Source organism: Geobacter sp. OR-1 (assembly GCF_000813145.1).
Lineage (GTDB): Bacteria > Desulfobacterota > Desulfuromonadia > Geobacterales > DSM-12255 > Geoanaerobacter.
The window spans coordinates 57,672-114,618 of the sequence record NZ_BAZF01000008.1 but is presented as its reverse complement, the minus strand read 5'-3'; the positions used below and the strand labels follow the sequence as shown (position 1 = coordinate 114,618).

Annotated in this window: 51 protein-coding genes (2 of these 51 only partly in view); 23 read left to right on the top strand and 28 right to left on the bottom strand. The window is 59.9% G+C overall.

Annotated elements, in window-relative coordinates:
• On the bottom strand, positions 1-592 hold the 5' portion of the coding sequence (xerC, locus tag OR1_RS10375; protein ID WP_041971763.1) for a tyrosine recombinase XerC. It extends 290 nt beyond the left edge of the window; 592 of the gene's 882 nt are visible here — the first part of the coding sequence; it begins with the start codon at positions 590-592; the stop codon falls past the left edge of the window.
• A 4-nt stretch (positions 593-596) separates the two neighbouring features.
• Entirely contained in the window at positions 597-1,319 is a 723-nt protein-coding gene (locus OR1_RS10370; RefSeq protein WP_041971761.1) for a response regulator, read from the bottom strand.
• A gap of 116 nt (positions 1,320-1,435) precedes the next feature.
• Here OR1_RS10370 and OR1_RS10365 point away from each other — a divergent pair, with 116 nt between their 5' ends.
• Positions 1,436-2,569, top strand: coding sequence for a DUF362 domain-containing protein (locus OR1_RS10365; RefSeq protein WP_041971760.1), 1,134 nt, complete (start codon positions 1,436-1,438; stop codon positions 2,567-2,569).
• A 323-nt stretch (positions 2,570-2,892) separates the two neighbouring features.
• Here OR1_RS10365 and OR1_RS10360 read toward each other — a convergent pair whose 3' ends face one another.
• The 6 genes from OR1_RS10360 to OR1_RS20800 form a co-directional block, all read right to left on the bottom strand.
• Positions 2,893-3,765: a M48 family metalloprotease gene (locus tag OR1_RS10360; protein ID WP_041971759.1), complete on the bottom strand. Its 873-nt coding sequence runs from the start codon at positions 3,763-3,765 to the stop codon at positions 2,893-2,895.
• A 10-nt stretch (positions 3,766-3,775) separates the two neighbouring features.
• A complete protein-coding gene (locus OR1_RS10355; protein WP_041971757.1) occupies positions 3,776-4,285 on the bottom strand; it encodes an SH3 domain-containing protein in 510 nt (169 codons plus the stop codon).
• Positions 4,286-4,419: 134 nt separating this feature from the next.
• Entirely contained in the window at positions 4,420-12,672 is an 8,253-nt protein-coding gene (locus tag OR1_RS10350) for a CHAT domain-containing protein (RefSeq protein WP_041971756.1), read from the bottom strand.
• Entirely contained in the window at positions 12,669-13,265 is a 597-nt protein-coding gene (locus OR1_RS10345) for a DUF1318 domain-containing protein (protein WP_041971755.1), read from the bottom strand. The genes OR1_RS10350 and OR1_RS10345 overlap by 4 nt, the downstream gene beginning before the upstream one ends.
• Positions 13,258-15,798, bottom strand: coding sequence for a hypothetical protein (locus OR1_RS10340; RefSeq protein WP_052440376.1), 2,541 nt, complete (start codon positions 15,796-15,798; stop codon positions 13,258-13,260). The genes OR1_RS10345 and OR1_RS10340 overlap by 8 nt, the downstream gene beginning before the upstream one ends.
• Before the next feature lie 67 nt (positions 15,799-15,865).
• Positions 15,866-16,861 carry a hypothetical protein gene (locus OR1_RS20800; protein WP_052440375.1) on the bottom strand — a complete coding sequence of 332 codons (996 nt, stop codon included), beginning with the start codon at positions 16,859-16,861 and terminating at the stop codon, positions 15,866-15,868.
• A gap of 159 nt (positions 16,862-17,020) precedes the next feature.
• Between OR1_RS20800 and OR1_RS10335 the strand changes: the two genes are divergently transcribed.
• From OR1_RS10335 to OR1_RS10325, 3 genes are read left to right on the top strand one after another with little or no spacing between them, the layout of a single operon-like run.
• On the top strand, positions 17,021-18,244 hold the full coding sequence (locus OR1_RS10335; RefSeq protein ID WP_041971753.1) for an efflux RND transporter periplasmic adaptor subunit: 1,224 nt from the start codon (positions 17,021-17,023) through the stop codon (positions 18,242-18,244).
• A gap of 20 nt (positions 18,245-18,264) precedes the next feature.
• The gene (locus OR1_RS10330) at positions 18,265-18,948 is read left to right on the top strand and encodes an ABC transporter ATP-binding protein (protein ID WP_152609863.1); all 684 of its coding nucleotides are present in this window, start codon (positions 18,265-18,267) and stop codon (positions 18,946-18,948) included.
• A gap of 2 nt (positions 18,949-18,950) precedes the next feature.
• Complete coding sequence (locus tag OR1_RS10325; protein ID WP_041971750.1) at positions 18,951-20,177, top strand: ABC transporter permease; 1,227 nt, start codon at positions 18,951-18,953, stop codon at positions 20,175-20,177.
• Positions 20,178-20,194: 17 nt separating this feature from the next.
• On the opposite strand, the gene OR1_RS10320 is transcribed toward OR1_RS10325, so the two are convergent.
• The 7 genes from OR1_RS10320 to OR1_RS10290 form a co-directional block, all read right to left on the bottom strand.
• Entirely contained in the window at positions 20,195-21,028 is an 834-nt protein-coding gene (locus tag OR1_RS10320; RefSeq protein WP_193377101.1) for a response regulator, read from the bottom strand.
• Positions 21,029-21,084: 56 nt separating this feature from the next.
• A complete protein-coding gene (locus OR1_RS10315) occupies positions 21,085-22,332 on the bottom strand; it encodes a phosphatidylserine/phosphatidylglycerophosphate/cardiolipin synthase family protein (protein ID WP_370543348.1) in 1,248 nt (415 codons plus the stop codon).
• A gap of 87 nt (positions 22,333-22,419) precedes the next feature.
• Positions 22,420-22,641, bottom strand: a complete 222-nt coding sequence (locus OR1_RS10310) for a NifU family protein (protein ID WP_041971748.1) — start codon at positions 22,639-22,641, stop codon at positions 22,420-22,422.
• 32 nt (positions 22,642-22,673) lie between these two features.
• Complete coding sequence (locus OR1_RS10305) at positions 22,674-24,095, bottom strand: aspartate ammonia-lyase (protein ID WP_041971747.1); 1,422 nt, start codon at positions 24,093-24,095, stop codon at positions 22,674-22,676.
• On the bottom strand, positions 24,092-24,541 hold the full coding sequence (locus OR1_RS22420) for a ferritin family protein (protein WP_041971746.1): 450 nt from the start codon (positions 24,539-24,541) through the stop codon (positions 24,092-24,094). Before OR1_RS22420 ends, OR1_RS10305 begins: the two co-directional genes overlap by 4 nt.
• Positions 24,525-25,169: an HAD family hydrolase gene (locus tag OR1_RS22415; RefSeq protein WP_041971744.1), complete on the bottom strand. Its 645-nt coding sequence runs from the start codon at positions 25,167-25,169 to the stop codon at positions 24,525-24,527. The genes OR1_RS22420 and OR1_RS22415 overlap by 17 nt, the downstream gene beginning before the upstream one ends.
• A gap of 34 nt (positions 25,170-25,203) precedes the next feature.
• Positions 25,204-26,364: a class I SAM-dependent methyltransferase gene (locus OR1_RS10290; RefSeq protein WP_041971743.1), complete on the bottom strand. Its 1,161-nt coding sequence runs from the start codon at positions 26,362-26,364 to the stop codon at positions 25,204-25,206.
• A gap of 140 nt (positions 26,365-26,504) precedes the next feature.
• Between OR1_RS10290 and OR1_RS10285 the strand changes: the two genes are divergently transcribed.
• From OR1_RS10285 to larE, 3 genes are read left to right on the top strand one after another with little or no spacing between them, the layout of a single operon-like run.
• Positions 26,505-26,714 carry a hypothetical protein gene (locus tag OR1_RS10285; RefSeq protein ID WP_041971742.1) on the top strand — a complete coding sequence of 70 codons (210 nt, stop codon included), beginning with the start codon at positions 26,505-26,507 and terminating at the stop codon, positions 26,712-26,714.
• Between the two features lie 16 nt (positions 26,715-26,730).
• Positions 26,731-27,219, top strand: coding sequence for an Rrf2 family transcriptional regulator (locus OR1_RS10280; RefSeq protein WP_041971741.1), 489 nt, complete (start codon positions 26,731-26,733; stop codon positions 27,217-27,219).
• Positions 27,216-28,013: an ATP-dependent sacrificial sulfur transferase LarE gene (gene larE / locus OR1_RS10275; protein ID WP_041971739.1), complete on the top strand. Its 798-nt coding sequence runs from the start codon at positions 27,216-27,218 to the stop codon at positions 28,011-28,013. Before OR1_RS10280 ends, larE begins: the two co-directional genes overlap by 4 nt.
• Before the next feature lie 123 nt (positions 28,014-28,136).
• Here the strand turns inward: larE and OR1_RS10270 are convergent, their stop codons facing one another.
• Positions 28,137-28,580: an Hsp20/alpha crystallin family protein gene (locus OR1_RS10270; RefSeq protein ID WP_041971737.1), complete on the bottom strand. Its 444-nt coding sequence runs from the start codon at positions 28,578-28,580 to the stop codon at positions 28,137-28,139.
• A gap of 40 nt (positions 28,581-28,620) precedes the next feature.
• The gene (locus OR1_RS22480; protein WP_193377100.1) at positions 28,621-28,794 is read right to left on the bottom strand and encodes a hypothetical protein; all 174 of its coding nucleotides are present in this window, start codon (positions 28,792-28,794) and stop codon (positions 28,621-28,623) included.
• 181 nt (positions 28,795-28,975) lie between these two features.
• Between OR1_RS22480 and OR1_RS21565 the strand changes: the two genes are divergently transcribed.
• Complete coding sequence (locus OR1_RS21565; protein WP_082002900.1) at positions 28,976-29,152, top strand: DUF4177 domain-containing protein; 177 nt, start codon at positions 28,976-28,978, stop codon at positions 29,150-29,152.
• Positions 29,153-31,828: a DNA polymerase I gene (gene polA, locus OR1_RS10265; RefSeq protein WP_041971736.1), complete on the top strand. Its 2,676-nt coding sequence runs from the start codon at positions 29,153-29,155 to the stop codon at positions 31,826-31,828.
• Between the two features lie 11 nt (positions 31,829-31,839).
• Here the strand turns inward: polA and OR1_RS10260 are convergent, their stop codons facing one another.
• From OR1_RS10260 to OR1_RS10250, 3 genes are all read right to left on the bottom strand, one after another.
• Positions 31,840-32,178 (bottom strand): zinc ribbon domain-containing protein YjdM, encoded by a 339-nt coding sequence (locus OR1_RS10260; RefSeq protein WP_041971735.1) that lies wholly within the window; start codon positions 32,176-32,178, stop codon positions 31,840-31,842.
• A 70-nt stretch (positions 32,179-32,248) separates the two neighbouring features.
• Positions 32,249-32,941 (bottom strand): DNA/RNA nuclease SfsA, encoded by a 693-nt coding sequence (sfsA, locus tag OR1_RS10255; RefSeq protein WP_041971734.1) that lies wholly within the window; start codon positions 32,939-32,941, stop codon positions 32,249-32,251.
• A gap of 74 nt (positions 32,942-33,015) precedes the next feature.
• Entirely contained in the window at positions 33,016-33,282 is a 267-nt protein-coding gene (locus OR1_RS10250; RefSeq protein ID WP_041971733.1) for a hypothetical protein, read from the bottom strand.
• Between the two features lie 199 nt (positions 33,283-33,481).
• On the opposite strand from OR1_RS10250, the gene OR1_RS10245 reads away from it, so the two are divergent.
• Positions 33,482-34,330, top strand: a complete 849-nt coding sequence (locus OR1_RS10245; RefSeq protein ID WP_041971731.1) for a zinc-ribbon domain-containing protein — start codon at positions 33,482-33,484, stop codon at positions 34,328-34,330.
• A 79-nt stretch (positions 34,331-34,409) separates the two neighbouring features.
• Here OR1_RS10245 and OR1_RS10240 read toward each other — a convergent pair whose 3' ends face one another.
• The gene (locus OR1_RS10240) at positions 34,410-34,670 is read right to left on the bottom strand and encodes a hypothetical protein (protein ID WP_041971729.1); all 261 of its coding nucleotides are present in this window, start codon (positions 34,668-34,670) and stop codon (positions 34,410-34,412) included.
• A gap of 145 nt (positions 34,671-34,815) precedes the next feature.
• Between OR1_RS10240 and OR1_RS10235 the strand changes: the two genes are divergently transcribed.
• The 3 genes from OR1_RS10235 to OR1_RS10225 all read left to right on the top strand — a co-directional run bounded on the left by OR1_RS10235 (position 34,816) and on the right by OR1_RS10225 (position 38,161).
• On the top strand, positions 34,816-35,268 hold the full coding sequence (locus OR1_RS10235; RefSeq protein WP_041971728.1) for a YaaR family protein: 453 nt from the start codon (positions 34,816-34,818) through the stop codon (positions 35,266-35,268).
• 165 nt (positions 35,269-35,433) lie between these two features.
• Positions 35,434-35,817, top strand: a complete 384-nt coding sequence (locus OR1_RS10230; protein WP_193377099.1) for a peptide chain release factor-like protein — start codon at positions 35,434-35,436, stop codon at positions 35,815-35,817.
• On the top strand, positions 35,804-38,161 hold the full coding sequence (locus OR1_RS10225) for an endonuclease MutS2 (protein WP_041971727.1): 2,358 nt from the start codon (positions 35,804-35,806) through the stop codon (positions 38,159-38,161). Before OR1_RS10230 ends, OR1_RS10225 begins: the two co-directional genes overlap by 14 nt.
• A gap of 45 nt (positions 38,162-38,206) precedes the next feature.
• Here the strand turns inward: OR1_RS10225 and OR1_RS10220 are convergent, their stop codons facing one another.
• On the bottom strand, positions 38,207-38,677 hold the full coding sequence (locus tag OR1_RS10220; protein WP_041971726.1) for a chemotaxis protein CheD: 471 nt from the start codon (positions 38,675-38,677) through the stop codon (positions 38,207-38,209).
• A 150-nt stretch (positions 38,678-38,827) separates the two neighbouring features.
• Here OR1_RS10220 and OR1_RS10215 point away from each other — a divergent pair, with 150 nt between their 5' ends.
• From OR1_RS10215 to OR1_RS10200, 4 genes are all read left to right on the top strand, one after another.
• A complete protein-coding gene (locus OR1_RS10215; protein ID WP_041971724.1) occupies positions 38,828-39,319 on the top strand; it encodes a dihydrofolate reductase in 492 nt (163 codons plus the stop codon).
• Positions 39,320-40,078: a DNA repair protein RecO gene (gene recO, locus OR1_RS10210; RefSeq protein ID WP_041971723.1), complete on the top strand. Its 759-nt coding sequence runs from the start codon at positions 39,320-39,322 to the stop codon at positions 40,076-40,078.
• 138 nt (positions 40,079-40,216) lie between these two features.
• Entirely contained in the window at positions 40,217-41,566 is a 1,350-nt protein-coding gene (gene dnaB, locus OR1_RS10205) for a replicative DNA helicase (RefSeq protein ID WP_041971722.1), read from the top strand.
• 93 nt (positions 41,567-41,659) lie between these two features.
• The gene (locus tag OR1_RS10200; RefSeq protein WP_041971721.1) at positions 41,660-42,964 is read left to right on the top strand and encodes a hypothetical protein; all 1,305 of its coding nucleotides are present in this window, start codon (positions 41,660-41,662) and stop codon (positions 42,962-42,964) included.
• A gap of 93 nt (positions 42,965-43,057) precedes the next feature.
• Here the strand turns inward: OR1_RS10200 and rbr are convergent, their stop codons facing one another.
• From rbr to OR1_RS10170, 6 genes are all read right to left on the bottom strand, one after another.
• The gene (gene rbr, locus OR1_RS10195) at positions 43,058-43,630 is read right to left on the bottom strand and encodes a rubrerythrin (RefSeq protein WP_041971718.1); all 573 of its coding nucleotides are present in this window, start codon (positions 43,628-43,630) and stop codon (positions 43,058-43,060) included.
• A gap of 32 nt (positions 43,631-43,662) precedes the next feature.
• Complete coding sequence (locus tag OR1_RS10190) at positions 43,663-44,226, bottom strand: hydrolase (protein WP_041971717.1); 564 nt, start codon at positions 44,224-44,226, stop codon at positions 43,663-43,665.
• A gap of 53 nt (positions 44,227-44,279) precedes the next feature.
• Entirely contained in the window at positions 44,280-45,728 is a 1,449-nt protein-coding gene (locus OR1_RS10185; RefSeq protein WP_041971716.1) for a sigma-54 dependent transcriptional regulator, read from the bottom strand.
• 47 nt (positions 45,729-45,775) lie between these two features.
• Positions 45,776-46,861 carry a nitrogen regulation protein NR(II) gene (locus tag OR1_RS10180; protein WP_041971715.1) on the bottom strand — a complete coding sequence of 362 codons (1,086 nt, stop codon included), beginning with the start codon at positions 46,859-46,861 and terminating at the stop codon, positions 45,776-45,778.
• Positions 46,858-47,841, bottom strand: a complete 984-nt coding sequence (gene dusB, locus OR1_RS10175) for a tRNA dihydrouridine synthase DusB (protein WP_041971714.1) — start codon at positions 47,839-47,841, stop codon at positions 46,858-46,860. The genes OR1_RS10180 and dusB overlap by 4 nt, the downstream gene beginning before the upstream one ends.
• 111 nt (positions 47,842-47,952) lie before the next feature.
• Positions 47,953-49,569 carry an HD domain-containing phosphohydrolase gene (locus tag OR1_RS10170; protein WP_041971713.1) on the bottom strand — a complete coding sequence of 539 codons (1,617 nt, stop codon included), beginning with the start codon at positions 49,567-49,569 and terminating at the stop codon, positions 47,953-47,955.
• 110 nt (positions 49,570-49,679) lie between these two features.
• On the opposite strand from OR1_RS10170, the gene OR1_RS10165 reads away from it, so the two are divergent.
• The 6 genes from OR1_RS10165 to OR1_RS10140 all read left to right on the top strand — a co-directional run.
• Positions 49,680-50,450: an enoyl-ACP reductase gene (locus tag OR1_RS10165; protein WP_041971712.1), complete on the top strand. Its 771-nt coding sequence runs from the start codon at positions 49,680-49,682 to the stop codon at positions 50,448-50,450.
• Between the two features lie 71 nt (positions 50,451-50,521).
• On the top strand, positions 50,522-52,135 hold the full coding sequence (gene hflX / locus OR1_RS10160) for a GTPase HflX (protein WP_041971856.1): 1,614 nt from the start codon (positions 50,522-50,524) through the stop codon (positions 52,133-52,135).
• Positions 52,136-52,471: 336 nt separating this feature from the next.
• Positions 52,472-53,866, top strand: a complete 1,395-nt coding sequence (locus OR1_RS10155; protein ID WP_162483609.1) for a lytic transglycosylase domain-containing protein — start codon at positions 52,472-52,474, stop codon at positions 53,864-53,866.
• 69 nt (positions 53,867-53,935) lie between these two features.
• Complete coding sequence (locus OR1_RS10150; RefSeq protein WP_041971711.1) at positions 53,936-54,664, top strand: M48 family metallopeptidase; 729 nt, start codon at positions 53,936-53,938, stop codon at positions 54,662-54,664.
• Between the two features lie 241 nt (positions 54,665-54,905).
• Positions 54,906-56,120, top strand: coding sequence for a DUF401 family protein (locus tag OR1_RS10145; RefSeq protein WP_041971710.1), 1,215 nt, complete (start codon positions 54,906-54,908; stop codon positions 56,118-56,120).
• A 10-nt stretch (positions 56,121-56,130) separates the two neighbouring features.
• Positions 56,131-56,947, top strand: the 5' portion of a protein-coding gene (locus OR1_RS10140) for an OmpA family protein (RefSeq protein ID WP_041971709.1). Its footprint extends 80 nt past the window's final position; only the first 817 of its 897 coding nucleotides appear in the window; its start codon is at positions 56,131-56,133; its stop codon lies beyond the right edge, outside the window.

Genomic DNA, 56,947 nt, shown 5'->3' with positions numbered 1-56,947 from the left:
TGGGGGGGAGAGCCTGCAGGTACGATGAGACCGACTTGACGGCATGGCTGCCGACCGGGACGATCCGTTGTTTGCCCCCTTTGCCGAGTACCTTTACCAGGCCTGAGCTGAGGTCGATGCCGGATATGTTTAGCCCGGTCAGCTCGGAAACCCTCAAACCCGAAGAGTAGAGGAGTTCCAGGATTGCCTTGTCGCGCAGCGCCGGGGTCGAGGTTCCGCCGGGGGCCTCGACCAGAGCCGTGACCTCGTCGATGGCCAGGTGATAAGGAACCTTCTTCTCCTTCTTGGGAGTGCTGACCAGTTCCGCAGGGTTTTGGCGCACTGCTCCCTGCCTGATCAGATAACGGTACCAGGATCTTATGGCGGCAAGTTTGCGGCCGATGCTGCTGCGGCTATGCCCTTTCATCAGCTTGGCAAGAAAACGCCTGATCAGGAGGTGGCCGATCTCTCCTGGTGCGGCAGTCTCTCCGAGCTCTCCCCGCACAAATGCCGAGAACTGTTCCAGGTCCGATCGGTAGGCTGCCAGGGTATGGGGGGAGACGTTTTTCTCGGTGTCCAGATAATGACAGAACTGGGCGATCGCGTTCTGCAAAAGGTCACTCCTTTCCCTTGCGCAGATCCACGAACTGCATCAGTTCGTTGATGCGAATCATGGCCAGTCCTTCGCCGATGATCTCCTTGAACTCCACGCCGAAACCGTCGGGATAATCCGGTTTCCTGTTCCGGCCATGGTTGACCCAGATTACCTTTCCGCGGGCAACGGTCATTGCCGGGGAGGTGTCAAGCAGCCTGAATGACAGCACAATCGAATCGCCAACGCTGGGAAGCCATGATGACGCGACATACATCCCCATGTAGCTCAGGTCAAAAGAGGTGCCAGTGATAATGCGCCCTTCGATCTGCACCGCGATTTCCGTCTGAAAGAAGATCCGTTTTCTGCGCCGGTCGATGGCATTAAGAAATCGGCGCGCCTTTTCCAGGAAAAGCCTTCCGTCGACGGGCTTGACAATGAAGTCGTCGCATCCGGCTTTCCAGCTTTGGTCAAGATCGCCATCGTTGCTGGCATTGGTGACAATAATAACAGCCGTTCCGGCAAGGTCCGGGTCACTCTTGATCGCCCGGCAGCAGTCAATGCCATCCATCTTGGGCATGTTTATGTCCATGACGACCAGGGACGGGCGTTCCTGCCGGACAATTTTCAGGGCTTCTTCACCATCCCGCGCAGTGAGGATCTCGACATTTGACTGCTCCAGAAGGCGCTTCTCGATCTCCAGAAAAAGCTGGACATCATCAACCAGAAGAATTTTCGGAATTGCCATCTTCAGACCCCGGAATTTGTCAACTTTATGGAAAGTCTAACAGATATCAATCGTCTTTGCTGCAGGCACGAGCAAATTCTTTGACTGCTCCGCATTTTTCGCCATATAGTGGCAATATGCAAACCTACGTCGTCAGTACAGCCAGAGTTGAAGAGTATCGCGATTCAGCGGTGCGCGCCGGCCTGGATGCGGTCCTGGCTCCCCTGGGGGGGATGGAGAACTTCGTCCACCCCGGCGACCGGGTGCTCATAAAACCGAACCTGCTCTCGGCCAAACATCCCGGCCAGGCCGTAACCACCCACCCGGCACTGGTAAAAGAGGTCATTCTCCTGGTCCGTGAGGCCGGTGGAATTCCATTTGTCGGCGATTCTCCCGGCGTCGGGGGGATACAACGGGTAGCGGAAAAATCGGGCATCATGGAGGTGCTGCGGGAAACCGGCACTGCTTTGGTCGAATTCTCCGCAAGCCGGGAACTGAACGGAAAAGGGGTTTTCAAACGGTTGCCGCTGGCCGTTCCTTATCTCGACGCCGACCGGGTGATTAATCTCCCCAAGCTCAAGACGCACGAGATGATGACGATCACCTGCGGGGTCAAAAACCTTTTCGGCGCCGTGGTCGGTACGGCCAAGGCGGCCTGGCATCTCAAGGCCGGCGCCGATCGGGAACTGTTCGCGCGGCTGCTCGTGGAGATCTACCTGGTCCGCCCTCCGGATCTGACCATTGTCGATGCCGTAACCGCCATGGAGGGAGATGGTCCCGCAAGCGGCGACCCGCGCTTCGTGGGATGCCTGCTGGCAGGAGCAAATCCCCTCGCGGTGGACAAGGTAGCTGCCGACATTGTCGGGATACCCGAAAAACTGCGCTACGTTGAACGGGCTGCGGAAAAAATGGGGCTCCCCGGCGTTGATGCCGCATTCATACGGATTGCCGGGGTAGCGCTTGACGATCTCAGGGTCAAGGGGTTTCGGCTGCCTCATATAACCGATGTCCAGTTCGGCCTCCCCGTCTTCCTGAAAAACCGGCTCAGGAACCACCTGACATCCCGGCCGGTGCCGATCACGGAGAAATGCTCGCTGTGCGGGATCTGCCGGGATACCTGCCCGCCGGGCGCCATCACCATCGACAACGGCCGGCTCAGTGTTGATTACCGCCTTTGCATCAGGTGCTTCTGCTGCCGGGAACTCTGCCCGCATGCAGCGTTTGCGGTCCATGAAGGGGTGCTGCTGAAACTGGTGCAGAGGTGCTTTTAAGCCGGAATTAATTTTGCCGGTTCATTGACATTCCGTAAATCAGGATTATCATATAATTAACCTCAGGAACCGTTCTGAGGGTAGTAAATTCACAGCGAAAGGAGACCTACTGAAAAATGTGGACAACAATCTATATGCTTCGCCCGGTAACCCGCTGTAAAGAGGGTTGCCCTAGTTAGCCCGCCGGTTAAGCGCGGCGGGCGATCCCAAAAGAGGCCCCCTGTTATCAGTACAGGGGGCTTTATTTTTGTCCCGGACGTTACCAGTCTCTGCTACAACCTCCATTTGCCCGCAACTCAGTCAATCTCCGAGCAAAAGTCTCTTTAATGCTGTTTGACCCGTTTCGCAAACCGCTCCGCTAATCGGGCCAGCGACGGGGCATCAGGATAGTTTCTCAACTGTGCCTCCAGCCGTTCGATCCGCTCCCCCAGCGGCGGGTGCGTCGAGAACCAAGACCCTTTCTTGTTGGCGCTCAGCGCTTCGATCTTCTGCAGTTTCTTCAATACGGTGATCAGCCCCCGCGGGTCGTAACCGGTACGGTAGGCTGTTTCCATGGCCGCGGCGTCCGCTTCGAACTCCAACTCCTTGTCCAGCCCCTTGTCGAACAGCACTGTTTGGAGATCGCCGATCATCGATTCGAATTGCTTCCCCTTGTTCCCTTTCATGGTGGCAGCGGTGATGCTGCCGACCCCTTGCAGGAACTGGCTGCGCCGGATGGTGCCGATGGCGTGCTTGCCAGCCACATGTCCCACCTCGTGGGCCAGAACTCCGGCCAGTTCAGCCTCGCTGTCCATGATGCCGATCAGCGCCTTGCTGACGAAGATGATTCCGGCCGGGGCGGCAAAGGCGTTCTGCACCGGGCTGTCGAGTACGGCAAACTCGTAGGGAATGGTGGCGCGCTTGCTGTTGGCGGCAACGGCGTCCCCCACCAGGTTTACGTACTGCTGCAGGTTTTCATTGGCCATCGGCCTGCCGAAGCGCTGCAGGCCTTCCAGGGCGAGAGATTCACCGATGGTCCGCTCGGTCGGATAATCGATCTCCTTGGCGCTGGAAAGCACCTGTGTTGCTCCTGACAGGATTTTCCCCTCTTTGGTATTGGGGTCGACGAACTTCTGCAGCTCGTCGAAAAGCCCGGCCATTGCGGTTCCGGACCAGAGAAACGACATAATCAATGCCGCGGAAACAATCTGTCTCATAAACATCCCCCTACGGCGCAAATTCGCCGATTTTCCCTTCACGCAGGAACGCCTTGAGCTCCTTGGCGGTTACCTTGCGGCCCAGTATCTTATCCAGGTCCTTCCTGAATATCTCGGGGGTACCCCGCTGTTTGGCATACTGGTCAACCTCCGGAGACAGCCCGCGGATACTCCTGGCGCTATCGGCCTTGGCGGTATTGATCTGGCTCTGCTGCATGGTCTCGCCGAAAAGGCCGCCTTCCCCGGTGACCTCGGCTGCCGGAGGCGCATCTGACAACCGGCCGGCATAAACCCACCCCTCCTTCTCATCGGCGGTCCTGACCTTGATCCAGCGGCCTGCCGGCTCGATCACCGACAGTTCCGTCCCCACCGGCAGTGGGCCCAGATCCTCCGCAGATATCGACGCCTCCTTCTTCAGGGTTGTCCCGTCGCTGGAGACCCAGCGCTTTTCCTCAGCCAGCGCGACCGTACCGGCCAGGACCAGCAGCAGGAGGAGCAACGTCACCACTCTTGTGCACATACTTGACCTCCATGCAGCAGTTGCTGCAACAAATCTCATGTAGCAATGATAACGCGTCCGGACCTCTCATGCAAACCGGGCGCTCTCTTTACCGATTATCCTGATGCCGGTATCTGCGGAGGCTTGCGCGGATGTCACCGGAAATCGCCGATCAGGGTAAACGCACCCCAGTAGCCGGGGTGAGGATAGCGGTTCTTTACGTGCAGCATGGCCCGGCGCAGGCTTTCCGCCTTGTCGTTCCGGCTGTATTCGCGGTAGAACTGCTTCATCAGGATGGCGGTGGAGACGTCGCTCACTCGCCAGAGGCTCGACATCAGCGCATGGGTGCCGGCAAAGATGAAGGCTCGGTTCATACCCACCACGTCGTCCCCCTTCCGGATCTCTCCCAGCCCGGTCTGGCAGGCACTCAGCACCACCAGGTCGGCCTTGATCTGCAGGCCGAAGATATCCTCGGCCATCAGCCGTCCGTCCGACTTCTTGTCCGGCGCCAAGCGGATGGCGGAAAAGAGCGGATTGACCGGGTCAAACTCGCCGTGCGAGGCGAGGTGGATGATGCCGAACTCACCGATATGCTCCCGCACCCAGCTCTCTGTGGCCCGCTCCCGGGTGAGGGTGGTCACCGACGGATAGTCCCAGCGCAGGACACCGGCCTCCCGTTCGGCAAACGGCAGGTCGAGTGAGGGGTCACCCAGGTCGGGGTTGCCGATCGCCAGTACCCGCAGGTTCTTGGCGGACTGGCGCCGGGAAAGGGTGTAGCGGAGCACCGAGGTTGCCGGGAGGTAGAAGAGCTGCTGCCGGTCCACCACATAGTCCCGGCCGTCGCTCAGGGTGGCAAAGGAGAGGTAGTGGAGCGGCCCGTGGGGAATGATGCCGAGGGCCTTCATCTCGCCCAGGCCGGCCAGCGGTTTGGCCAGGAGCCGGTCGTAAAGCTCCCGCGACTGCTTCTCCAGCGGCTCCAGGTTCTGCAGCATCCGGCGGTAGCTGCTAATGGATTCGGCCAGTTCCTGTGCAGTAACAGGGAAGATGAACAGACTGGCCTCGTCATGACCGATCCGCCAGCAGAGGAGCCGGTCCGTCAGCTGGTAGTAGGAGAGCAGGATCACTCCCGGTTCCAGCTGTTGCCGGACCTCGGCAAGCTGCACCGGCTGCACCTTCACCAGGGACAGGAGTTCCGGCCGCTGCCGCTCGATTTCCAGCAACAGGTCCTGGTAGTCGGCCTGCAGCCTCTCCAGCGCCGAGCCATAAATTACCTTGTCCTTCGGGTTGGCCTGGGCTGCCAGTGTCTCCTGCTCCAGGATCTTTTCCCGCAGCCGGTTCTGGCGTTCGTACAGCTCCCGGTCCGCAGCCCCGTTCAGGGAGAGCCGCTGGCGGCCGAGGATGTCGATGAGGTTGCGGGCCCGGGAGCGCTCGGCCACGGCGAACGCCTCGTCACCCCGCTGCAGGTCGACCAGCAACCCGACCAGGGCAGCGTAGAGCTCCTGCTTGTTCGCCAGGAACCCGTCTTTGAGCTGGTCGAGGCGGATCTCGGCCCTTAGGTCCTCCACCGTGTTGATGGCCTGGCGAAAGGTGGCTACCGCGGTTTCCATCTCGCCGGCCGCCTGTTGCAGCCGGGCAAGGCCGAAGAGCGCGCGCCACCGTACCTCACGGAGCAGCATGGTATCCGCAGCCTCCAACGCCCGGCGATAGCTGGCCGTGGCTGACGCGGTGTCCTTCAGCGCCGCCTCAGCGTCTCCCCGGGCGAGGAAGATCTTGGCCAGGTTGACCTGGTCGCCGATTGCGCCGGCCAGGGCACCGGCCTCGGTCAGCAGCTGCACGGCCGTTTTCGGGTCACCCATCCGGAGGCGGGTCTGGGCCAGGTTGCGCAGGTCGTAGGCCATGGCCCAGCGCGAGCCGAGCGTGCGGTCGATGGCCAGCGCTTTATCCAGAGTGGCGAGCGCCGCCTGGTAATCGCCGGATTCCCGCTGAACCAGGCCGATGTTGTTCAGGGTGGTGGCCACCTCGTCCCGCCGTACCTCCAGTTTCTCCGCCCGGGAAAGCGCCTCCCGCAGCTCCAGCAGCGCCCTGTGGTTGTCCCCCAGGGTCCACCAGATAAGGCCGCCGGTGTTCCTGGCCATCACCTGCTCCAGCGGCCAGTTCTCACGCTTCGACGCTTTCTCTACCTGCTCCCGCAGGTCGAACGCCTCCTGATAGCGCCCCTGGAACCAGGCGTTGTTGGCCTGCTCCAGCACTATCCGCATTCGGGTGCGCAGTTCCCTGTCCCCAACCATTTTGAGCGCCCGGTCATAGAGGCCGTCCGCTGCCGGGAAGTTCCCCAGCAGCCGCTGACAGCGCCCCCGCTCCAGGAGGGTCTCAGCTTCCAGCCCTTTGTTGCCGGCCCTGCTGTAAATCTCGCCGGCCTTGGCGTAGTACTGCTCTGCCAGGGCGCACTGGTTCAGACGCAGATCATGGAGCCGTCCCAGGTTGCGGTATTGCTCGGCCAGCGGAAGCTCGTCCTTCAGGGTCCGGCGGATGCCGGCCGCTTCTTCGAAGAGGGAGCGGGCTGTCGGGTATTCCACCGCATTTTCCATCACCACGCCGAAATCGGCCAGCGCCCCTGCCTGCTCCTTGGCCAAGCCGAGATCGGCGAAGATGGCGACCGCCTCTTTGAGCGAGACAGCCGCCTCAATGAACCGCTCGGCCCGCCCCTGCAGGAGTCCGAGTCGCAAGAAAGCATCGGCGTGGTCCGCCGAATAAGGCTTCTCCTTTGCCACCAGCTGCAAAAGCGCTGTTGCGTGCAGGATGGCCCGTTCCGTATCGCCGGCGGCATAGGCGCTCTCCCGGGCATAACGGTGCAGGACGGCCCGTTGCTTGGCCAGGTCAACGTTTTCGTCGGCAATGGCCAGGGCGTTCTCGAACAGCGCCAGTGCTTCGGTGTAACGATGGCTGTTATGGGCCTGCACCCCTTCCTTGCCGAACGTCATGAACTGCCTTTTGCCGACCCGGGCCGCTTCGGCGGCATCGGGGCCGGTGTCGCCAACCAGCAGCCAGCCGGCCGGGAGGGTTGCCCGCGCAGTTCCGACTGCCCCGGTCCCATAGGCGGCAACAAACTGCGGCGGCACCGAGCTTGACCGGTCAGACAGCAGCAGTGACGGAACCCCTGCCAGCGTCAGCAAATGACCGAGGCCGTAAGCAGCTTCAACGCCGGCCTGCGGAGCGATCACCAGGGAGAGGCCGTTCGCGGCAGCAAAATCCAGCAGCGGCCGGCGAACGCCATTCGTCTCTTCCCAGAGAGGAGCCTGGGTCTCGCCTTGTCCCGGCTCTGACGGCACCCGGGGAAGCAGTCCGGCCCGTCCCGGCAGGATCATCGTATGGGCAAACGCCAGCCGCTCTTCCGGCCGCTCCGGCGCTAGTTTCGTGAAGTTCGCGCCTGTCGGCCACCAGCCGGCCGGGTCAAGGACCTGTCGCCGGAAGGGGCGCCGCTCCTCCAGCGTCCGGAGCAGCTGGGTAGCGCTAAGCCCCCATCCCGCCACCGGCGTGTTGCCGAACTGCTGCGGCTCCTCATAGGCAGCCAGTACCGGCGGGACTGCGGCCAGCCGCGTCGTCAACCCGGCCATGTCCACGGTCTCCGCCCGGACCCCAGGCTTCCCGCCGACAGTGAAGAGGAGCCAGCGTTGCTCATCCAGAGGGGTGAAGCGGAGGATGGTCCGTCCGGGCATCATTTCCAGGATGTCGACCGCTTCGGCCGGCTGCGGTGTCACGGCCCTGCAGAGGCGTCCTTCCGTGCCGGCGATGCACGCTTTGTGATAGCTGCGCTGCAGATCGAGGAACCGCTGCCGAGCGGCAGCTTCGGCTTCCGGCATGGCACTGGTTTCCGCTCCCGCCTGCAAGGCCGCGGCGGCAGCAGCCAACCGTATGAGCCCCGCACCGGTACGGCGATAGAACGGCGGCAACCGCTCCAGATCCTTACCGAGGAGGTCGTCTACCAGGGTCTGCTCCTGTCTCTGCCGCAGTTCCAGGTATTCCCGGTCAACGGCGGCAGCTCCGGCGAGCCGGCCATTCAGCCGGTCCAGCTCAGCCAGGTGCGGCGCTACTGCTGCCAGGACTCCCAGCACAGCCGGATCGTCCAAGGCGAGGAGGCTCTTGCCGATGATATGCACCCGTTCCAGCTCGCTCAGCCACTCCAGCAGGGCAAACCCCTGTTCCGGGTCAGATGCGGCCAGCTCTGCCAGCCGTGGGGCGAACCGCTCCCGGATCTCCCCGAGTGTTACACCGTAGGCGGCCGGGGACAACCGTTCCAGCTCCTGCAGCGCCTCTTCGTAACGCCCCAGCCCTGCCAGAGCCCTCCAAACGTAGCCGTCGACCCGGCCCGACCGGGCGTCGTCAAGGGCCGTCTTCCGTGCCGTCTCTGCGACATCGGCAAGCCTGAGCCCTGTCAGTACCGTCCCCTTGTTCAGGTGGGCGGCTGAGCGGAGCAGGAGTCGGTCGCGCTCGCTTCCCTCTTCGCGGTTCTTCGCTGCTGCCAGCGCCCGGTCCCACTGTTCGATCGCTCGGTACAAAAGAGCCTGCCGGCTGATATCGTCCGGTTGGCTGTTAGCCCGGCGGCTGAGAATGACTCCCACGTCGTTGTGGTAGCGGGCCAGGGCCAGAGGGGGGAGGGTGTTGCGGTATGAGTTCGCCAGTTGCGTCGTCTCTGCTTCCAGCTTGAGGAAATCGGCCACCTGGTCAGCGGCTCTGGTGTCAGCCGTCAGCTCGCCCCAGTTCACCAGGTTCAGCATGGCGCTGACCGGATTACCGGCTTGCAGGGAGAGCAGGGTGGAGCGGCGGAAACCGGCAGCAGACTCGATGCGGTCATTCAGGGCATACGCGACGTGGGCGGTGCGGTGGGTGAGGAGCCCGACCCCATAGAGGTCGCGGACGTTGATCCGGCTGTTCTCCTCCGGGTAGCGCTCCAGCTGACGCTTGAGGAGTTCGCCGGCTGCAGCCGGCTCGCCCAGTTCGGACAGGATTCGTGCCAGGTAGGTCTCTGCCAGCCGCTCCTCCTGCACAGCTGAGAAGCCGTAGGCCGCCTGGGTGCTCCCGCCCTTGTCCAGCGCCACGGTGGCAGCGATGGTGATGAGCCCGCTTCCCCGGGAGGCGGCTTTCTTCATCTGCGGCGGGTAGAGCTTGATCAGGGAGAGCTGTTCTCGGAAGCCGTCCCTTGCCAGGCTCAGGAGCCGCAACCGCTCCTCTCCCGAGACGGTTTGCGCTTCACGGTAGGCGGCGATGCTCGCCGAGCGGCGGTTTGCCGCCAGGTTAGCGGTACGGCCGAGCCCCTTGTTCAGTCCAAAGGCGGTGTCGAACTGTCCACGGGCCGGGCCGAAACGTTCCGCCTCAAGAAGGGCCAGACCCAAACGGTCGTGCAGCTCCGCAGCGGTTTCCACCAGGCGCGGAACATCGGCGAGACTCTCTTCAGCCCGTTTCAGGAGCGCCTGCAATTCGACTCCGCTGCGGGCCATCGCCTCCCGGTGCCATGACGCCGCATTGTCAAGCAGGCCGCGCTCTCTCTTGAGCTGCTGGCGCAGGGCCTCGGCGAAGCGGTCCCAGCCGACGGAGGGTGGCGCCTCCGGTACGGAGCTGCCGAGTCGCTCCAGTTCGGCGTTGATATCCTGCTGCTCCTGCAGCGCTTTCTCTGCCGCTCCGCTCAGCAGCTTATCCTGAAACAGCCGCTCCATGATCCGACGGGTCAACCTGCCGGAGAGTTCCAGCGGGAGCGCCGGTTTGATCCGGCTTTCAGCCAGTTGCAGCGCCCGGGTGTAGCCGGTGATCGGTTCCTCTTTTTCCCGCATCTGGAAGGCCACGGCAGCATAGCGCTGCAGAAAGATCAGCTCCGTCTCCGGGTTGTCGAACGGGATGGCGGCGGCGAGCCTGCGGCGGTAATGGTTCCAGGCAGTGGCGTTGCTGCCGAGGAGATAGGCGATGTTGCCGATGTTGAGGTCCAGGTTGGCGCGGTTCTCCGGGTTCTCACGGCCACGGTTGAGTAGCCAGGCCCGGCGGTATAACTGCATCGCCCGTTCCAGCCCGCCCCGCTCGCCCTGCACGGTCTCCATCACCTCAGCAATGTAGCCCCGGGTCTGGGGCGGGTATTCGGATTCGGGCATCCGATCGGCAGCCCTGGCAATCCGCTGGTCCGCAGCGGCAAGATGCTCCTGTCCCGGCAGGTAGGTTTCGGTCAGCCCAGACGCATAGAGGAGCACCGGATCGTCAGGATAGCGTTGCAAGAGGCGGTTGTACAGCCCGAGCAGCTCCTCTGCCTGCCCCTGGGAGGCGACGGACTTGATGTAACCGCGATGGGCCTCGATGCTGCGGCCGTCGTAGCGGATCAGGTCGAGGAAGGCCGCCCGCGCTGCCGCTACCTCGCCGGTACGATACAGGTTTTCGCCTGCGGCCAGAGTCTTGCGGATGTAGGCTGCCCTGGCCAGGCCATAGAGCGGCGCGTCCTCGGCCTGGCCGGCCATCTCCTGTTCGTAGAGCGCTGTCGCCTCGGCGTACCGCTCCTCACGGTAGAGGATCTCGGCCAGGGCAAAACGGGCCGCGGCCGTCGGAGTGGGGAGCGGAGGGAATTTCTCCAGCACGGTGCGGTAAGCGTCCTTGGCCTTGGCCCATTCGTTGTCACGAAAGGCGAGATCGCCGATCCGGTTCCAGGCGCCCATGGCGAGCCGGGGGAGTTCGGTGCGATACCGCTCTCCAAGGGCGGCGTAGCCGGACTGACCTGCAGCCTCAACGGTGACGAGCTGGTCCAGAATGGCGGTAATGGCGGACTCGGCCCACTCCTCCTGGTCGTCATAGTCGCGGGCTACCGTCACCAGGGCAGTCAGCGCTCCTTCACCCTTCTCAAGCCTGGCCAGAAGCGCCGCCCGCCGGTAGGCGGCCTCTGCCAGCAGCAGCCGGGACGCGTCGGTCACGGCCTTTGCCTGCTCCAGAAGGCCGATGGCAGTCAGCTGGTCCCGTGCTCCGCTACCAAAGTCGGTCAGGAGCCGCCCTGCGTCGATGAAGGCGCGGGCCGCAGCGTCGCCACTCTTGTTTCCGGCTGCAGAAGCCATTGCTTGTTGCGCTTCGCCGATCAGCCTGGTGCGGATACCAGCATCCCGCTCTCCTGCGCAGCGCTTGGCCGTCGCGACACGGAGCCGGGCGATCTCCGCCAGCGCCGCTTCCTGCGGGAATGCACTCGAACGCCTGGTCACGGCGGTATAGGCCGCGACCGCTCCGTCAGGATCATTGTCGCTTTCCAGAAGCCTTCCCAGGGCAATGCCGGCCAGCGCCCCTTGCCGGGAGGGAGCCTCTTCCATAGCCAGTACCCTCCAGGCAGCGAGCCGGGCATGGGGGAGATCGGGCGGCTGGCGGTTGATGATCCGCTGGGCCAGTTCCCACTGGGCAGTCACGCTTCTCTGCTGCGGGATCTCTCCGCTGGCGGGTAGCGACAGGAGCTGGCCTCCGCTCCCCTGTCCCCCCACGAAGAGAAAACTGTCTCCAGCCGGGAGCGGGGCCACTGCGGACAGGGTCCCGGCTGTGAGGGGGAAGAGGGCCGGCCGTCCGTCGTCGCCGGTCCGGTCGAGGTGGAGACGGAAGATCTGGCCGGCCGCCCCTTCGCCAGTAGCGGCGAATCGGGTGAAGAGGAGTGCGCCGTCCCCTTCCCAGACCGGGTAGAGGTCGCGGTCGGCGCCGGCGGTGAGCTGCTGCCGTTCGCCGGTCCGTTCGTTCCAGAGCCAGAGGTCGCCGCCCGGGTCGTCCGCCCGGGAGACCAGCACCCACCTGGCCCCGTCAGGAGCTGGCGCGCTAAATCCGGCGTCGATACCAACCGGCAGCACGCTGCTTTTGCCGGTACGGTAGTCGAGCCGCACCAGCTCCCGCCTGTCTACGCCGGGGAGCTGCCGCTGATAGACAAGGGCTGCGCCGTCGATAGTAAAGACCGGCGCGTCGTCAGCCGATTCCGGGCCGGTGAGTCGTTGCGGCTCCCGGTCGCTTTTGGCGAGATCGAAAAGCCAGATATCACCCTTCACGTCATCACGGGCGTCGCTAAAGGCGAGCAGGGTGCCGTTATTGTTGAGGGCCGGTGTGGTGAGCCGTACCGGGCTGGTCAGGAGCAGCCGCGGCAGTTCAGGGGAGTTGCCGGTCGGCTGCAGCCAGAGTTCGTCCCCTTCGTCCCCCTTTTCCACGGTGGCGATCCAGCGGCCGTCGCCGGACCTGGTGGCGTAGATAACCGAACGGGAGGTAAAGATGACCGGCCGGGGGGCGATTTCGGGACGGGATCTTGGCGCGGGACGCGGCGCTGCCGGTGCCAGGAGGTCATCTCCCAGTGTCGTGGCCTGGGAAACGCCGCTTCCAAGCAGGAGCAGGGCCGCCAGCAATGAGTGCAGGATCGGCCGGCTCATCGGCTCCCCCAGCTGCCGTCATCCGCCTGGACCTTGGTGCCCGGCGTGCTGTTCTGCCGGTTGATGCCGGCAAAAACCTTCCGGATTGCCGGGAGGTCCTTGCTGGTGAAGTTCTCGTTGGTCTGTATCACCCGCTGCATCAGCACCTCGCGGGACTGGTTCACCTCTTCGATGACCTGGCTGAATTCGGCGTCGTTGTAAAGGGTGGCGAAATCTTTCAGGTCAGCGGGTAGAGTCTTCGGGATCTCCCGGGGGAACGGAGCGATCAGCCCCTCCCGGTTCTCGCCGACCCAGCCGAGCCGTTTGAACGACTCCAGGTCGTCGGCGTGGAAGGCGATGGTCTCCAGCGCCCGAACCGCATCCTGCTGCTCAGGCGAGCGGCGCGGCGGCGTCTCGATCCTGCCGGTGGGGGAGACCCCCCGCACCGAGGCGACCAGCAGCAACTCCTCGTTCAGGCTGTTGTAGGTACCGAGCACCTGGTTCTCCAGCGAGGTCCGCTCGCTGACCACGTTCACGTCCACCTTGGCCAGGGTGCACCCGCTCAGCGCCAGTATTACAGCCAGCCATCGCCAGAAACTCATTGCGTTATTCATTGTTCCTCCTGACCAGGGAAATCTTTCCCTCCGGTCCCACCAGCAGTGTATCCGACCGCACCAGGTCCAGCGTCTTGCGTAATGCCGTCACCTGGGAGACTGTCTTTGCCATCTGTTTGCTGATCGGCAGATCGGCGAGCCGAATCCGCTCCACCGGCGGAAGGGTGATATTAACCCCTTTTACCCGGACCTCGCCCTCCAGGCTGAACGACCCGTCCAGGGTGCCCGCCCGAAGCCAGTTCAGGTTGCCGTTCCGCAGCAGTTTCCGTTGCGACACCAGCTGCTCGTTCCGCTCGTATGGATCAAGGCTGAAGAGCGCCCGTTCCAGCGTATCCCGGCCGATCCGGCGCAGGTTAAGCCGCATTTTGAGCCCCTCCAGCAGCGCCCGCTGTCCGGTCGCCAGCGGGGCGTCCAGGGAAATCTCGCCGGTGACGGCCGTTTCCTGCTTTTGTGTGCGGCTCTCCTGTCTGACTTCGGGCGGCAGCAGCATGAAGGTCTCCAGATTGGAGAAGGAGCAGGCAGCGGAGACTGCCGGCACCTCCGGCCTCAGGTCGATCATCCCCCGCAGCCGTATGGTCCCTCCCAGCGTCTCTGCCTGAAAGAAGCTCAGCCCCATCTCCTCGGGTGTCAGCAGCAGATCCCCTTCCAGGGCGGTTAGCTCCAGCGGGGTCTTGCCGTTGCCGGCGACCAGCCGGCGGATCGTGAACCGGCGGCTGTCGTGCTCCTGTCCCCGCAGGTCCTCCCTGACCCTGTTTGTCAGCTCCGTTGCTCCGGCCGACCCGCTCTGCTCCGGCAGCGGCCGTACCAGGGACGCGGAGAGCGGCGTCCAGCCGGTCTCCTTCCCCCGGGCCAGGGCGTAGTCCCGTTCAAAAAGCAGATCAGCGGTCATTCCCTCTATTGTCGTGCCGTTTTTCAGCCTGAGGCCGAAGTCGCGGGTCGCTGCAGTGGCGTGGACCCGCAGGCCGCGTCCGGCAGTGAGGTTCAGCCGCAGGCCGGCGTTTCCTTTGCCTGAGAGTTCCATCCCTCCCGGAATCGGGGTCAACTTAGCAGGGAAACCGGCTGCCGCCTCGGTAATGATCGTAGCGTCGAGCCTCTGCAGTAACGCCGCTGTGGTTATGCTCTCCTGTTCCAGCAGGCTGTCGAGCCGGCCGATCGCTACATCTGCGCGCTGGGAGAGCCCGAGCGGCTGGATCTTGAATTGCTCGCGCAGCTTGAGACTCTGCCAGTCGCTCAGCTCACCGTCAAAGGAGAGTGTCCCGCTCTGCGCCGGCAGCGTTGCGCCCGCACCGGGGAGACCGCTCAGCCTTGCAAAAGCGAGCTCCCCTTCAAGCCGGAGCTTTCCGTCTTTCCCCGGCAGTGCCAGCCGGACCGGCCTGGGGGTGCGCAGTTCAGCTAAAGTGAGCTTGCCGTTGGCGAGCGGCCAGGTGATCGCCCGGTTCGCCAGGGTCATGGTCAGCTCGCCGCGATCGATCAGTCCCAGGCTAGACCTGGCCATGCGAAGCGGATTCTTCTCCTTTGCCTGAGGTTTCTGCCCGGCCAGGGCGGCCAGATTCCAGGTCAGGGTGGTGATGCCGCCGCAGGCAACCCCTTTGGGAAGAAACGGCGCGGCCAGGGGTAGGGCCCGGTCCAGGTCGATCCTGAGAGTGCCGTCGGTGACGGCTTGCTGGCCGGGGGAGAGTGCGCCGGTGGCCGAGAGCTGCACGGCTCCGCCTGCCGTGACCGTACCCGAGGCATGTTCCACAGACGGTCGCGCCCCTTTAGCCGCCGGCAACCGGATATTGGTGGCGGTCAGGACCGCAGTGAGCGGCAGCGGCCGGAGTTTTTTCCCGCCAGCGATCCCCTGCAGGGCCGCAAGAGTAAACTTCATTTCCGGCCGGGTCATCTCGATCTCGCCGTTATCCCGTAAATAAACCTGGGCGGTGAGCTGTTCATGAAGGGCATCGACGGCCAGCGTACGCTCTAGACTGAGACGCTGCAGATCGAACGACTGGCGCAGGTCAATCTTTGCGGAAATCTTGCGCGGCGACCGGCTCTTGAGATTCAACTCCTTCACCGCGACCTGCAGACCGCCGCTCATTCCGTCCGCCACGACCGGCTGCTTTCCGGCAACGCTGCAGCGCTGCGACGCCCAGGATAGCTGAGCATCGATCCTGGATGGCTGCATGGCCTCAAGCGGCAGAGTGGCCTTCTCTACCGCAACGTTCACTCCGGTGGCGGTCAGCTCTCCTTGTGCCAGGGGGAGCCGTAGCCGGGTAAGGTCGAGTCCCAGCCCGCTAAGCGTGATTTCACCCCGGGTGCGCCCCTGCAACCGGGCTTCCAGCTGCTGCAACCGGAGTTCTCCCGCCAGTTCACGGATCGGCAACGGTCGCGCCAGCAGAGGCGCGGCCAATGCCAGCCCCTGCCTGAGGTCGATCCGGACCGGACCGAGTCTTGCCGCAAGGTTCCGGTCCCGGCTTGCCGGCCGGTCCACGGTCGCCTCCCATGAGGCATCCAGCAACGTGCCGGCAGTAAGCCTGCCATCGGTGAAGCGCACCTGCTGCCGCCGATGATCGGAGGCGACCTTCTGTTGCAGCTGCAGTTCCAGCGGCCCGATCCGCCCTTTACCAAGTCGCCCCCCCGTGCAGTGCGATCCGGGAGCCGGTCAGCTCCAGGGTGGCGTGGAGGTCGTGCGTTGTATCGCTCCTGGCGTGCAGGTCAATCGCCACACTCCCCAGCATTGCCGGCATGGCCGGCGCCAGCAGCGGACCGGCCGCGGCAGTCAGCCGGGGCAGATCGAGTCGGAGCAGGGCGTGCATTCCGCCTGGTTCCTTAAGTCCGCCGTCAATCGTCAGCATGGCTCCCGGCAGCTTGGCAGTGGCTGACACGTAAGCTCGTGCCGGACGGATGCGCCGCTCCGGACTTACCAGCTGCTTAAGCTCCAGCGCCAGGTTCAGTGCCTCCAGCCGCTTGCCGTCCACGGTCAGGTTGCCGCGGAATCCTGCCGTGACCGGACGGTCCGCCAGGGAGGGGAGATCGAGCCGAACCGTGCCTTTGTCCATGGTCAGCTCCCGTCCGGTACGCGGATCACGGTACTGCAGCCGCATCGGCTCAATGGTAACCGTTACCCCGAGATCCAGCGGCAGCGGCCGGTCCAACGATTCAAATTTTTGCAGTGCCTTGGCAATGGTGGTCAGCGGCTCCTGGTAAGGTTTGGGTGGCGCGGGCGGTCCAGGGGCGAGTTCGGCGGCAACGGTCCGGATACGCAGCAGCAGATCGAGCCGCACGCGGCCATTGACATAAGAGAAGCGCGGCACGGCTATCGCTTCCCCCACGTTTCCGCTGAGCAACGGCGCTGGCCCGGTCCCGAGTTTGAGCCCCTTGAGGGCCAGCCCGCCGGACCAGGAGAGGGTCAGGTCGGCCCAATCCACCTGGCGCTGAAAGCTCTTGGACAGCTGCTGACGGAGAATCGCCTGGACCGATGATGTCGAGAGCAACATCGGCAGGGCTGCCACCAGCGAGGCCAGCAGCAACAGGCAGATAACAGCTGCACTGCCGCCGAGCCAGAGGACCCGGGCTAATCTGTGCGTACGGAAAGTACGTGGTATGAGTGTGGCCATTGCCATAATTCCGGAATAGGTTTGTATAAATTGTACCCGAATGACCGGCCAATGCCAGAATCGGCAGGATATAATAGCAGATCATATTTTTCTCGTCAGCGGAACCAGGATGTATTAATATCGAATGTTGAATTTTCAATTTACACCCCAGAGGCCCTAATGAAGAAAGTCCTGATAATTTCCGTGGTCATTGCCATAATCGCAGGCATTTCCTGGTATCTGCTCAAGGGGAATAAACCGGCGGTAACTTACAGGACGGTAAAGATCGAAAGGGGAACAATCCTTTCCACCGTTGCCGCCACCGGCAATCTGAGCGCGGTCACCACGGTTCAGGTCGGAACCCAGGTATCCGGAACCATCCAGAAGCTGTATGTGGATTACAACTCCCGGGTGAAGAACGGGCAGACCATTGCGGAGATCGATCCGTCGCTTTTCAATGCCGCTGTCGAGCAGGCCCGCGGCAACGCGCTGAATGCCGAGGCCAACCTCCAGAAGGCCAGGGTAACCCTGGCGGATGCGGAGCGCACTCTCACCCGGTACAAAAAACTGCTCAGCGACGGCATCGTCTCGCAAAGTGACTATGACGTTGCGGAAACGGCCAGCCAGGCGGCCAGGGCATCGTTAAAGGCAGCCGAGGGGAGCGTGGCCCAGACCAAGGGGGCGCTGCTCCAGGCCAAGACCAATCTCCGCTACTCCGTCATCCGTTCCCCGGTCGACGGGGTGGTGATTTCCCGGGCGGTGGACGTTGGTCAGACCGTGGCCGCATCGTTCCAGACCCCAACCCTGTTCACCATTGCCCAGGATCTCACCAAGATGCAGATTGAGACCAGCGTGGACGAGGCGGACATTAGTCGGGTGTCGGTGGGGCAGAAGGCCAGCTTCACGGTTGACGCTTACCCGGAGTTGACATTCGGTGGCAAGGTGGTTCAGGTCCGTAGCGCACCGGTGGTCAACCAGAATGTCGTTACCTATGTGGTGGTGGTAAACGTGGACAACAAGGAGTTGAAGCTCAAGCCCGGGATGACGGCCAATGTCAACATTGAGGTCGGCAGAAAGGAAAATGTTCTCAAACTGCCGCCGGCGGCGCTTCGGTTCAAACCCAAGGCAAAAACGGACGAGGCCAGGGCGAAAAAGGGGAACGGTTCTCCGCAGGGGGGGAAACCGGGCAAAAAGGATAAAGGTCAGCAGGTTTATGTCCTGAAAGATAACAATCCGGTGCCGGTATCGATAAAGACCGGGATCGGCAACGACAGCAGCATCGAGCTGCTGGAAGGGGCATTGAAAGAGGGAGACGAGGTGGTCGTCGAGCAGATGGGCGGCGATACCAAGAAAAAGGCCGGGAGTGCAATGGGCGGCTCGCCAATGGGTCCGAGGCCGCACTGATGCCTGAAGGGAACGGCAGCTTGAATAACGTAATCTCACTCTCAGATATCCGCCGGGTATTCGTCATGGGAGACCAGCAGTTCGAAGCGTTGAAAGGCGTATCCTTCGGCGTGGCCGAAGGGGAGTTCGTTGCGATCATGGGGGCGTCAGGCAGCGGCAAATCGACCTGCATGAACATCCTCGGCTGCCTGGACCGCCCTACTGCCGGCGAGTACCTGCTTGACGGGGTGGATGTCGGGGCCATGAACCATGACCAACTGGCTGATATCCGCAACCGGAAGCTGGGGTTCGTATTCCAGGGGTTCAACCTTCTGGCCCGGACTCCCGCGGTGGAAAATGTCGAGCTGCCGCTTGTCTATGCCAAGGTTTCGGCAAAGGAACGGCATCGTAAGGCCATGGCGGCAATGGAGCAGGTGGGGCTCGGCGGCAAGGAGATGAACCACCCGAGCCAGCTGTCTGGCGGCCAGCAGCAACGGGTGGCCATTGCACGGGCGCTGGTGAACTCGCCGGCGGTCATCCTTGCCGACGAACCGACCGGCAACCTGGACAGTACCACCAGCGAAGAGATAATGGCCCTGTTCACCGACCTGAATCGCCAGGGGATCACCATCATCATGGTGACCCACGAAGCAGACGTGGCAGCGTATGCCGGACGGCGGATAACCTTCCGCGACGGCCGTATCATCGGCGACACCAGGGGATAAATATGGATCTTCTGCAAACCCTGAAAATTGCGTTACGGGCTCTGCGGACCAACAAGATGCGGTCTTTCCTGACCATGCTCGGGATCATCATCGGAATTGCGGCAGTGATCGCGATGATGGCGGTGGGAGCCGGCGCCAGTCATGTGATCGCCCAGCAGATAGCAAGCATCGGCTCCAACATCATACTGGTAATCCCCGGATCCACCACGAGCGGCGGCTTGCGGGCCGGATTCGGTTCCTCGCAGACCCTGACCAGCGACGACGTTAAGGCACTTCTCACCGAATGCCCGTCGGTCGAGACTGCCGCTGCCACGGTCCGATCGTCAGGCCCGGTAGTCTACGGCAACATGAACTGGTCCACCATTCTCATGGGAACAACTCCGGAGCTGTTCGACATCCGCGAATGGGGTGTGACCAGCGGCAGGGGGATGGGGCAGCAGGATGTCGATGGCGCGGCCAAGGTCTGCCTGCTCGGAGAGACCGTGGCCGAGAACCTGTTCGGCTCGGACGATCCGGTGGGAAAGATCGTCAGGATCAAGAAGGTGCCTTTTACCGTGATCGGGGTTCTTGACCATAAGGGGCAGTCGCCCCAGGGGCAGGACCAGGACGATGTGGTCTTTGTCCCGCTCCGGACGGCGCAGCGTAACCTGGTCAGGTCGCAGACCCTTAACAGCGTCGGGGCCTTGATGGTCAAGGCCAGGAGCGAGGAACTGCTTGGAAAGGCGGAGCAGGAGATCCAGTCGCTGCTCAACCAGCGCCACAGGATCACCAACGGCAAGGAGCCCGACTACTCCACCCGGAACCTGTCGGAGATCCTGGCCGTGGCGGAACAGTCATCCAAGGCGATGTCGCTGCTGCTCGGCGCGGTAGCCTCCATCTCGCTCATAGTTGGTGGGATCGGGATCATGAACATCATGCTGGTGTCGGTGACCGAACGTACCCGGGAAATCGGGATCAGGATGGCGATCGGGGCGCGGCGCAACGATATCCTGATGCAGTTCATGACCGAGGCGGTGCTGCTGACCATGATCGGCGGGGTGATCGGCATCTGCCTGGGCGCAGGTGGGGCTCTGGTGGTATCGAAAATGCTCGAATGGCCGACCCTGATCTCGGTCGAGTCGGTTACCGTTGCCTTCATTTTCTCGGCTGCAGTCGGGATATTCTTCGGGTTCTACCCGGCCCGCAAGGCGGCGAGACTGAACCCGATCGATGCGTTGCGTTACGAGTAGGTTTGGGGAATAGCGGGTTACCGGGGAGGAGAAGCGCTCATTTCGATTGCACGTCTGACCCTTGACACGATTCTGACGGCATTGACCGGTTTGGCGATGAAATCAAAAAAACCGGACGAGAGCGCCTTCTGCTCTTCCTCGGGCGAAGCCTTTGAAGTAAGAAGGATCACGGGGATTTTCGCTGTTTCGGCCTGAGCGGAGAGGGCGCGCTTCAATCCGAACCCATCCATTTTCGGCATAACCGAATCGCAGAGGATAACCGAAGGCTTGAAACTCATGGCCATCTTGAGCCCTTCCAGTCCGTCGGCAGCCTGAAGCACCTCGAACCCTTCACGCTCAAGCGCTGCCTTGATCACATTCGCCACCACCGGCGAATCCTCCACTGTAAGCACGCGGACCAGCGACGCAGTCGATCCTTCGTTCCCCGTCAGGTAATACTCCTTAATCGCTCCCTTTATCTCCTTTTCCGTAGACAGTAAGGTCATGACCTTGAGACCGGTTTTACGCGAGAGGTTATCGACTATATCGATCGCATAAGGGTCTGAGACTGCCACTGCCAGCACTCCATCCTTGAGGCGGAGCGGGAACAGGCTGTTAGCTATGGCATACTCGGCCGGCACCATCTCGAAAAGTTCCGGAGCAAACCGGTACCCTCGAATTTTCTTGACGGTCTGCATGGATAGCTGCCTGGACAAGACATCAACTACCTCCTCCTCGGTCACAACCCCCATCTCCTCCAATACCATCCCGAGTTTTTTGCCGCTCCCTTTCTGGCGGCCAAGAGCGCGTTCCAGCGTAAGGGGCGAGATGATGCCCAGTTCTACAAGGATTTCCCCCATCGGTTTGTTCAACGGTTCCTCCTGCGATCAAGCCGGCAGTCAAAGCGCTCTTAATTAATATTGTGATTTCAAAATAGCCATCTGTATATTATCAAATAGATATCCGGAATCAAGGTAATGATTAAAGAAACCAGCTGATCGGCGCGGCAAGACGTTCCAGCAACCGTACGAGCCACCCCCGTTTTTTCGTGCTCGTCGAGGAGTATCCGTCTGGACATCTCCAGGTCGCGAGCCAGCATCTCCTCTACCTGGGCGCCGAAAGTCTGGCTGTCCACGATCAGGTTCACTTCGTAATTCCGGTGGAAACTCCTGTGATCGAGGTTGGCTGACCCGATGATCGACCAGCGGGAGTCAATGAGCATCACCTTGGCGTGCAGAACGGTTTCCTGCCGTTCGTAGATCTCGATCCCCCCTTTCAGCAGCGTGGCGTAGGAACTGCGGCTCACCAGTCCCACCAGAGGCACGTCATTGATCGCCGGCAGTATCAGCCTGACCCTGACATTTCTGCGGGCCGCCCGCATGAGTGACCGGATGACCCTCGGCCCGGGGATGAAATAGGGGTTGGCAACGGTAATGCACTTTCTGGCCCTGCCGATTGCCAGCCGGAAGGCGTTATGGATGTGAGAACGGTTGTGGTGCGGTCCGCCGCTGACGATATGAATCGTTGCATCACCCTTCCTGTCCGAGGCGTTGCCTGAATCCAGGTAAAGGCTGTCCGGGTCAATGCCGGCCTCCGCCTGCCAGGTCTCGAAGAAGAGCCGCTGCAGTTCGACCGCCCCGGAGCCTTTGACCGAAAGCCCCACATCGCGCCACCGTTTCCGGTCTTCGCCGTAACCGGCATACTCTGAACCGACATTGAGCCCTCCGGCAAAGGCATTGACCCCGTCGATTATTGCGATCTTCCGGTGATCACGCTTGTCAAACCAGGCAAGACCCCGCTTGAACGGGGGCGGGTTGAACGGCAGACAGGCCACCCCGGCCTGTTCCAGGTTGCGGAAGTAGGAGGCGGGCGTATCGAAACAGCCGATGTAGTCGTAGATGATGGAGACCCTGACCCCGCGCCGGACGGCATCGGCAAGGATTGCCGCCAGTTCCCTGCCAGTTGCGTCATCCCTGATGATGTAGAATTCCAGGTTTATGGATTGCCTTGCGCTGCGGAGAGCTGCGAACAGGGCGGAAAAGAACTCCCCGCCATTCGGGAGCAGTTTCACCAGGTTGCCATGCGTGACAGTTGCTTCCGTACTCCTGCGGAAACGGCCGAAGAACCGCCTGGCCCGGGAAGAGTTCCGTTTCTTTCGCAACCGGATAAGGGACATTTCAATTACCGTTCAGTTGAGCTATGCAACATACAGAAAGGGCGCGAAATTGCTTCCGCGCCCTTGACTTGTGCAACCTGTTTCCGGTTACACGGAAACAACCTCTTTTACCCCGGGAATCTTTTCCTTGAGGGTTCTCTCGATTCCCATTTTCAGGGTCATGGTGGACATGGGACAGGAGCCGCAAGCCCCTTTCAATCGGACCTTGACAACGCCGTCTTCGGTAATTTCCACCAGTTCCACATCTCCGCCGTCGGCCTGAAGTGCAGGACGAATCTGGTCTAGCGCACTCTTTACTTCTTCGATCATTTGAACTGTCTCCTTTGTTTTGATGGCGATTTTTAGCCTTGATTCTTCGGCCCCTTATCAGCCCCTGGAACTCCCGGGCTGGTAAGGGGCAGCGGATCGAGCAGCTCTGCAAGCCTTGCCTCTGAGAGCACACCCCGGGCCAGGGCGACCTCGGCAATGCTCTGTCCGGATGCTACCGCCTCTTTGGCAATATCTGCCGCTGCCATGTAGCCGATATGGGGGGCAAGGACAGTGGCCAGGCCCAGTGATGCCTCCAGGTATTGCCGGCATTGTCCGGAATTTGCGGAAATGCCTTCTATGCAGGCGGATGTCAGCTTTTGGACGGCATTACCGAGAATCTCCAGGGCAAACAGGAGATTGAAGGCAATAACCGGCATCATCACATTCAGCTCCAATTGGCCTGCCTGGGCAGCCATGGTAACGGTCGTATCGGCGCCAATCACCTGGAAGGCGACCATATCGGTCATCTCAGCCATGGACGGGTTGATCTTTCCCGGCATGATCGAGGAGCCGGGTTGAACCGGCGGCAGCGTTATTTCGGCCAACCCGGTGCGCGGGCCGGAAGCAAGAAGCCGCAGGTCGTTGGCAATCCTGACCAGGTTCACGGACAACCCCTTGAGCGATGAGCTGAGGCTGACAAACGGGTCCATGTTCTGCATCCGTTCGACCAGATCTTTGCCGCGCACGAGATTATAGCCTGTTTCCGCTGCCAATCCGGCGACGACATGATCAATGTAGGCATCTTCGGCGTTCATGCCGGTCCCGACTGCCGTACCCCCGATCCCGAGCTCCTCCAGGTCAGGGATCACAGTCTTTATGCCGCTGACATTGCCGTCGATCGCCTTTGCCCAGGCATTGAATTCCTGTCCCAGTCGTATCGGCACCGCGTCCTGCAGGTGGGTGCGCCCTGATTTGAGAATCCCGTCAAAGTCCCGGCCTTTTTCCCGCAAAGAAACGGAAAGCCCTTCCAGGGCGGGGATGAGCCGCTCGATCTGTTTCCGGCAAGCCAGCCTCATGGCCGTGGGAAAGACGTCGTTGGTGGACTGCGCCATGTTGACATGGTCGTTCGGGTGCACCAGGCGGTAACTGCCGCGGGCGCCGCCCAAGTGCTCCGCTGCGCGGTTGGCGATCACCTCATTGGCGTTCATGTTGTGCGAGGTGCCGGCGCCGGCCTGAAAAGGGTCAACGACGAACTGGTCCGGCAGCTCTCCGCTGAGCAGGTCGTCGGCCGCCCGGACAATCGCCTCCCCGATCCCGGCATCAAGCCTCCCGGTGGCCATGTTTGCCTTGGCCGCGCACTTTTTGATCAGAACCGTGGCCCATACCAAGGCCGGGTGAGGCTTGAGCCCGGAAATCGGAAAATTTGCCACTGCCCGGGCCGTCTGCGCCCCATAGTAAGCATGTTCCGGGACATTGATCTCTCCGAGCGAGTCCCTTTCAACACGATAGGTCATGTTATCGCCTTGTGCTTTTCGGCAATAATGCGCAGATGCTCTTTCTCTTCGTTCAACAAGGTCTGCAGCATGCTCCTGCCGTCCGGGTCAGAGGTCTTGTGCAGCAACTCCTCAAAGAAGGCGATCCCCTTCTTCTCGATCGCCATTGCCAGCTCCAGGGCCTCCCGGTCATTGGTGTCAAACCCGATATGGCCCCCACCGTCAGGCTCAAGCTCAATGGTGGTGCCACCGTAAAATACCCAGCGCTCCCCGTTGTTGAGGGAGTTGTAGAGCTCGGTCAGTTTCAGGTAATGCTGCTCTTCGCTGCTGGCGAGCCAGCGAAAGATCCGCTTCCCCCCCTGGTTGAAGGTCTTTTGTTCGGCCCGGGTGTAGTAGTCGAAGGTCTCCTTTTCGATTTCCATGGCCCGCAAAACGGCATCCAGTATCTCTTTATTGGTTTCGCTCATTATTTCCCCCGCAATCGAATTTTTCAAGCTCCAGAAAATCTTCCAGGGTGGTGACCAGGTGGACCTTTGCCCCCATGCTTTCGGGTAGTCGCAGATCGATATCGAAGCGATCCCCGACAAAAAGGCACTCCGAAGGTCTTCTCCCGATTGCGGCCATTATTGCTTCAACTGTCGCCTTGTTCGGTTTAGGCTCCCAGTCGTCTTCGATGGTGAAAACCCTGGTAAAAAACTCGCTGACACCAAGAATAGCCATTATCCGGGCTGTCAACGAGATGTTGTTGTTGGTATAGATGTAGAGCGGGAACCGAGCCGCCAGGCCGGACAGCACGGCAATCACCTGTTCCTCTCTCTGTAAATGCGCCTCAGGGGTTATCTTTTCAGAAAACCACCGATGCAACTCGCGCAGGTCTCCGCCGAGCGTTTCGCAAGCCAGGCTCAGGGAAGCCTCGCTGCCGTTCTCTGCGGTCAGGCGCCGGCGCGTTTCCTTTATTAGTTGCCATGCCGCCTGCTGATCAATCCCCTTGATCATGGCGATATACTGCGCGGCAACGCGGCCGATCTCCCGTCCCAGGGAGTCGTTGAAATACAGGGTGCCATCCAGGTCGAAGATTCCTGCTCTGATCGTCACTTGCCACACCACTCCGAAGCTGCAGGATATTCCGTCACAGCAGGGTGCTCCAATCTCTCATGCAACGCAGTTGCGGAGCCTCCACCCCTTTTGACTGCACCAGGACCTGAAACGTATCGCCCATCCCCCCTTCGGGAAGCATCAGCTTCTTCAGGGCGAGCCGGTGCCTGATTTTCTCCTCCTCGCTGGACGCACGCGCCTCCAGTGTCATCAGTTCCTGAATTATACCACCACCCATGAGAAAACGGTATTGCTCTCCGAACCAGACCGTCGCAAGCCCTGCAGCCTCACCGGCCAGCATCAGCGCGGTGAAATCCACATGAGCGGTGATATCCTGAAGGCCGGGACGGATATATGGGTTCTCTTCCAGGGTATGCCGATGATAACAGAGCAGGGTCCCGTTCATCCGGCCGGGGCGGTACAGGACCTGGGCGGTAAAGCCGTAATCGATGGTGAGCACGAAACCGTGCCCGAGACAGGAAGCCACGGCTGTTATCCAGGCCGGGGCGCCGAGGTTCACTTCGGCGCGCTGGCCGGTGACCAGGGTGGCGCCAATCCGCTCCAGGTAGGCCGCAATCTCCTGGTCTGAGATTTCGTCCGCCTGCTCGCTCAGTTCGCCATTGCTGTTGACCGCAACATAAATCTCCCGGAGCCCTTCTTTGGTCTGTTCGACTAGGTGCACCGGAAATGAGTCGATCAGCTCATTGGATAACAGGCAGCCGTTTATGACGAGCCTGCCGCTGAGGAGCTCGTCAGGATCGCTCCAGGCAAGCTTTGCCGCATGGCCGGCCAGTTTTTTCGCCTGCGCGCCCTGCAGTGACGGCTCTTTGTCGATGAAGCGATAGGTTACGGCCCGGTAAAACTCCGGGGCTGTCTCTGCCAGGGTGTCCATGATGTCGAGCGCCAGCTGGCCCCCGCCTGCGCCGGCCTCGACCAGGTCGAACGAGTCGGGTCTGCCGAGGCATTCCCACATCTGGCTGATCTCGGCGGCAATAACCCTGCCGAATGCCTGATGGACATTGCTGCTGGTATAGAAGTCGCCTTCGGCGCCGACCTTTCGTCCCGGCGAGGTATAATACCCCAATCCGGGCTCGTAAAGGCAGGCGGCCATGTATTCGGCAAAGGTAATCCTCCCCTTTGCGGCAATCCGCTCATTTATGAGCATTTCCAGTTCGTTTTCAGTATGTTTGGTCATAGTATTATCCGAGCGATTATTGTATAGACCATGCCCTTTCTTTTGTCAATTGCGGGAGCGCCTTCTGTTTGTACTCAGATGCTTGACCGCCACCGATCATTCCGGTAACATCACCACAATAATTCCCCAGGAGGTTAGTGTTGGAACTCAAGAACAAGATCTGGATGAACGGCAACCTCGAGTGGTTTGCCTACATTGGTGACGATGAAGTGTTTCTGGGACGGCGCGAGGTGCCGGCTCCCCTGGAAGAGGGGGATAGCTGGACGAATGAGCTCGGCGACAAATTCCAGATCGTTGACGGAGAAATAAAGCTGTTGGGCCGCTTTGAGCCACCTAAAAAGTTCTGGTAAGGAAAGGAGAAAGTCTATGCGTCTTTCAACCAAGAGCCGGTACGGATTGCGGGCACTGTTCGACATTGCCTACCATGCGGCCAACCGGCCGGTACAGATCCAGGACATTGCCCGGCGGCAGGAGATCTCGCCCCGCTATCTGGAGCAGATATTCCAGAGCCTGAAACGGGCCGGTCTGCTGAAAAGCAAGCGCGGTCCGCAGGGGGGATACCTGATCGCCAAGCCGCTCAAGGATGTTACGGTAAAGGACATTGTCAAGGCCACGGAAGGGGATCTCCTGCTGGTGGACTGTTCTCCGGGGAAGCGCCGCCGCAAGAAAGCCGTCTGTTCATTTGACGGCACCTGCGTTACCCAGACCGTGTGGACCGAGGCCTCCAGCCGCCTGGAAGCGCTGTTCTCCGAGATATCTCTGGCATTGCTGTGCGAGCGCGGCGAGTCCATGGGGCTCAAGCAGGAAGAGGACCTGGCTCCGGCGAGAAAGCCGAGGCGGAAACCCGCGTCATGAATGAGCTGAAAGTCAAATTTGAACTGCTCCAGTCGATCATCAGGGAGATGGGGTCGGTGCTGGTGGCATTTTCCGGCGGGGTCGATTCAACCCTGCTGCTCAAGGTCGCCCATGACCTGCTGGGAGAACGCGCCTGCGCCATAACCGCAACTTCCCCGACCTATCCGGAGTCGGAATTCCGGGAGGCGGTCGCGTTGGCAGAAGAGATCGGCGCCAGGCAGATCGTTGTCGATTCCAACGAGCTGGAAATTCCCGGATACGCCGAAAATCCGCGGGACCGGTGCTACCACTGCAAGAAGGAGCTGTTCGGGATCTGCGCCGCCAAGGCCGCGGAAATGGGGTTTGCCCATATCTGCGACGGCACCAACTGTGACGATTTGGGCGATTACCGCCCGGGACGGCGAGCCGCCGGCGAGTTGCAGGTCCGCAGCCCGCTTATGGAGGCCGGCCTTTCCAAGGATGATGTGCGGGCGCTCAGCCGCGAGCTCGGGCTGGCAACCTGGAACAAGCAGGCCTATGCGTGTCTGGCGAGCCGTTTCCCCTACGGCGTCGAGATTACCGCCGCAAAGCTGAAGATGATCGAGCGGTGCGAGGAGTTCCTGAAGGCTGAAGGGCTCCGGGTCTACCGGGTCCGGTATCACGACGATACCGCGCGGATCGAGCTGGGGCAGGAAGATCTGCCGCGGATGCTTGATGGTGACTTGAGAAATAAGGCAATTGCAGAGTTCAAAAGGGCTGGATTCAAGTATGTTGCGTTGGATTTAGAGGGGTATCGCACAGGGAGCATGAATTAGGGGCGGGTTTGACGCCGCCCCTGCAATGCGCAATTCCATGGTGTCCCGTAGGGGCAGGTCTTGTGCCTGCCCGGTTATAGAGCCATATCGAAAAGGGCACCCTCAAGAGGTGCCCCTACGTTGTTATTTCACTTCCACGGTTATCTGTTTCGGTTTCTTCTCCCCTTTTTTCGGCAGCGTAATGGTCAGAACCCCCCGGTCGCATGATGCCTTGATCTTCTCCTGGGCGATGGTGTGCGGCAGGTGGAAACTGCGCTGGAAGGTGCCGTAGTACCGTTCCACCCGGTGGTAGTTCTCCTTTTTCACACTCTGGTCGTGCCGCCGTTCCCCTTTCAGGGTCAGGGTGTTGTCCTCGATCTTGACCTCGATATCCTTCTGGTCCACATCCGGGATCTCGGCTTTGATCACCACCGATTCGTCATCCTCGTAGATATCGACCGCCGGTTGCCAGACCCCTTCGCGCATATCTTCGCCGGTCTCCCGGTTCCAGGCCAGGTCAAGCAGCCGGTTCATCTGTTCCTGCATCGTGCGAAGCTCTTTAATCGGGTTGTATTTTACTATTGCCATTATCTGACTCTCCTGATCAACTTAACTCTCTGAAAGCGCTTCAGACTTTCTTCCCTTTCGGGACGCTGTGCTTAAGCTTCTTTGATCCGTCATAGAGGCTGAGCTTGGTAACCGCCCGCCTCGCTTTGAGGTCTTTGCGCTGATAATCGGTTTCAAGGTGTGTCTCGGTAAGTTCTGCAATTTTTTCGAAAGATACTTGCTGCTCGTTGATCATACCGTGGCTCCTCGCTTCATGTTTGTAGGGTCATTTGACCTCGTTGTCGCCGTGCCGCTCACCTCCTTTCCTTAATGTGAAGTTTAGCACCATTTCGATCGCCTGCAACGGGATGCAAATCAATGTTGCCACCCTTGGCCGAATACACTACTATTGCCGAAATTATGACCCGGAGGGGACCATGATCAAGTACAAGGTGGTTGAAATCACCACCGTTTCCGAGGATATGATCGAAGAAACGCTCAACGAGTTGACCGCCAAGGGGTGGCGGTTCGACGGGCTGCATTTTGCCATGCGCGAGTCGCAGAAACGTCCGAGCATGGCATTCGTGCTGTTTACCAGGGAGGTAACGGAATAGATGACGGACAAGACGACCCTTTATCTCATCGACGGCTCGTCCTACCTGTACCGGGCCTACCATGCCATCAGGCATCTCTCCGGGCCGGGCGGTTTTCCGACCAACGCCATCTTCGGTTTCACCCAGATGTTGCTGAAAGTGCTCAAGGACCGGCAGCCGTCCTATGTGGCCGTAGTGTTCGACATCTCCCGCAAGACCTTTCGCACCGAGATCTACCCGGAATACAAGGCTAACCGGGCCGCCATGCCGGATGATCTGCGGCAGCAGGTGGAGCCGATCAAGGAGCTGGTCCGGGCGTTCCGGATTCCGGTGCTGGAGTTGGACGGTTACGAGGCGGACGATATCATCGGCACCATCTGCCGCGACTGCGGGGAGCGCGGAATCGACACCGTGGTGGTGACCGGCGACAAGGACCTGATGCAGGTTGTGGGCGACCATGCAACCCTGCTCGATACCATGAAGGACAAGGTTTCGGGTCCGGCCGAGGTGGTGGAGCGGTTCGGGGTCGGTCCGGACAAGGTTATCGATATCCTCGGGCTGGCCGGCGACTCCTCGGACAACATTCCCGGTGTGCCCGGTATCGGCGAAAAGACCGCCATCAAGCTGGTGCAGGAGTTCGGCTCCATGGATGCCCTGCTGGCAAGGGCCGATGAGGTCAAGGGAAAGACCGGGGAGAATCTCCGGGCCTTTGCCGACCAGGCGCGGCTGTCACGGCAGCTGGCCACTATCGACTGCCATGTGCCGATTGCCTATGACCTTGGCGATTTTGTCGCCGAGCCACCTGACAATACGGTTCTTGCCGGGCTGTTCAAGCGGTTCGGCTTTACCTCGCTGATGAAGGAGCTGACCAGCCGCTCCACCCTCTCCACGGAAGAGTACCGCACGATCCTCACCGAAGCGGAGTTTACGGCGATGCTGCAGGAGCTGGAAAAGGCCGAAGAATTTGCCATTGACCTTGAAACCACCAGCCTGGATGCCCGGATTGCGGAGATCGTCGGCATATCGCTCTCCTGGCGTATGCACGAGGCGTACTACATCCCGGTCGGCCACCATTACCTCGGTGTCCCTCCCCAGCTGGAGCGCGCAACCGTGCTTAACCGTCTCAGGCCGCTTCTGACCGACCCGGCCATACGAAAGATCGGCCAGAACATCAAGTATGACTACCAGGTGCTACGCACTGCCGGGGTGGAGATGCATGGGGTCTGGTTTGACACTATGCTGGCCGCCTACCTGGTCAATCCGGGGCGCACCAGCCAGGGGCTCGATGCCCTGTCGGTGGAGTATCTCGACCACAAGATGATCTCCTACGAGGAGGTGGCTGGCAAGGGAAAGGATCAGAAGCGGTTCGACGAGATCGAGGTGGAAAAGGCCGCCCGCTACTCCTGCGAGGATAGCGATGCCACTTACATGCTGCATCGGTTGCTGCTCCCAAAGGTTGCCGTAGCCGGGATGGAGAGCCTGCTGTTCGAGCTGGAGATGCCGCTGGTGACGATCCTGGCCGAGATGGAGCTGCTGGGGGTCAGGCTCGATCTGCCGTTCCTGGCGGAACTCTCCGCAGGACTCGGCAAACAGCTTGCCACCCTGGAAAGCCGAATCCATGAGCTGGCCGGCGGACCGTTCAACGTCAACTCACCCAAGCAGCTGGGCGAGATCCTGTTCGAGAAGCTGCAGCTCCCCACCGGCAAAAAGACCAAGCTCAAGACCGGCTGGTCCACCAATGTCGATGAGCTGGAGCGGCTGGCCGAGGCAGGTCACGAGATCGCAACGCTTCTGCTGCAGCAGCGGGGTCTGACCAAGCTCAAGTCCACCTATACCGATGCCCTGCCGCAACTGGCAGACAGCGACGGCCGGGTACACACCTCCTACAACCAGGCGGTGACCAGTACCGGCCGGCTCTCGTCATCGGACCCGAACCTGCAGAACATCCCGATCCGGACCGAGGAGGGGAAAAAGATCCGCCAGGCGTTCATCGCCAGGGAGGGGTGCAAGATCCTGTCGGCCGACTATTCGCAGATCGAGCTGCGGGTGCTGGCCCATCTCTCCGGCGACCCGGTTTTCTGCGATGCCTTCGTCAATGACGAGGATATCCATACCCGCACCGCGGCCGAGGTGTTCGACCTGCTCCCCGGCCTGGTCACCGCTGAGATGCGGCGCCAGGCCAAGACCATCAATTTCGGCGTCATCTACGGTCAGAGCGCCTTCAGCCTGGCGGCCCAGCTTGGTGTTGCCCGGAAGGTCGCCGAGGATTTCATCGCCACCTATAAGGCCCGACATGCCGGGGCCATGGCCTTTCTCGACTCATGCATTCAGCTGGCGCGGGAGCATGGTTATGTGACCACCATGCTCGGCCGGCGGCTGCCGATTCCTGATATCAACAGTCACAACTTCCAGGTGCGCAGCTTTGCCGAGCGGAACGCCATCAACTACCCGATCCAGGGGTCGGCTGCGGATATCATCAAGAAGGCGATGATCAACATCGACCGGCGGCTGAAGCTGGAAGGCGCGGAGAGCCGTCTGATCATGCAGGTCCATGACGAACTGGTGTTCGAGGTGCCGGAAGGGGAGCTGATCCACCTGGAGCAGCTGGTGGAGCATGAGATGGCCCATGCCGTAGAGTGCCGCGTGCCGCTGAAAGTTGATATAAGCTACGGCAGCAACTGGGCCGAGGCGCACTGACCGCTTCTAAGTCAGGCTTTTTTGACGAACCCGGATTTCAACTGCATGGCGCCGATGCCGTCGATCTTGCAGTCGATGTCATGGTCGCCCGAGACGATCCGGATGTTCCGGACCTTGGTGCCGACCTTGACCACCAATGACGACCCCTTGATCTTCAAATCCTTGATGACCGTCACCGAGTCGCCGTCCTTGAGTTCATTGCCGAAGGCGTCGCGCACAATAGAGTCCGCTTCCGCGCTTGTCGCTGCCAGCATCGGCCATTCATGGGCGCACTCCGGGCAGACGTAATTGTCGCCGTCTTCGTAGGTGTATTCGGAACTGCAGCCGGGGCATTTGGGTGTGGTAGTCATAATCTAAATCCTTGAAAGAAATATTTGCATCGTTACGAGTCACATGCGGTTAGTTGCTTAAGAATCAGGGTCAGAGCAGCACCGGCAGCCGCTTGATCAGCCTGATCTCCGTGGGTGACACGCTAGCTCGGTATGCCAGCGCTTCGACCCCCTGGGAAACTACCTCTCGCAGGAGCCGGCCGTATTCCGGGTCGATCCGGTCCGCCGGTGCTACGGCCTCGGCATCCTCCCGCTGCACGACGTAAAAGATCACCCCGCGCTCCCCCTGCCTGACCAGGCGGAGCAGTTCGCGCAGATGCTTCTGGCCGCGGGTGGTGACGGCGTCCGGGAACAGGGCGATCCCATCCTCGACCAGCGTGACGTTTTTGACCTCGACCCAGCAGGGCGATTCTCCCCCTGACAGCAGCAGATCGATTCGGCTCTCGCCGCAGGTGACCTCGGGGCGGATGGAAGGATACCCCTGCAGCTCCTCGATGGTGCCGTTTACGATCCCCTCTGTGACCAGTTTCGGCGGATAACCGGTATTGATCCCGATCCAGATGCCGTTGACCTGCACCAGTTCCCAGGTGAGCGGATATTTACGGCCCGGCGAGCTGCTGCGCCACAGCACTGCCCGGCTCCCCGGAACGGCACATCCCTGCATGCTCCCGGAGTTCGGGGTGTGGGCGGTAACGATGCTGCCGTCGTCGAGCTGGATGTCGGCAAGAAACCGCTTATACCGTTTTATCAGGGTGCCGGTAAGGTATGTGGCCGGGAGGTGCATGAATAGTCTTCTCAGGGAGTGTGTTCTGCTGAAGAAGCGGCGCGGTTGCCCGCGCCGCTTCACTGTCGCGCATTTCAGTCGTGCTTATGTTTCTTGTGCTTCTTGTGCTTATCATGCTTGTCGTAACCCTTGTGCTTGCCCCGGTCGTGCTTCTCCTTGATAACCACAGTCCGCTCCCTCTCGACGATAATCGGGGGCGGTGGCGGTTGCGGCGACCCGACCCGGACGCTGACCCCCGCCGGGCCCGGAACGCCGACATTGACATCCACGTTGGCAGCGGCCAGGACCGAATTAGCGGTAAATGCCAGCAATGCAGCAGAACCAAGAACTTTTGCGATCATTTTCTGCTCCTTTAAATAGGTTTTTTGACGATTCGACCATAACATTGCCGTCGAGACCGAGTCAATCCGATTCGGGGCAAAATCCGGGCAAGCCCCGGATAGTGGGCGTCTGTGAACGCTCCCGGCCGCTTTCCGTTTGCGACATCTCCCGGTCTTGATATAGTTGAACGGTAATTTTACTGCCGAGGAGATTTGCGGAATGAAGATAGAATGCCCCAACTGCAAGCTGACTGGCGAGGTCAACGATCATGACGTGCCTCTGGACGGCCGTTATATCGACTGCCCACGGTGCAAGACCGGGTTCCAGGTAAAGAAACCTCTTGCCAAAGGGTGGAATCCAAATATGATGAGTGTCTGCCCGGCTTGTCAGTATTCCACCTTTACCGACGAGATGTTCGATGTCTGCCCCAAATGTGGTTTGCAGGGGAGCGTTTATAACGCGAAGAAGCGGAAACTGCTTGAAGAGGAGCAGGTGAAGCGCGACATGGAGCGCCTCAACGCCAGTCTAAGGCCCGATGATTTCATCAAACCGCCGGTGAAGGAGATTGAGCCCGAAATTGCCACGGCTCCCCCCCTTGTCAGGTATACTGCCGGCGGTGTTCTTGCAGTTGCCTGCGTGGTGGCGCTTTACGGCTTAATCGGTGTAATGGGGTATGACGGAGACGCCTTGTTGGTAAAGATCAACGAGACCTCTCTTGAGCCGGTATCTCCGGCTGAGGTCTTTCTCGCCAACGGCTTGCTGCCGACGGTGCTGACATTGTACGGCGGGTTAATGGCCATGGGTGCGGCGATGTTGCTGCGCAACCGGAAAGAGGCGGTAAAAGGACTGGAGTTGGGGGCCTGGGCCGGGCTGGCAATCGGGGTCGTATATGAGGTCATCGACTACATCGCTTATATCAGGCGCTCGTCCGAATCGCCATCGTTTGCCTATTATTTCGTCGGGTTGGCCAATTCCGTGTTGATGCTGGCGGTATGGGTTGCGCTGCCCCTGGCTCTGGTCTGGTGGTTGCGAAGTGATCGTTTCCGGGAGGAAATGGATGGCGTGTAAAGGGGAATAGAAGGATGTGACCCCTTGAGGGGCAGGTTATCCGGTGGTCCGGAGAACGGGGCAAAAAAGGATTGTACGATCAGTGATGCCGGCTACTGCATCCTGTCCCTTTTCCGATCCGCAATACCGAATAGGCAAGCAGCCTTGGCGCCATCGAGTCAAAAGTCACGACGTATTCCCGATAGCTCAGGAACCGCTCGTGATTGCACCGGTGGCAATGGAGCGGTCTTGACATCATGAAATCGCGTTCGAGCACGGCTATCGCGCCCCCGCACTTCATGCATTCGGCAACAATCGTCGGTGTGTCTTCGCCGGCAATGTTCCGCAATTCCAACTTCATCAGATCACCTTTTCATTCTTGGTAAATATTTTTACTTAGAATAACAGAAAAGATTGTGATGTAAACAGAAATATTGTTTTACAATAGAATATTGGCGGGCAGTGCGAGGCGTTCCGCAGATGCGGGTGGCGCCAAGGGGTTAATTATGAGGATCGACGACAAGCTTCCTTCGAGAAATGTGGCCAAAAAGTCCCAGAAAGACGGCTCCCGGAAAGGGGAAGTGGTCAGCAATTCCCTGTTTGCGGCGAGCCTAACCGGCATGGGGGACAAGCTTACCAACCGGGCGGTCGAACTGGAAGAGCTGAAAAGGGAAATCGACATGGCCGGAGACAGCCTGGAGCGTGACCCGAGCATGGCCAACTACAAGTCGTTTCGGGAACTTCTCGCCATGTTGGCGAAAAAGGTTACGGCCGAGGCCTACAAGGTGGAGCTGCTCGGCGGTACTCCGGGCGCGCCAGCCTATCATGAGGTGATCCGTGTCATCGACAGCCATGCTGACTCGCTCTACCGGATGATCGTCAGCGAACAGAAGGACCGGATCAAGATTGCGGCGAAGATTGAGCAGATCAAAGGGCTGGTCCTGAGTTTCAGGCTTTAGTTTGCGCTGAAAAACGCCCGTCTGCGGCGTTGCCCTCGTCATTCGTCATTGCGACGTACCGTTGTACGCCTCATTCCTCACTTCTCGGCGCCTTGCATCCGGTCATTTTTGAGCGCAAACTGTTTTCCCTGTTCGTAATGCATTAAAGCTAGGAGTTGGTTACCAGTGTTGACATTTGCCGTCAGTGAAGAGAAGAACAGGAAACTGCTTGAGTTGATGGCTGCTGTCGGCTTGGTCGAGACCGATATCGAGGAGCGGTTTGTCCGCTCCTCCGGCGCGGGCGGCCAGCATGTTAACAAGAGCGCCACCTGCGTCCAGCTGAAGCATCTGCCGACCGGCATCGAAGTGAAATGCATGCGGGACCGGAGCCAGTCGATCAACAGGTTCCTGGCACGGCGGGAGCTGGCGGAAAAGCTTGCTGAAAAGGCCGGAATAGCGACCTCCAGAAGTTCGGAACAGGAGAAGCTCCGGCGCCGGAAGGCCTCCAGAAACCGCAAATCCCGCCAGAAATACGCAAACCCAGAGGCATCCCCAGATGATAAGCACTGACACCCTGAAGAAACTCGAATTTACCAAGCTGCTCGAACGAATCGCCGAATTTGCGCACTGCGAGACGACCAAGGTGCAGATCCTTGCCATTGCCCCTTTGATGTCCCTGGAGGAGGTCGAACTCCGTTTCGGGCTGGTCGGAGAGATCCGCCACCTCTGCGGGATGGGGATCTCCCTGCGACTGGCGCAGTTTGACGATATCCTCCAGCCGCTGGAACTGCTCCGGCCGGCAGATGCCGTTCTGAATCCCCTGGACCTGCAGCTGTTCATTAATCCGTTCCGGATTCTGTCCGCGCTGGCGCGCCAGTTTTCGTACCGCGAGGATATCCCCCTGTTGAAAGGGATGGCCGGGGGACTGACCGGTTTTCCCGAGATCCTCGAAGCCCTCGAAAGGACGATCGATCGGGACGGCAGCATGCTGGACAGCGCTTCCCGGCTGCTGAAGGAGTTGCGCGAGAGGAAGCGCACCCTGACAATCCGGATCCGGAAGCGGCTTGAGGAGATCGTGCGCGAGAGGAGCGTCGCCATATTTCTCCAGGACGACTTCATCACCCAGCGCTCGGGTCGCTGGGTCATCCCGGTCAGGATGGATTCCAAGGGGATGGTGCCCGGCGTGGTGCATGACGTGTCCAATACCGGCGAGACCGCGTTCATGGAGCCGATAGAGATCATCGGGCTGGCCAATGAGCTGGAAAACCTGGCTGCGGAGGAGAAGGCGGAACAGATCCGCATCCTGAGGGAGATCTGCGGCTGGATCAGGGAAGATGCGGCTTTGATTGAAGCGGAGTTCGAGATCCTGGTGCGGCTCGACCTGCTGAACGCCATCGCCATGTTTGCCGATCTCGTCGCTGCCGAAACGCCGACGGTCTGCGCCGGACCAACAATAAAACTCGAAGGGGCACGTCATCCTCTGTTGCTGCTCTTTGCGCGGGAAAGGGGTGAGGCCGAAGTCGTGCCTCTCGACCTGGCGCTCGGCAACGATTCCGGTTGCCGCAGCATGGTCATTACCGGCCCGAACACCGGCGGCAAGACCATTGCCATCAAGACCGCCGGCCTGCTGACGCTCATGGCGATTTCCGGTATTCCGGTCCCGGCCTCTTCGCTGTCGCACTTCCCGTTCGTGACCGACATGCAGGTGGATATCGGCGACGAACAGGCCATTGAAAGGAGCCTGTCCACTTTTTCGGCGCATCTCTCCCGGATTGCCGAAATCATCAGGAATGCCGATGCGAAGACCCTGGTGCTGCTGGATGAACTGGGTACCGGCACCGAACCGGTCCAAGGGGCGGCGCTGGCCTGTGCCGTGCTCAAGGAACTCCACGAACGGGGCGGCTTGGTCCTTGCCACCACGCATCTGACCGAGATCGTCGGTTATGTCCATCGCTTTGACGGGATGCAGAACGCGGCCATGGAGTTTGACCGGAAGAGCCTCCTGCCGCTGTACCGGCTCAAGGTCGGGGAACCGGGCGAGTCGCATGCCATTGAGACCGCGCGGCGTTACGGTATCCCGGACCATGTGGTCGATCATGCCCAGACCCTGGTCGGGCGGGTCGGGAGCGAATTCCACGCCCTGCTGGCGGAGTTGAAAGAACAGAGGGATGCCTACGAAGGGAAGTTGAACCTGTTAGCAAGCCGGGAGGCCGCCCTGCGTGTCCGCGAGGAAAACCAGCGGTTGCTTCTGGCCGAGATCGAGGAAAAGCGGCGCACGAGTCTGGAAAAGGGGTGGCGCGAGGCAAAGGATCTGGTTCAGTCCACCAGGCGGGAGCTGAACCAGATCCTCGAAGAGGCCCGTCGGGAAAGGCGCGAGGCTGCGGCTGTCGAGCGGCTTCGCGACAAGGAACGGATGATCGCCACGGAACTGAAGGCCCTGTCTGGCGCTAAACCGGTAGCCTCCGGGGAGATCAGGGAAGGGAGCCGGGTGCATGTCCTCTCCCTAGGTTGCGATGCCGCAGTGCTCAAGCTGGATAGCCGCCAGGCACGGGCCCGGGTAAGGGCCGGCAACCTGGAGATCGAGGTGGCGCTGGCGGACCTTTCCCCGGCATCTGGCAGAGATAAGACCGGGGACCGCCGGCCGCGCCGGACGAAAACCGATGCGCCCGAGGCCGCGAGGGAGATCAACCTGATCGGAAAACGGGTCGAGGAGGCGGTGACAGAGCTGGAGCCGTTCCTGAATCACGCCTCTCTGGAGGGGTACGGCGAGGTAAGGGTCATCCATGGTCTGGGGACCGGCGCTCTCAAGCGTGGCCTGCGCGAGCATCTTCGGGGGCATCCGCTGGTTTCGGCTTTCCGTGATGGTGAATCTTACGAGGGCGGGGGCGGCGCCACGGTAGTGATGCTGCGGTAAATGGACTTGAGCCGCGGTGGCGCGGGAGTTGCCGATCAATATCGATTATTTCGATCTTTTGGCCGATTTTTTCATGTAGACGTCGCCGGTACGGGTGTTGAAAATGATCCGTCTGCCGCTGCACCCACCCGTTTCGGAGGCAACCACGGGAATGCCGTACTGTCGCATCAGCTGTTCGGCCAGCTCCATGTTCCGGTCGCCTATGGCATAAGCGCCGCTGTTCTCATTGATCATGCTCGATCCCCCGAAAATCTTTGCCACAAGGTTTTCTTTTCGGCAGCCCAGATCGGCCAGCATGCCAAGAAGCCTCTCAATGGCAATATCGCCGTACTTGGCGCTCGACTCACCTTCGCCGGTCCAGGCCGGGAGCATGAAATGGTTTATTCCGCCGGCCATGAGCCGCTTGTCCCACAGGCAAAGTGCCACGCACGATCCGAGGACGGTCGTGACCAGATACTCCTCCCTGCTGGCGAAGATCGTGGCCGGAAGGAGAAAATGGCGTAACGGCTTTGGCATACTACGCTCCAAAGGGTTATTGATTATACCTGTTGGTGTAACTGTTAGCGATAATACTTTACCATGATTGTACCCGGATGCCAGTATTGCGATTGATTGCGCTTTTGCTGCAGTTAGGCTAGAGTTTGTCCCATTGTCCGGAGGTCGAAGATGGTTTCAATCATAGCGGCAGTGGCGCGAAACAGGGTGATCGGCCGGGCAGGAGGGATTCCGTGGGATATTCCCGAGGATCGCAGGCGTTTCCGGGCGCTGACCATGGGGCATACCCTCGTCATGGGGAGAAAGACCTTTGAGAGCATCGGCAAACCGCTGGCAGGGCGCAACTGCATAATATTGAGCCGCCAGCCAGGCTATAGCGTGCCGGGGTGCCGGGTCATCGGGAGTATCGAAGAGGCGCTGTCTCTGTGCCCGGAATCCGAAGAGCTCTTCGTTGCCGGCGGGGCCGAGATCTACCGCGAGTTTCTGCCGCTTGCCCAGCGACTCTATATCAGCCTCGTCGGCCTGGATCCGGATGGGGATGCCGAATTCCCCGAAATTCCGGCTGTGGAATTCGTCGAGATCAGCCGGGAACAGCTTGCGGCCGATCCGCCGTGCCTGCTGGTGACTTATGAGCGCCGGTCGTCCGGCCGCGGGAAGGTATAGATGGAGATTGGCAACTGCCGGGGGGTTGTGCTTAATCTTGCCGATTACCGGGAGAGCGACCGGCTGGTGACACTTTTTACCCTTGAGCATGGCCGGATATCAGGGATCGCCAGAGGGGCAAGGCGGAGCGTCAAACGTTTTGGCGGGGCACTGGAGCTGTTTGCACTGCTCAATCTCCAGGTAAAGTTCAGGAACGCGTTGTCCGAACTGCTCGAAGCAGACATCGTTACCATCCACTCCGGTATCCGAAGCGATCTCAACCGGATTGCCCATGCGGCGTATGCCTCCGATCTCATCGCCACGTTCTCCCCTGAAGGCCTGGCCAACCAGAGGCTGTTCCGGCTGCTGACGGCCTACCTGGCGCATCTTGACGCCGGCCTGGCAACTGTTTCGGACCGGCGCTTTTTCGAGATCAACCTCCTCAATATCATCGGCTACCGACCGGAGCTTGATCAGTGCAGCCGCTGCGGCTCTTTACTCGGCGAAGGTGCGGAGCGGGCCGGTCGGATCTTCGGGGGAGAGGTGGTTTGCCGGCGCTGCGGGATTTCGTGCCGGGAAATTTCGGCCGAAACCCTGGAACTCCTCTCCCGTTCGCTCAAAACCGGACGGTTCGGGCTGCTCAGCTTCTCTTCTGCAACGCTTGACGAAGCAGGAGCGCTTCTGGACAATGCCATCGAATCCCATCTGGAAAAGCCGCTCCGGTCCCTGGCCTTTCTTCGGGAACTGGGGGATAACCAGATCGCTTCACTCCCCAGTTGAGTCGCAGGCAAATCGGTTGACCGGAATACTGGGCCGGAGTATAGTAACGCCCCTGCATGGCTTCGCAAAAAGTCCATTGCTGATGGTCAGCGATGTTTTTCCCGAGCGTAACTCAAAACAGATGTTTTCAGGTTCACTATGTCGGTAAACGAAATCCACAAACTGCCGCCCCAGAGCATTGAAGCGGAGATGTCGATCCTGGGGGGGATACTCCTGGAAAACGAGGCGATCAACCGCGTCATGGAAATGCTCGTGCCGGAAGACCTGTACCGGGAGTCGCATCGCAAGATCCTCCGGGCAATGATCGACCTGAACGAGCGGGGCGAGCCGTGCGATCTGATCACCCTGACCTCGATCCTGAAGCAGAAGGGGGAGCTGGAAGAGGTCGGCGGGGCCGCCTATCTGGCGACGCTGGTCGATTTTGTCCCGACCGCGGCGAATATTCATTACTACTCCAAGATCGTGAAGGAAAAAGGGGTGGTCCGGAAACTGATAACCGCTGCCACCGACATCGTTTCCAAAGGGTACGAAGACCAGGTCGTCGTCGAAGAGCTGCTCGACAATGCCCAGCAGGTGATCTTCCAGATATCCGAACACCGGATCAAGGCGCCGTATTACAAGGTGAGCGACCTGCTCAAGGGCGCCATCGAGAACATCCAGTACCTGTACGAGAAAAAGGAGCATGTTACCGGTGTCCCGACCGGCTTTGTCGATCTCGATGAAATGACCGCCGGGATGCAGAAGGGGGATCTGGTAATCATTGCCGGCCGGCCGTCCATGGGTAAGACTACCTTTGCGCTCAACGTCGCATCCTATGCCGCGGTAGAGGCGGAAAAACAGGCGGCGGTGGTCGTGTTTTCCCTGGAAATGAGCAAGGAACAGCTGGTGGAGCGGTTGCTCTGCTCGCTGGCACGGGTCGATCTCAACCGGCTCCGGACCGGCCACCTGGTTGACAGCGACTGGCCGAAGCTGACCAGGGCGGCGGGATGGCTGCATGATGCCAGGATCTTCATCGACGATACCCCGGCGCTGTCGGTCATGGAGATGCGGGCCAAGTCGCGCCGGCTGGTGGCTGAGCACAAGATCGGGCTGATCATGGTCGATTACCTGCAGCTCATGCGGGGGAGCTCCAACCCCGAGTCCCGCCAGCAGGAGATCTCGGAGATCTCCCGGTCGCTCAAGGCCCTGGCAAAGGAGCTGGAAGTGCCGGTTATCGCGCTGTCGCAGCTGAACCGGGCATTGGAAAACCGCGCCGACAAACGGCCGATGATGAGCGACCTGCGCGAATCCGGCGCCATCGAGCAGGATGCCGACCTGGTCATGTTCGTCTACCGGGAAGAGGTGTACGAGAAGGAGAAGGAAGAGTTGAAGGGAAAGGCCGAGATCATCATCGGCAAACACCGTAACGGCCCGATCGGCAAGGTCGATCTGGCGTTCCGGGGGGAGTACACCCGGTTCGAGAATTTGAGCAGACGGGAAGAGTATTGACATCAGTGAATAGTGAAGGGTGAAGAGTGAATCGGATTCTGAGTCCTTTATCACTTTTTACTATTCGCAATTCACAGTTTTTGGAGGGAATGAATGAACTACAATCCTATGAGAAATCTGCCTGCCGATGCGGGCTACAAGGCGGGCGACGTTCTGGTGCTCTGCGGGGAGCTGTTCGGCCGGGGTTATGCCAACGGTATTGTCGAGCAGGCCCGGCGCCTGGGGATGACCATCATCGGTACCACCGTGGGCCGGCGGGAGAGCGACGGCACACTCCGCCCCCTGAACCAGGACGAACTTGCCGCTGCCGAGGAACTGCTCGGTGCAAAGATCATCAATATCCCGCTCGAGGCCGGATTCGACATGGAGCCGGCAGCAAATGGCCTGACCCCGCTGGACCAGTTGAAAGGGGCAAAGCCCGATGAATGGAGTACCATCCGGCTGGACCTGAACGCGCTGGAGGAGTCGAGAGCTGCGGGGACGAAGCGACTGCGGGCAAATCTGGCTGCGGTTGCTGCGGAGCTGGCGAAGCGGGTCCCGGCAGGAGCCAACATGCTGTTGGTTCACACCATGGCCGGTGGAATCCCGCGGGCGCGCCTTTTCATGCCGCTCCTTAACCGGGTCTTCAAGGGCCAGGGTGACAAATACCTATCATCCGCGGATTTCTGGGGGGCAGATCTCGGCAAGCTGTGCGACTGGTCGTTCAACGAAGTTACTGCCGACTCGCTGGCCTACCTGATTGATGAGACCGCTTCCCTCAGGGACCAGGTCGCGTCGGCCGGGGGTAAGGTGAGTTATGCCGCCTACGGCTACCATGGCTGCGAAGTGCTGGTCAACGGGGCCTATAAATGGCAGTCATACACCCCTTACCTGCAGGGGTGGGCCAAGATGCGGTTGGAGGATCATGCCGCAGCTGCCTGGGCAAAAGGTATCAAGGCAACGGTGTACAACTGCCCGGAGATCCAGACCAATTCCAGCGCCCTGTTCCTCGGGGTCGAAATCTCTCTCTATCCGCTTCTTGAGGCCCTGAAAAAGGAAGGGGCCGGTGTTGCTGCAGAGGTAACTGCCGCCTGCAACAAGCTGCTTGCCGAAGGGGCGACCCTGGAAAAGATGCTGGAGCGAGCGAACGATTATCTGGCGTCGCCGGTAATGAAGCCTTTTGACGCCATCTCTGCCTGGCCCCACCACAGCACCAATGAGCAGATGGAGTTCATGTTGACGCGTTCCGCGGAACTTATTGCCATGAACGCCAACCCGAAGGAGATCGTCTGCAGCGTACTGTCCGGCGCGGTATTCCGCGGGGTGGGCAAGCTGATGCTCGATTCCTCCTGGGAACCGCAAGCGCCGGTCTGGTGGCTGAACCATGACATAATTGCCAAGAGGCTGGCAAAAGATTAGCCGGAAAAAGCCAGAAGAAACAGCAAAGGCCGCCCCGATTGGGACGGCCTTTCTTGCGTCAATTATCTATGAGCGCGCGAATATGGCTGCTAATTACCAGTTTTCGCCGAGGATTTCAAAATGCGCCTTGGGATGCACGCATGCCGGGCAGCTGTCCGGGGCATCGGTCCCTTCGTGCAGGTAGCCGCAGTTGCGGCAGCGCCACACCACCGGCTCGTCGCGGTGGAACACCAGCCCTTTGTCCAGATTCTCCAGCAGGTCGCGGTACCGCTTCTCGTGCTGCTTTTCAGCTATCGAGATCGCGTCGAAGGCGTCGGCAACGTTGTTGAACCCTTCCTGGCGGGCAATCCTTGCGAACTCGGGGTATAATACTGTGTGTTCATGGTGCTCGCCGCCGGCGGCGGCCAGCAGGTTTTCCGCCGTGGTCCCGATTTTCCCGGCCGGGAAGCAGGCAGTAACTTCAACGTCCCCCCCTTCGAGAAACTTGAAGAACCGCTTGGCATGCTCTTTTTCCTGGTTGGCGGTCTCTTCGAAGATGTCCGCGATCTGGACTAGCCCTTCATTGCGGGCTTTGGCGGCAAAGTAGGTATAGCGGTTACGGGCCTGGCTTTCGCCGGCAAATGACCCAAGCAGGTTTTTCTCGGTTTTTGTCCCTTTCAGGCTCATGTCGTCTCCTCCGTCAGCAGTTGGATTTGGCTTTATCTTACCAGCTTTGAGAGTTTTTTAAACTCGTCGGTTCCGGCCACCTTCAGGAGCTGGAACAGTGCCGCTTCGGTGGATGTGATCACTGCTCCGGCATCGCGCGCCGTTTCCACCCCTACCTGCCAGTTTTCCTTGCGCCGGCTCATCACTGCATCCTTGACCAGGTGCACGGTGTAACCGGCATCGAGCAGCTCCAGCACGGTCTGCAACACGCAGACATGGGTTTCCATGCCGGTGACGATGACCTGCTTTTTCCCCAGTGACTGCAACCGGTCCGGGAACCCTGCTTCACCGCAGCAGCCAAAGGTCATCTTCTCGATGGCAGGGGCGCAGAGACGCTCTTTCAGGGGAGAGAGGGTTTCCCCCAGTCCCTTGACGTATTGTTCGGTGGCAACAATCGGTATGGCCAGCTCTTTTGCCGCCTCCTGCAGGATGGAGATGTTGCCGGTAAGCCGGTCGAGCACCTTGTCGTCCATGGCCCGGCAGAGTTTTTCCTGGACATCGATTACCACCAGAACGGCATTGCTGCGGTCGAGAAAGAACTTGTCATTGATTCCCATGTCATACCTCCATGAATCGGATTGGTAAACGTCTTTGACGGATACGGCTGCTGTCAGTCTCTTCTCAGGTCGATGCCGAGCTCCTGGATCTTTTTCCTGAGGGTATTGCGGTTGATGCCGAGGATGTCGGCAGCCCGGACCTGGTTGCCGCGGGTCTTTTCGAGAACGAACCGGATCAGGGGGCGCTCCACCTGCTCGATGACCATGGTATAGACATCGCCGCTCTGCATCTTGTCCATGTTGGCAAAGGAGAGCCTGAGTTTCATCTCGACGATCCCTTCGAGGGAAAGCCCTTCGCCGTTGTCCGGGATATCGCTCGCTTTCGCCTGGTTGCGGAGCCCGGGGAAATCGTCGCTGGTGAGCAGCTGGTCGGAAGAGAGGATCACTGCCCGCTTGATGCTGTTTTCCAGCTCCCGCACATTGCCCGGCCATGGATGCGAAACCAGAAGCGACATTGCCGACGGATCGCACTGCCGGGGGGGGATCTCCAGTTCGGTGCACGCCTTGGCCAGAAAGTACTCGGCCAGCGGCTTGATATCTTCTCTACGCTCCCGCAGCGGCACGAGATGAATCGGCACGACGTTCAGGCGGTAAAAGAGGTCTTCGCGGAAGGTGCGCTTTCGGACCATTTCTTCCAGGTCCTGGTTGGTCGCGGCAATAATCCGGACATCGACCGCGATGCTCTGGCTGCCGCCGGTGCGGGTGATCTCCTTTTCCTGCAGCACCCTCAGGATCTTGGCCTGGAGGTCACCCGGCATGTCGCCGATCTCGTCAAGGAAGATGGTGCCGCCGTTTGCCTGTTCGAATTTGCCCAGCTTGCGCTCCACTGCCCCGGTAAAGGCCCCTTTCTCAAAGCCGAACAGTTCGGATTCCAGGAGTTCCTTCGGTATTGCCGCGCAGTTTAGTGCTATGAACGGTTTCCCGAGCCGCCGGGAGTTGAAATGGATCGCCCGGGCGATCAACTCCTTGCCGGTTCCGGACTCTCCCTGGATCATGACGGTGATGTCGCTGGGGGCCACCTTGCCGATGGTCTTGTAGATCTCCCGCATGGCCGGTGAGTTGCCGATGATGGTCTTTTCCAGCTGATAGCGGTCTTTCAGCTCCTCTTTCAGGATGGAGACCTGGGAGGTCATCTCCCTGGCCCGGTTGACCTTCTCGACAATGGCGTCGATCACATCCAGGTCGAACGGCTTGGTGAGATAGTCGTAGGCGCCGCGTTTCATAGCCTCCACGGCGTTTTTCATGCTCGCTTCGGCAGTCATGATGACAACCAGGAGATCGCTCTTGAGGTCGCGCAACCGATCGAGCAGATCCAGGCCTGATATCCCCGGCATCTTGATGTCGAGGATCGCCAGATCGTAGTTCCCTGCCTGGATCATTCCGAGCGCCTGTTCGCCGTCGGCTGCCAGGTCAACGGTAAACCCCTTCTTTTTCAGCGCCTTGGAAAGTACCCAGCGCATGCTTTCTTCATCATCTGCTACCAGAATTCTGCTCAGTGGCATAATTGACCTCGATATCTGTATTTTTCGGAACGGTAAAAAGGCGCGATTCATTGTATCAGGGGGATCATTATGGTGAAGGCCGTACCCTTCCCCTGTTCGGAAACAACCTTGATCAGGCCGCGGTGCTCGGTGACAATCTTGTGGCAGATGGCCAGCCCCAGGCCGGTTCCCCGCGATTTGGTGGTGAAGAACGGCGTGAACAGCTGATCCAGCTGCTCTCGCGACATCCCCGGGCCGTCATCCGAGACCTCTACCGCAACCATCCGCTGCCGGCTCTCCCCCTTTTTCGTCAGGGTATAGTCGGACAGGATGCGGCTGGATATCCTGATCTGACCGTTTTCGCCCACTGCTTCGACGGCATTCTTGATCAGGTTCAGAAATAGCTGCGTCAGCTGCTCTTCGTCAGCCAGGATGGCCGGGATGCTCGGATCGAACTTTTGTTGGAACGAAACCTCCCGGCCGCCCAGACCGTTTTTCTGCAGGGTGAGGATGTCTCCCAGGATCTGATGCAGGTTGACCTTGGAGAGTTTGAGCTTTTTCGGCGTGGTCAGCGCCAGCAGCTCCTCGACGATCCGGTTGACCCGCTGGGTCTCCTTGATCATGATCCTGGTGTAATCGAGCAGTTCACTGTCCTGGGGGAGTTCCTTTTCCAATAGCTGGGCCGCGCCCTTGATCCCCCCCAGGGGATTCTTGATCTCGTGGGCCAGCCCGGCGGCCAGTGTCCCGAGCGCCGCGAGCCGGTCCGCGGTCCTGACCGCCTCCTCCAGCTCGCGGATGCTGGTGAGATCGCGCATCAACAGGATGGTGCCGATCCGCTCGCCATTTGCCAGCATGAGCGGGGAGGTGGTGGCGCTTACCGGGGTCGGGTGGCCGGCGCGGTACAGGACGATATTCTCGTGGTCGGATATGGACATCCCGGTTTCGGCAGTCTTGGCGACTATCTCCAGCAGCAGCTCTTCGCCCTTGAAGACCGTGGCAAAGGCCATCCCCTGGGCAAGTTTGCGCGAGACCCCGGTCAACTCCTCTGCGGCCGGGTTGAGGAAGGTTATGCACCCCTTGGAATCGAGTACGACGACCCCGTCACCGACGCTGTCGATTACGTTGGCGTAAAACTCCTGAATCTGACCGCTCAAGAGACCCAATCCCCCTGTTGCCGGAAAAAGTCTGTGACCGCCTTGATGATCTCATCCTTGCCATCGATGCGGTTGACTAAATCCCTGAATCGCGAAGCTCCGGCTAACCCTTTGACATACCAGCATAAATGTTTGCGCATCTCTCGCACGGCAATATGCTCGCCTGCGGCAGAGACGAAGCCTTCGATGTGCCTTAACGCCACTGCCAGCCGCTCTTCCCTGGCCGGGCAGTCCGGCTCGGTACCGGCCAGGAGCTGCAGGACTTCCCTGAATATCCAGGGATTGCCGAGCGCCCCGCGGGCGATCATCACCCCGTCGCACCCGGTGCGTTCGAGCATCGCAGCGACATCCCGCGCGCTGAACAGGTCGCCGCTGCCGATGACCGGGATTCCGGCCAGCTGCTTCAGTTCGGCAATCTGTTCCCATTCGGCCTTGCCGTCGAACATCTGGGAACGGCTCCGGGGGTGCAGGGTGATGGCATCGCACCCTTCGCCGGCGGCAATCCGGGCGATTTCCGGGAAATTGCGGTCTTCGGCCTGCCATCCCGACCTGATCTTTACGGTCAGGGGGAGACCGGTTGCGGCTCTCACCGCACGGATGATCTCTTTCACCTTTGCCGGTTCGCGCAGGAGGGCGCTCCCCGAGCCGCTGTTGACGACCTTCCTGACCGGGCATCCCATGTTGATATCGATGAGATTACCGTATTCCGAGGCTATGCGGGCTCCTTCGGCCAGAAGTCCGGGGTTGTCGCCGAACAGCTGGACCCCCAGCGGCCGGTCCGATTCCGAACTGGCCATCAGGCTAAGGGTTTTCCTGCCGTCATGCGCAATGCCGTTCACGCTCACCATTTCGGTGAAGCAGAGCGACGCCCCGTATTCACGGGCAAGAAGACGTACCGGTTCGTTGGTGATTCCTGCCATCGGGGCGAGGATGAGGTTGTTGGCCAGGTTGAGCGAGCCGATAACAAGCGATTTTATCATGGTCGAATAAGTTGCCTATTTTTTGGGCATAATAGCATGGGGGAGAAAAAAGGCAAGGAAATAAGTGTGATAAGTTTGGCTGTCGCAGGGGGAATGAAGGGGCGGGACGGATTAATGCTCCGGTCCGAGTTTTCTCCTGAGATGGTCGCAGAAGCAGGCGACAACCCTGGCATCGTAATGGGTCCCGGCTTCCTGCTCCAGTTCACGGATTGCCTGATATGGCGTCAAGGCCGCCTTGTAGGGGCGCTCGGAGACCATGGCGTCGAAAGAGTCCGCGACGGCAACGATTCTGGCGTCCAGCGGAATGCCGTCCCCCTTTATCCCGCGGGGATAGCCGGTGCCGTCGATCCGCTCATGGTGATTCAGAATCCCAGGAAGGACGTCATGCAGCTGCTCGATGGGGGAGAGGATCGCGACCCCCTTCTCGGGGTGCAGTTTCATCGGCGGGAACTCGTCTTCGGAGAGGAGCGCCGGTTTTTCCAGGAGCGCCTCAATGATCCCGATCTTGCCGATGTCGTGCAGAAGACCGCACAGCCTGACCCGCTCCACATGTTCATCGGGGAGCCCCAGTTCCCGGGCAATGGTGGCGGATATCTCCATGACCCTTTCGGAGTGCCCCTTGGTCCAGGGAGACTTGGCGTCGATGGCATTGGCCAGGCTGGAGACGGTGCTGATGAAAAGGGAGCGCATCTCCTGGAAGTGCCGGGCATTTTCCAGCGCTACGGCCATTTGGCCGGCAATCTTCTCGATGGTGAAGGCATCCTCTTTCCCGAACTGGCCGGCAGTGGTGTCTCCCAGAAGCAGCACGCCGCGGATCGCCTCTTTGCTTATCAGCGGGATAGCCATTGCCGACTGGATCCCTGCCAGCGCCAGGGCCTCGTCGACCGGACCGGGGTTGGGGATTGCGGAAAGTGTCGGGACATATGAGCTCTTCCAGGTGCCGAGAACCTCCTGGGCCAGGGAGCTGCCGCTGATTGCCTTCCCGGGAACGATCAATGGCGGCACAGTTATATCCTTCCCCCTGGCGGCAAGGACAGTCAGTTCCCCCTTTTCTTCGGAAAGCACTGCGACAAATTCGCATTGTATGATCCGTTCGATATGTTCCATGGCGGTTTCAATGATGGTGGTCGGCGAGAGGGACGAGGAGATTGCCTTGTTTATCTCGTCCAGGGTCAGGATGATATCGATCCGGCGCCCCATCTCGACCGCCATGTCCAGGGACTCGTCGAACAGGCGGATGTGGCTTATGGCGAGCGCTGAATGGGCGACGGTCTCGCGCACCACCGCGATCTCTTTTTCGCTGAACGGCGGGTAAGCGGTGGAGCGGGAAACCACGACTGCCCCGATTACCTGATTCCGGACCACCATCGGCAGAACCATCAGGGTAAGGTGTTGCAACTGTTTGCCCAGTTCCGGGGTGAGAAAGGCCAGTCTTTTGCTGCCGGTAATGATAAGGTGCTGCTTTTTGTCGAGCATCTTTTTCAGGAACGGGATCTCACCCGGGTTCAGTGCCAGATTCTGGAAGAGATGGGTCTGGTTGCGCGGGATGCCGCTTATCCGTGCCGGCAGGAAATTCCGCTGTTCCTTGTCGATAAGGTATACTGCCGCCCAGCGGCTTTTCACCGTTCTCTTGAGCAGACGGGACAGCCCTTCAACGACCTCGTCCACGCTCCCCAGCCGCGTGATCTGCTCTGATATCTCGAATACCTTGTGGATGTCGTAAGTCATGAACGCCTCTTTATTTAGTAAAGCATAAAAACCGGCATTACGCTTGCCATTGCCAATAAATTTTATTACTATTGCCGCCAATCACGTATCTAATTGAGGAGGAGTGCCGGATGGGGCTTCTTGAAGGAAAAAAGGCACTTATTTTCGGAGTTGCCAACGATAAAAGTATTGCCTGGGCCATAGCGGAAGCGTTCAGAAGGGAAGGGGCTTCCCTCGCCTTTGCCTATAACGGGGATACCCTTGCCAAGCGGGTAATACCCCTTGCCGAGAGTATCGGCGCCGAAATGGTCCTGCAATGCGATGTCCGCAGTGATGAAGAGATCGCCTCGGTTTTTCGGGATGTTAAAGAACGTTGGGGCGGGCTTGACATCCTGGTTCACTCCATTGCCTTTGCCAACAAGGACGAGCTCAAGGGGTCGTTTCTCAACACCACCAGGGAAGGGTTTGCCCTGGCAATGGATGTGAGCGCCTATTCCCTGATCGCCTTGGCAAAGGAAGCAACTCCGCTTATGGAAGGCCGGGAAGGGGTAATTCTTACCCTATCCTACTATGGCGGGCAGAAGGTGTTCCCGAACTATAACGTAATGGGTGTTGCCAAGGCCGCTCTGGAGATGAGCGTCCGTTATCTCGCCGAGTCGCTGGGTGGCACCGGAGTGCGCGTGAACGCCATCTCTGCCGGCCCGCTCAAGACTCTTGCCGCGGCAGGGGTCGGCGGATTCAACCAGATCGCCGGGGTAGTGGCCGAGAAGGCGCCGCTCCGGCGCAATATCACCCAGGAAGAGGTGGCTGATTCGGCCCTCTATCTCTGCAGTAATCTCGCGCGGGGTGTTACCGGCGAGGTGCATTTTGTGGATAGCGGTTATAATATCATCGGTCTGTAGGGCAAATTGACGACTTCCCCCGGCACTGCGAGGATTTCCAGATAAAGCAACTACACGGCAATCTTTTGGGTTTGAAACCCAGTCAGCTCAAGGCATTGGAGCGGCTTTACCGCAGGCGCGTTTCCCCCGCCGAAACCGTGACCCTTGACCTGGCCCGCCATCTCATCGAACTGTCGCAGGATATCCGCCGCCAGATCGGGGTTTTGTTCAATCGCGTCGGCGAACCGGCCTATGTCATCGTCGGCAACGAACGGGGACTGATGATCCCCCAGCTCGACGATTACCCGCTCGGCAAGCGGATGCTGCGCGGCCTCCGGCTGATCCATACCCACCTGAAGAACGAACCGCTCACCGATGACGATTTGACCGACCTTGCCATGCTGCGTCTCGACATGGTCGCGGTCCTCATGGCTGCCGATCCTCCCATGATCCAGCGCGCCTGGCTCGTAGCGGCAACCTCTGCCGGCTCCCCCCCCTATCATATCGACCCGCCATGCCGGGTTACGGCCATTCAGCCGGGATTCGACCTGTTTATCGCCGAGCGGGATGCCGAACTCGCCAAGGCTGCGCCTCCGGCAGCAGAAATCCGTGGGGGCGAGCGGGGGATACTCATTTCGGTGACGCACTCGTCGCGCGAGGAGGCGGAAGATTCCCTGGATGAGCTGCAGGAGCTGGCAAGGACTTCCGGGGTCCAGGTGCTGGAGACCACGATCCAGCGCCCCAGGCAGCTCAACCCGCGCTATCTGATGGGCGAGGGGAAGATGAGGGATGTGGTGATACGGGCGCTCCAGCTCGGGGCGACCATGCTGGTCTTCGATCAGGAGCTGACCCCGGCCCAGGTGCGTTCCATTTCCGCCATGACCGAACTGAAGGTCATTGACCGGAGCCAGTTGATCCTCGATATCTTTGCCCGGCGGGCGACGAGTCTGGACGGCAAGGTCCAGGTCGAGCTGGCCCAGTTGAAGTATCTGCTCCCGAGGCTGACCGGCAGAGGGGTGCAGATGTCCCGCCTTATGGGGGGGATCGGCGGGCGCGGGCCCGGCGAGACCAAGCTGGAAATAGACCGCCGCCGGATCAGGGACCGAATCGCCAAGCTGGAAAAGAACCTGGACGATCTCTCTGCCGGGCGGTACCAGCGGCGGCAGAAACGGGTCCGGGCCGGGGTCCCGATCGTTTCCATCGTCGGGTATACCAATGCAGGGAAATCCACGCTCCTCAACACCATGACCAAGAGCGAGGTCTTTACCGAAGACCTGCTGTTTGCCACACTCGACACCTCTACCCGCCGCCTCCGGTTCCCCCGCGAACGCGAGGTGATCATTACCGATACGGTCGGCTTTATCCGGTCTCTGCCGGCATCGCTCATGGGGGCATTCAAGGCGACCCTTGAGGAACTTCAGGATGCCGATCTTCTGCTGCATCTGGTTGATTGTGCCAGTCACCGTTTTGTCGAACAGGTCGACCAGGTCGACCGGATCCTCGAAGAGCTTGGCCTGGGCGACAAGCCACGTCTGGTTGTCTTCAACAAGAGCGACCTGCTTGCGGGCCTGAAGAAGAAAGACCCGATTACCTTCATGAAGGTGAAGCAGCAGGCCCGCCGGTTGGGGGCAATCACGATTTCGGCCCGGGAGCAGGGGACCCTGGCCCCGCTTCTTGCCGAACTGGAGCGTCGTTTCTGGGCCTGACCGGATAGATTTCCCCATTTTCCCGGAGTCAGCTTTTTGGGGTGGTCAAGCCGAAGGCGTTTTCTTTCTATTCTCCCGGATTTGTTCATGTTTCCGGCAGTTGCACTCCCTAAGTCGATATCTCTCGGATTGACATCAGCACCGGCATAAAATATACTTACCCCTCCTGCGAGGGGAATGTCACGCCGATCATTTTTTCGTCCGAGGAAGGGGGCACCGGGGATGAGCGTTCACAGAATCATTCATCTTGTTCTTTTGGCCCTTGTCCTGGCAGCTTCGACAGCAGCGGCCGATACGAACCGGGATGACCGTGGCGGCAGCTTCCTGCAGAGAGGCATGCAACCCACCCTTGTAGCGACCAAAGCAAGCGGTTCGCCGGTCCAGCTCGCATCCCTCTCCCGCGAGCAACAGCTCCACCAGGCCCTTGAACTCCCGCCATCCGAGATATTCGTTCAGAACGAACCGGAAGCCGAACCCGATGATTTCGAGCTGGTAATCCCGGAAAAAGAGCTCCCCGAGTCGGACATCCCCCTGACCCTGAACAGCAAGGTCGAGTTTTTCATCAACTACTTCCAGACCAGCGGCCGCGCAGCCTTCAGCCGCTGGCTTTCCCGCTCGGAACGCTACATCCCGATGATGAAGGAGGTCCTTAAAAAGAACGGGCTTCCGGAGGACCTTGTCTACCTGGCGATGATCGAGAGCGGTTTTTCGCCGCACGCCTACTCGGTAGCCGCCGCAGTCGGGCCATGGCAGTTCATCTCTTCCACCGGCAAGCGCTATGCTCTTCGGATCGACCAATGGATCGACGAGCGCCGCGACCCGATGAAATCATCGATTGCGGCCGCCCTTTATCTCAAGGAGCTCTACGACCTGTTTAACAAGGACTGGTACCTGGCCGCTGCCGGGTATAATGCCGGGGAAAACAAGATCCTTCGCGCCATTGATATGTACAACAGCCGCGATTTCTGGCAGCTCTCCCGCGGTTCCTACCTCAAGCGCGAAACCAAGGATTACGTCCCCAAGCTCCTTGCAGCGGCAATCATTGCCAAGGACCCTTCCCGGTACGGGTTTGCCGACATCGCCTATCTCCCTCCGATCGAGTTCGATACGGTCTCGATACCGACTCGCACCGATCTTGAGCTTGTGGCCCGTCTCACCGGGGTCACTTATCAGACCCTGAAAGATCTTAATCCGGAACTGCGGCGCTGGTGTACACCTCCGGATTACCCCGGTTACGAACTGAAGCTCCCCAAGGGGAAAAAGGGGCAATTTGAGCCGGAATACGCCAAGATACCGGAAACCGGGCGCTACACGGAAAAGATCGTGTATGTGCGCCATAAGATGAAGCGGAAGGAGACCCTGGTCGCGGTTGCCAAACGTTACCAGACGACAGTGGAAAACCTGACCGAGCTGAACCATCTGTCCAAGAAGAGCCGCCTGCGCGGCAAATCCATCCTGGTGCCGGTGGTTGCCGATGCGGCGCCGAAACCACAACCTGCGGAAGAGCAGAAGCAGGCCGTTTCCGTTTCCAAGCTGTTCAACAAATATTACACCGTCAAAAAGGGGGATACGATCCGTTCCCTGTCCAGGCGGTTCAACGTCTCCGAGAAGATCCTGTCGGCATGGAACAATATCAGGCATAGAGGGAAGGTCGCCTTGAAGCCGGGCCGCAGGATCATCGTGGCAAAATACGTGGAAAAAAACGGCGAAATGGTCGTATCCGGCGGCTAGGGTACATTGCCGCAACCGGCCGTATCACTGTCTGACATAATTTATTCAAGAATCTGAAAGGGTCTTTCGATGTACACTATCATCATCTCCGCTGTTTCTGCGCTTCTGGTCTTTGTTCTGCTCAAATTCGCCGCTGGTCTCCACTGGCTCATCGCCCTGTTTAGCGCTCTCCTGATCTTTGCTGCCATATTCTATTTCCTGTCGCGCTTTATCATGAAAAAGGTTACCGAAATCATGGACACGGCGACCAAGGATCTGCAGGGGCAGCGGGTCGAAAAGGCGATCCGTGAGCTCAGGGAAGGGTTCAAATACGCCAAGTGGCAGATATGGCTGGATGGCCAGATTAACGCCCAGATCGGCAGTGTCTATTATATGCGCCGCGACTTCTCCAATGCCTTCCCCTACCTGGAAAAGGCCTTTTTCAAGAACTGGGTTGCCATGGGGATGCTTGCCATTACCTACATGAAGAGGAACAAGAACGACAAGATGCGCGCCACTTTCGACAAGGCCGTGCAGGCAACGCCGAAAGAGCCCCTGTTGTGGTGCCTGTATGCATACTGCCTCAGCGAGATCAACGACAATTCCGGGGCTAAGGAAACCCTGGAAAAGGGGTTGAAAAAGCTCCCGGGCAACGAGGCCATGAAGGGGAACCTGGGACTGCTGGAAGAAGGGAAGAAGATGAAGATGCGCCAGTTCGGCGACATGTGGTTCCAATTCCATCTTGAGAGTGTCGGCGCCCTGCAGAAACACCAGATGGCGGCCATGGGCGGCGCCAAGCGCAGGATCATCAGGAAATGACTTCGGGCAGGCCTGCTGCTGGGGCCGCTCCGCTGCATCGCATATCCGGCGGGGATTTTTGGAGAAAACCCTTCAATCCCCTGAATTTTCTTAGCGATTCCGTCTTCTTATTGGTTTTCAAGTCATCACCTTCCGCTGTTCGCGTCTTGCCGGAAACATCCGCAGGCCGGCCGGCCTATCGCACCCCCCTCGTTTTGACATTAAGCCGCTGCCTGTTAAAATTTAACAAACGGATGCCCGCATGGCCGATCTGCTGAAAACCGCGTCAGTGCTGGTACTGGTCCTGATTCTGCTCCGGAAAAGGATCTTTATCGGCACCGTCATGGGGATCGCTTCAACATTGCTGGCGCTGTTGTATCTCACCCCGATTCCCGTCTTCCTGGGTTGCCTTTATCGCGCCGTTCTCTCGCCGAACGCCGTCGAGATGACCGGGATGCTTTTATGCACTGTGATCATGGAAAACATCATGAGAAAGAGCGGCGCCATGGCCAGCATGGTTGAGAACGTCTCGGGGCTGTTTCCTGACCGCCGGTTCGTCATGGCCGCAATGCCGGCGACCATCGGGCTGCTCCCCTCAATCGGCGGGGCGCTCTTCTCCGCTCCGCTGGTCGAACAGGCTGCAGCAGGTGCGGAACTCCGGCCAGAGCAGAAGGCCTTTATAAACTACTGGTACCGGCATATCTGGGAGTATGTCTCACCCCTCTATCCCGGGATAATCCTGGTCTCGGGCATGACTGGCTTTTCTTTCCGGGATCTTGCCCGCGCGAACCTCGTCTTTGCCGCGGCGGTCACTGTTTTGGGGATTCCGTTCTGCTTTCACGGCATAAAGAGAATCAGGGGGACGGAAAGGACCAATGGCCGGGTTACGGCGCTAATCGAATTCTTGAAGGCGGTTTCCCCGATAATGCTGGCTATGGGGCTGGTTGTGATCGTCGGGGTCAACCCGCTTCTTGCCATGTCGGCTGCAGTGCTCAGCCTGCTTCTCTGGCATCGCTATACAGCCGGAAAGATCCGGGAGACCATCAGGGAAAGCGTTTCGGCCAAGGTCATCCTGCTGGTGGCCGGAGTGCTGCTGTTCCGGGAGATCCTGGAGGCCACCGGCGCACTCATGGGCGTATCCGGATTCCTTGCGGCCAGCGGGCTGCCGTTGCTCTCCCTGATCATGTTCATCCCGTTTCTTGCCGGGGTCATGACCGGCCTCACGGTCGGCTTTGTGGGGATCACATTCCCGTTTCTCCTGCCGCTCCTGGCTGCCAAAGGCCCGGCCATACCGGCGTTGACAGCCATCGCCTTCGGCAGCGGTTTTTGCGGCGTCATGCTTTCGCCGCTGCATCTCTGCCTGGTACTCTCCGGCGAGTACTTCAACGCCGATTTCGGTAAGGTATATCGCCGCCTGTTACTGCCGTCGGCCCTGGTTCTGGCCGCCGGCCTCACCCCATACTATTTTTTCCCATAAGGAGGACACCATGAAGAATTGCAGAATGTTCCTGTTTCTCGCAGTTGCCTGTACCTTTGCCGTGAGCGGTTGCGTCTCAAGCGGCAAGTACCAGTTGAAGGAGCAGGAAGCCACCCAGCTGGGAAGCGACCTGGCCGACTTGAAACAAAAATATGGCGCGCTCAACAAGGAGAACGACTCCCTGAAGAGTGAAGTGGCGAAACTGAAGGGGAATGTCGCCGGCCTGGAAAAGGACAAGGCGAAACTGACTATTGACAACAAGGAGTTGAACGATCTCCTCAAGGCCAAGTCCGATACCCTTTCCAAGAGCATAACCGAACTGCGCCAGAAAATCGCCGACCTGGAGGCGGAAAACGGCCGCTTGAAGCAGGAGGTGGCAAATCTGCAGAAGGTCAAGGAGGAGGAGGTCAAGAAGGTCAGCAAGACCCTGGAGGAGATGACCGACAAGATGAAGGAGCAGATCGCAAAGGGGGATCTGACCATCAGGGAGCTGCGCGGCAAGCTGACGGTAGATATGAAGGCCGCGGTACTCTTCGACCTGGGGAAGGCAGAGGTCAAGCCCGAAGGGATCGAGGTGCTCAACAAGATGGTCGATACCTTCAAGAGCCTGCAGGACAAATATATCCGGATTGAAGGGCACACGGACAACAACCCGATCACCGGCAACCTTGCCAAGACCTACCCCACCAACTGGGAACTCTCCGCGGCCCGGGCGATCAACGTGACGCGTTACCTGCAGGAGCAGGGGGTCGATCCGAAGATCCTGTCTGCCGTTGCCTACGGCGAATACCGCCCCAAGCCGGATGCGGACAACAACACCAGAGAAG

What these genes read in the sequence shown, in the direction of transcription:
- OR1_RS10370 (WP_041971761.1), bottom strand. Translation starts at nt 1,319, where the DNA reads ATGGCAATTCCGAAAATTCTTCTGGTTGATGATGTCCAGCTTTTTCTG.
- OR1_RS10365 (WP_041971760.1), top strand. Translation starts at nt 1,436, where the DNA reads ATGCAAACCTACGTCGTCAGTACAGCCAGAGTTGAAGAGTATCGCGAT.
- OR1_RS10360 (WP_041971759.1), bottom strand. Translation starts at nt 3,765, where the DNA reads ATGAGACAGATTGTTTCCGCGGCATTGATTATGTCGTTTCTCTGGTCC.
- OR1_RS10355 (WP_041971757.1), bottom strand. Translation starts at nt 4,285, where the DNA reads ATGTGCACAAGAGTGGTGACGTTGCTCCTCCTGCTGCTGGTCCTGGCC.
- OR1_RS10350 (WP_041971756.1), bottom strand. Translation starts at nt 12,672, where the DNA reads ATGAGCCGGCCGATCCTGCACTCATTGCTGGCGGCCCTGCTCCTGCTT.
- OR1_RS10345 (WP_041971755.1), bottom strand. Translation starts at nt 13,265, where the DNA reads ATGAATAACGCAATGAGTTTCTGGCGATGGCTGGCTGTAATACTGGCG.
- OR1_RS20800 (WP_052440375.1), bottom strand. Translation starts at nt 16,861, where the DNA reads ATGGCCACACTCATACCACGTACTTTCCGTACGCACAGATTAGCCCGG.
- OR1_RS10335 (WP_041971753.1), top strand. Translation starts at nt 17,021, where the DNA reads ATGAAGAAAGTCCTGATAATTTCCGTGGTCATTGCCATAATCGCAGGC.
- OR1_RS10325 (WP_041971750.1), top strand. Translation starts at nt 18,951, where the DNA reads ATGGATCTTCTGCAAACCCTGAAAATTGCGTTACGGGCTCTGCGGACC.
- OR1_RS10315 (WP_370543348.1), bottom strand. Translation starts at nt 22,332, where the DNA reads ATGTCCCTTATCCGGTTGCGAAAGAAACGGAACTCTTCCCGGGCCAGG.
- OR1_RS10310 (WP_041971748.1), bottom strand. Translation starts at nt 22,641, where the DNA reads ATGATCGAAGAAGTAAAGAGTGCGCTAGACCAGATTCGTCCTGCACTT.
- OR1_RS10305 (WP_041971747.1), bottom strand. Translation starts at nt 24,095, where the DNA reads ATGACCTATCGTGTTGAAAGGGACTCGCTCGGAGAGATCAATGTCCCG.
- OR1_RS22420 (WP_041971746.1), bottom strand. Translation starts at nt 24,541, where the DNA reads ATGAGCGAAACCAATAAAGAGATACTGGATGCCGTTTTGCGGGCCATG.
- OR1_RS10290 (WP_041971743.1), bottom strand. Translation starts at nt 26,364, where the DNA reads ATGACCAAACATACTGAAAACGAACTGGAAATGCTCATAAATGAGCGG.
- OR1_RS10280 (WP_041971741.1), top strand. Translation starts at nt 26,731, where the DNA reads ATGCGTCTTTCAACCAAGAGCCGGTACGGATTGCGGGCACTGTTCGAC.
- larE (WP_041971739.1), top strand. Translation starts at nt 27,216, where the DNA reads ATGAATGAGCTGAAAGTCAAATTTGAACTGCTCCAGTCGATCATCAGG.
- OR1_RS10270 (WP_041971737.1), bottom strand. Translation starts at nt 28,580, where the DNA reads ATGGCAATAGTAAAATACAACCCGATTAAAGAGCTTCGCACGATGCAG.
- OR1_RS22480 (WP_193377100.1), bottom strand. Translation starts at nt 28,794, where the DNA reads ATGATCAACGAGCAGCAAGTATCTTTCGAAAAAATTGCAGAACTTACC.
- OR1_RS21565 (WP_082002900.1), top strand. Translation starts at nt 28,976, where the DNA reads ATGATCAAGTACAAGGTGGTTGAAATCACCACCGTTTCCGAGGATATG.
- polA (WP_041971736.1), top strand. Translation starts at nt 29,153, where the DNA reads ATGACGGACAAGACGACCCTTTATCTCATCGACGGCTCGTCCTACCTG.
- OR1_RS10260 (WP_041971735.1), bottom strand. Translation starts at nt 32,178, where the DNA reads ATGACTACCACACCCAAATGCCCCGGCTGCAGTTCCGAATACACCTAC.
- sfsA (WP_041971734.1), bottom strand. Translation starts at nt 32,941, where the DNA reads ATGCACCTCCCGGCCACATACCTTACCGGCACCCTGATAAAACGGTAT.
- OR1_RS10250 (WP_041971733.1), bottom strand. Translation starts at nt 33,282, where the DNA reads ATGATCGCAAAAGTTCTTGGTTCTGCTGCATTGCTGGCATTTACCGCT.
- OR1_RS10245 (WP_041971731.1), top strand. Translation starts at nt 33,482, where the DNA reads ATGAAGATAGAATGCCCCAACTGCAAGCTGACTGGCGAGGTCAACGAT.
- OR1_RS10240 (WP_041971729.1), bottom strand. Translation starts at nt 34,670, where the DNA reads ATGAAGTTGGAATTGCGGAACATTGCCGGCGAAGACACACCGACGATT.
- OR1_RS10235 (WP_041971728.1), top strand. Translation starts at nt 34,816, where the DNA reads ATGAGGATCGACGACAAGCTTCCTTCGAGAAATGTGGCCAAAAAGTCC.
- OR1_RS10225 (WP_041971727.1), top strand. Translation starts at nt 35,804, where the DNA reads ATGATAAGCACTGACACCCTGAAGAAACTCGAATTTACCAAGCTGCTC.
- OR1_RS10220 (WP_041971726.1), bottom strand. Translation starts at nt 38,677, where the DNA reads ATGCCAAAGCCGTTACGCCATTTTCTCCTTCCGGCCACGATCTTCGCC.
- OR1_RS10215 (WP_041971724.1), top strand. Translation starts at nt 38,828, where the DNA reads ATGGTTTCAATCATAGCGGCAGTGGCGCGAAACAGGGTGATCGGCCGG.
- recO (WP_041971723.1), top strand. Translation starts at nt 39,320, where the DNA reads ATGGAGATTGGCAACTGCCGGGGGGTTGTGCTTAATCTTGCCGATTAC.
- dnaB (WP_041971722.1), top strand. Translation starts at nt 40,217, where the DNA reads ATGTCGGTAAACGAAATCCACAAACTGCCGCCCCAGAGCATTGAAGCG.
- OR1_RS10200 (WP_041971721.1), top strand. Translation starts at nt 41,660, where the DNA reads ATGAACTACAATCCTATGAGAAATCTGCCTGCCGATGCGGGCTACAAG.
- rbr (WP_041971718.1), bottom strand. Translation starts at nt 43,630, where the DNA reads ATGAGCCTGAAAGGGACAAAAACCGAGAAAAACCTGCTTGGGTCATTT.
- OR1_RS10190 (WP_041971717.1), bottom strand. Translation starts at nt 44,226, where the DNA reads ATGGGAATCAATGACAAGTTCTTTCTCGACCGCAGCAATGCCGTTCTG.
- OR1_RS10185 (WP_041971716.1), bottom strand. Translation starts at nt 45,728, where the DNA reads ATGCCACTGAGCAGAATTCTGGTAGCAGATGATGAAGAAAGCATGCGC.
- dusB (WP_041971714.1), bottom strand. Translation starts at nt 47,841, where the DNA reads ATGATAAAATCGCTTGTTATCGGCTCGCTCAACCTGGCCAACAACCTC.
- OR1_RS10170 (WP_041971713.1), bottom strand. Translation starts at nt 49,569, where the DNA reads ATGACTTACGACATCCACAAGGTATTCGAGATATCAGAGCAGATCACG.
- OR1_RS10165 (WP_041971712.1), top strand. Translation starts at nt 49,680, where the DNA reads ATGGGGCTTCTTGAAGGAAAAAAGGCACTTATTTTCGGAGTTGCCAAC.
- OR1_RS10155 (WP_162483609.1), top strand. Translation starts at nt 52,472, where the DNA reads ATGCAACCCACCCTTGTAGCGACCAAAGCAAGCGGTTCGCCGGTCCAG.
- OR1_RS10150 (WP_041971711.1), top strand. Translation starts at nt 53,936, where the DNA reads ATGTACACTATCATCATCTCCGCTGTTTCTGCGCTTCTGGTCTTTGTT.
- OR1_RS10145 (WP_041971710.1), top strand. Translation starts at nt 54,906, where the DNA reads ATGGCCGATCTGCTGAAAACCGCGTCAGTGCTGGTACTGGTCCTGATT.